At 60.6% G+C, this 42,326-nt stretch carries 45 protein-coding genes; 27 read left to right on the forward strand and 18 right to left on the reverse strand.

The genetic code is table 11. The annotated features are described in order from the left end of the window. Positions 1-197, forward strand: a 197-nt coding sequence (locus G5171_RS19550; protein ID WP_421260630.1) for a hypothetical protein, incomplete at its 5' end; no start/stop codon positions are given. Positions 198-218: 21 nt separating this feature from the next. On the opposite strand, the gene G5171_RS19555 is transcribed toward G5171_RS19550, so the two are convergent. Both G5171_RS19555 and G5171_RS19560 read right to left on the reverse strand, forming a co-directional pair. Next, positions 219-2,801, reverse strand: coding sequence for a GNAT family N-acetyltransferase (locus tag G5171_RS19555; protein WP_421251561.1), 2,583 nt, complete (start codon positions 2,799-2,801; stop codon positions 219-221). Positions 2,802-2,874: 73 nt separating this feature from the next. After that, positions 2,875-3,066, reverse strand: coding sequence for a hypothetical protein (locus G5171_RS19560; RefSeq protein ID WP_005342100.1), 192 nt, complete (start codon positions 3,064-3,066; stop codon positions 2,875-2,877). A 189-nt stretch (positions 3,067-3,255) separates the two neighbouring features. Between G5171_RS19560 and G5171_RS19565 the strand changes: the two genes are divergently transcribed. Continuing rightward, positions 3,256-4,116 (forward strand): hypothetical protein, encoded by an 861-nt coding sequence (locus G5171_RS19565; protein WP_421260631.1) that lies wholly within the window; start codon positions 3,256-3,258, stop codon positions 4,114-4,116. Here G5171_RS19565 and ilvY read toward each other — a convergent pair. Beyond that, positions 4,105-4,998 carry an HTH-type transcriptional activator IlvY gene (gene ilvY / locus G5171_RS19570; RefSeq protein WP_005342097.1) on the reverse strand — a complete coding sequence of 298 codons (894 nt, stop codon included), beginning with the start codon at positions 4,996-4,998 and terminating at the stop codon, positions 4,105-4,107. The genes G5171_RS19565 and ilvY overlap by 12 nt on opposite strands. 252 nt (positions 4,999-5,250) lie before the next feature. On the opposite strand from ilvY, the gene ilvC reads away from it, so the two are divergent. Continuing rightward, positions 5,251-6,732 carry a ketol-acid reductoisomerase gene (gene ilvC, locus G5171_RS19575; RefSeq protein ID WP_005342095.1) on the forward strand — a complete coding sequence of 494 codons (1,482 nt, stop codon included), beginning with the start codon at positions 5,251-5,253 and terminating at the stop codon, positions 6,730-6,732. Positions 6,733-6,984: 252 nt separating this feature from the next. On the opposite strand, the gene pgi is transcribed toward ilvC, so the two are convergent. From pgi to coaBC, 5 genes are all read right to left on the reverse strand, one after another. Further along, positions 6,985-8,634: a glucose-6-phosphate isomerase gene (gene pgi / locus G5171_RS19580; RefSeq protein ID WP_421251560.1), complete on the reverse strand. Its 1,650-nt coding sequence runs from the start codon at positions 8,632-8,634 to the stop codon at positions 6,985-6,987. Between the two features lie 338 nt (positions 8,635-8,972). Then, positions 8,973-9,809, reverse strand: a complete 837-nt coding sequence (locus tag G5171_RS19585; protein WP_041210774.1) for a mechanosensitive ion channel domain-containing protein — start codon at positions 9,807-9,809, stop codon at positions 8,973-8,975. 164 nt (positions 9,810-9,973) lie between these two features. Beyond that, positions 9,974-10,570 carry a nucleoid occlusion factor SlmA gene (gene slmA, locus G5171_RS19590; RefSeq protein ID WP_005339495.1) on the reverse strand — a complete coding sequence of 199 codons (597 nt, stop codon included), beginning with the start codon at positions 10,568-10,570 and terminating at the stop codon, positions 9,974-9,976. A 69-nt stretch (positions 10,571-10,639) separates the two neighbouring features. Beyond that, positions 10,640-11,098 carry a dUTP diphosphatase gene (gene dut / locus G5171_RS19595; protein WP_139736000.1) on the reverse strand — a complete coding sequence of 153 codons (459 nt, stop codon included), beginning with the start codon at positions 11,096-11,098 and terminating at the stop codon, positions 10,640-10,642. A gap of 81 nt (positions 11,099-11,179) precedes the next feature. Then, complete coding sequence (gene coaBC / locus G5171_RS19600) at positions 11,180-12,382, reverse strand: bifunctional phosphopantothenoylcysteine decarboxylase/phosphopantothenate--cysteine ligase CoaBC (protein WP_421251559.1); 1,203 nt, start codon at positions 12,380-12,382, stop codon at positions 11,180-11,182. A gap of 148 nt (positions 12,383-12,530) precedes the next feature. Between coaBC and radC the strand changes: the two genes are divergently transcribed. From radC to G5171_RS19630, 6 genes are all read left to right on the forward strand, one after another. After that, the gene (gene radC, locus G5171_RS19605) at positions 12,531-13,205 is read left to right on the forward strand and encodes a RadC family protein (RefSeq protein ID WP_227342961.1); all 675 of its coding nucleotides are present in this window, start codon (positions 12,531-12,533) and stop codon (positions 13,203-13,205) included. A gap of 136 nt (positions 13,206-13,341) precedes the next feature. Next, complete coding sequence (rpmB, locus tag G5171_RS19610; protein ID WP_005307492.1) at positions 13,342-13,578, forward strand: 50S ribosomal protein L28; 237 nt, start codon at positions 13,342-13,344, stop codon at positions 13,576-13,578. 11 nt (positions 13,579-13,589) lie between these two features. Further along, positions 13,590-13,757, forward strand: coding sequence for a 50S ribosomal protein L33 (gene rpmG / locus G5171_RS19615; RefSeq protein ID WP_005307500.1), 168 nt, complete (start codon positions 13,590-13,592; stop codon positions 13,755-13,757). 93 nt (positions 13,758-13,850) lie between these two features. After that, positions 13,851-14,306 carry a hypothetical protein gene (locus tag G5171_RS19620; protein WP_236320738.1) on the forward strand — a complete coding sequence of 152 codons (456 nt, stop codon included), beginning with the start codon at positions 13,851-13,853 and terminating at the stop codon, positions 14,304-14,306. Between the two features lie 24 nt (positions 14,307-14,330). Continuing rightward, positions 14,331-15,143, forward strand: coding sequence for a bifunctional DNA-formamidopyrimidine glycosylase/DNA-(apurinic or apyrimidinic site) lyase (gene mutM, locus G5171_RS19625; protein ID WP_216979846.1), 813 nt, complete (start codon positions 14,331-14,333; stop codon positions 15,141-15,143). 177 nt (positions 15,144-15,320) lie between these two features. Beyond that, positions 15,321-16,193: a VirK/YbjX family protein gene (locus G5171_RS19630; RefSeq protein ID WP_421251562.1), complete on the forward strand. Its 873-nt coding sequence runs from the start codon at positions 15,321-15,323 to the stop codon at positions 16,191-16,193. Between the two features lie 71 nt (positions 16,194-16,264). Here the strand turns inward: G5171_RS19630 and coaD are convergent, their stop codons facing one another. Next, positions 16,265-16,750, reverse strand: a complete 486-nt coding sequence (gene coaD, locus G5171_RS19635; RefSeq protein WP_005357393.1) for a pantetheine-phosphate adenylyltransferase — start codon at positions 16,748-16,750, stop codon at positions 16,265-16,267. 134 nt (positions 16,751-16,884) lie between these two features. Between coaD and G5171_RS19640 the strand changes: the two genes are divergently transcribed. Then, a complete protein-coding gene (locus tag G5171_RS19640; RefSeq protein WP_075114298.1) occupies positions 16,885-17,922 on the forward strand; it encodes a glycosyltransferase family 9 protein in 1,038 nt (345 codons plus the stop codon). A 51-nt stretch (positions 17,923-17,973) separates the two neighbouring features. On the opposite strand, the gene G5171_RS19645 is transcribed toward G5171_RS19640, so the two are convergent. After that, entirely contained in the window at positions 17,974-18,750 is a 777-nt protein-coding gene (locus G5171_RS19645; RefSeq protein ID WP_421260632.1) for a glycosyltransferase family 2 protein, read from the reverse strand. Positions 18,751-18,799: 49 nt separating this feature from the next. On the opposite strand from G5171_RS19645, the gene G5171_RS19650 reads away from it, so the two are divergent. The 6 genes from G5171_RS19650 (at position 18,800) to G5171_RS19675 (ending at position 23,185) form a co-directional block, all read left to right on the forward strand. Further along, entirely contained in the window at positions 18,800-19,090 is a 291-nt protein-coding gene (locus G5171_RS19650; protein WP_421251557.1) for a hypothetical protein, read from the forward strand. 38 nt (positions 19,091-19,128) lie between these two features. Next, positions 19,129-20,163, forward strand: coding sequence for a lipopolysaccharide heptosyltransferase II (waaF, locus tag G5171_RS19655; RefSeq protein WP_421251556.1), 1,035 nt, complete (start codon positions 19,129-19,131; stop codon positions 20,161-20,163). Position 20,164: 1 nt separating this feature from the next. After that, positions 20,165-21,430 carry a lipid IV(A) 3-deoxy-D-manno-octulosonic acid transferase gene (gene waaA / locus G5171_RS19660; protein ID WP_421251555.1) on the forward strand — a complete coding sequence of 422 codons (1,266 nt, stop codon included), beginning with the start codon at positions 20,165-20,167 and terminating at the stop codon, positions 21,428-21,430. 93 nt (positions 21,431-21,523) lie between these two features. After that, a complete protein-coding gene (locus tag G5171_RS19665; RefSeq protein WP_421251554.1) occupies positions 21,524-22,504 on the forward strand; it encodes an MDR family oxidoreductase in 981 nt (326 codons plus the stop codon). Positions 22,505-22,578: 74 nt separating this feature from the next. Next, positions 22,579-22,716, forward strand: a complete 138-nt coding sequence (locus G5171_RS19670; protein WP_216952376.1) for a hypothetical protein — start codon at positions 22,579-22,581, stop codon at positions 22,714-22,716. A 136-nt stretch (positions 22,717-22,852) separates the two neighbouring features. Next, complete coding sequence (locus tag G5171_RS19675) at positions 22,853-23,185, forward strand: DUF2799 domain-containing protein (protein ID WP_421251553.1); 333 nt, start codon at positions 22,853-22,855, stop codon at positions 23,183-23,185. A gap of 20 nt (positions 23,186-23,205) precedes the next feature. On the opposite strand, the gene G5171_RS19680 is transcribed toward G5171_RS19675, so the two are convergent. Beyond that, positions 23,206-23,370 carry a hypothetical protein gene (locus G5171_RS19680; RefSeq protein WP_421245065.1) on the reverse strand — a complete coding sequence of 55 codons (165 nt, stop codon included), beginning with the start codon at positions 23,368-23,370 and terminating at the stop codon, positions 23,206-23,208. Positions 23,371-23,482: 112 nt separating this feature from the next. After that, positions 23,483-23,917: a flagellar basal body-associated FliL family protein gene (locus tag G5171_RS19685; protein ID WP_421245066.1), complete on the reverse strand. Its 435-nt coding sequence runs from the start codon at positions 23,915-23,917 to the stop codon at positions 23,483-23,485. A gap of 145 nt (positions 23,918-24,062) precedes the next feature. On the opposite strand from G5171_RS19685, the gene G5171_RS19690 reads away from it, so the two are divergent. Beyond that, positions 24,063-24,599, forward strand: a complete 537-nt coding sequence (locus G5171_RS19690) for a chorismate lyase (protein WP_258721908.1) — start codon at positions 24,063-24,065, stop codon at positions 24,597-24,599. After that, entirely contained in the window at positions 24,596-25,465 is an 870-nt protein-coding gene (gene ubiA, locus G5171_RS19695; RefSeq protein ID WP_005339536.1) for a 4-hydroxybenzoate octaprenyltransferase, read from the forward strand. Before G5171_RS19690 ends, ubiA begins: the two co-directional genes overlap by 4 nt. A 69-nt stretch (positions 25,466-25,534) precedes the next feature. On the opposite strand, the gene plsB is transcribed toward ubiA, so the two are convergent. Beyond that, entirely contained in the window at positions 25,535-27,958 is a 2,424-nt protein-coding gene (gene plsB, locus G5171_RS19700; RefSeq protein ID WP_421251552.1) for a glycerol-3-phosphate 1-O-acyltransferase PlsB, read from the reverse strand. 204 nt (positions 27,959-28,162) lie between these two features. Between plsB and lexA the strand changes: the two genes are divergently transcribed. The 4 genes from lexA (at position 28,163) to dinF (ending at position 31,687) form a co-directional block, all read left to right on the forward strand. Further along, positions 28,163-28,786, forward strand: a complete 624-nt coding sequence (lexA, locus tag G5171_RS19705) for a transcriptional repressor LexA (protein WP_005339540.1) — start codon at positions 28,163-28,165, stop codon at positions 28,784-28,786. Positions 28,787-29,270: 484 nt separating this feature from the next. Further along, positions 29,271-29,486 carry a hypothetical protein gene (locus G5171_RS19710; RefSeq protein ID WP_019446524.1) on the forward strand — a complete coding sequence of 72 codons (216 nt, stop codon included), beginning with the start codon at positions 29,271-29,273 and terminating at the stop codon, positions 29,484-29,486. Between the two features lie 210 nt (positions 29,487-29,696). After that, on the forward strand, positions 29,697-30,323 hold the full coding sequence (locus G5171_RS19715; RefSeq protein ID WP_005339543.1) for an SCO family protein: 627 nt from the start codon (positions 29,697-29,699) through the stop codon (positions 30,321-30,323). A gap of 2 nt (positions 30,324-30,325) precedes the next feature. Beyond that, the gene (dinF, locus tag G5171_RS19720) at positions 30,326-31,687 is read left to right on the forward strand and encodes an MATE family efflux transporter DinF (protein ID WP_266135681.1); all 1,362 of its coding nucleotides are present in this window, start codon (positions 30,326-30,328) and stop codon (positions 31,685-31,687) included. Positions 31,688-31,700: 13 nt separating this feature from the next. Here the strand turns inward: dinF and trmL are convergent, their stop codons facing one another. From trmL to G5171_RS19735, 3 genes are all read right to left on the reverse strand, one after another. Further along, entirely contained in the window at positions 31,701-32,165 is a 465-nt protein-coding gene (gene trmL / locus G5171_RS19725; protein ID WP_266135680.1) for a tRNA (uridine(34)/cytosine(34)/5-carboxymethylaminomethyluridine(34)-2'-O)-methyltransferase TrmL, read from the reverse strand. Between the two features lie 74 nt (positions 32,166-32,239). Further along, entirely contained in the window at positions 32,240-33,610 is a 1,371-nt protein-coding gene (locus tag G5171_RS19730) for an ATP-binding protein (RefSeq protein WP_409012620.1), read from the reverse strand. Further along, complete coding sequence (locus G5171_RS19735; RefSeq protein WP_216979855.1) at positions 33,592-34,287, reverse strand: response regulator; 696 nt, start codon at positions 34,285-34,287, stop codon at positions 33,592-33,594. The genes G5171_RS19730 and G5171_RS19735 overlap by 19 nt, the downstream gene beginning before the upstream one ends. 85 nt (positions 34,288-34,372) lie before the next feature. Here G5171_RS19735 and G5171_RS19740 point away from each other — a divergent pair, with 85 nt between their 5' ends. The 4 genes from G5171_RS19740 to G5171_RS19755 all read left to right on the forward strand — a co-directional run bounded on the left by G5171_RS19740 (position 34,373) and on the right by G5171_RS19755 (position 37,829). Further along, on the forward strand, positions 34,373-35,284 hold the full coding sequence (locus G5171_RS19740; protein WP_337073808.1) for a cation diffusion facilitator family transporter: 912 nt from the start codon (positions 34,373-34,375) through the stop codon (positions 35,282-35,284). 8 nt (positions 35,285-35,292) lie between these two features. After that, positions 35,293-36,072: a serine O-acetyltransferase gene (cysE, locus tag G5171_RS19745; RefSeq protein WP_019446522.1), complete on the forward strand. Its 780-nt coding sequence runs from the start codon at positions 35,293-35,295 to the stop codon at positions 36,070-36,072. A 20-nt stretch (positions 36,073-36,092) separates the two neighbouring features. Continuing rightward, positions 36,093-37,373 carry a hypothetical protein gene (locus G5171_RS19750; RefSeq protein ID WP_421251551.1) on the forward strand — a complete coding sequence of 427 codons (1,281 nt, stop codon included), beginning with the start codon at positions 36,093-36,095 and terminating at the stop codon, positions 37,371-37,373. A 246-nt stretch (positions 37,374-37,619) separates the two neighbouring features. After that, a complete protein-coding gene (locus G5171_RS19755; protein WP_005339554.1) occupies positions 37,620-37,829 on the forward strand; it encodes a cell division protein ZapB in 210 nt (69 codons plus the stop codon). Between the two features lie 72 nt (positions 37,830-37,901). Here G5171_RS19755 and elbB read toward each other — a convergent pair whose 3' ends face one another. Further along, the gene (gene elbB / locus G5171_RS19760; RefSeq protein ID WP_005357423.1) at positions 37,902-38,552 is read right to left on the reverse strand and encodes an isoprenoid biosynthesis glyoxalase ElbB; all 651 of its coding nucleotides are present in this window, start codon (positions 38,550-38,552) and stop codon (positions 37,902-37,904) included. Positions 38,553-38,952: 400 nt separating this feature from the next. Here elbB and polA point away from each other — a divergent pair, with 400 nt between their 5' ends. Further along, on the forward strand, positions 38,953-41,718 hold the full coding sequence (polA, locus tag G5171_RS19765) for a DNA polymerase I (RefSeq protein ID WP_421251550.1): 2,766 nt from the start codon (positions 38,953-38,955) through the stop codon (positions 41,716-41,718). Between the two features lie 86 nt (positions 41,719-41,804). On the opposite strand, the gene G5171_RS19770 is transcribed toward polA, so the two are convergent. Beyond that, the coding region (locus G5171_RS19770) for a gamma carbonic anhydrase family protein (RefSeq protein ID WP_421251549.1) at positions 41,805-42,326 on the reverse strand (522 nt) is incomplete at its 5' end.

Genomic DNA, 42,326 nt, shown 5'->3' on the forward strand with positions numbered 1-42,326 from the left:
GGTTTGCTCATAAGAGCCACAGATTTGCACACCAGAGCCAACACAAGCCCAGTCTGACGACCGGGCTTTGGTGTTTTAGCTTGTTAAACCAGCCAATGGCTCGCTTTTACCTGTCGGAAGAATGGCCAGATAGCAGACTATTCCCACCATTTTCTGGCTATATCAGCGTTCTATCAGCTTCATTTACAGTTATTTGAATGATCCTGCAGGTGGTCAAATCAGGCTTCTGTCGCTTGCTGGCTACAGAGCAGTTCCATATTGACCACCCCCTCCTCCATCTGCACGTCGATCTTGAAGCCAAGCCGTTTGGCGAGGTTGACCATGCCGCGATTGCTGGGCATGGTCATGCCGGATAACTTGCCAATCCCCTGTTCTTTGGCGTAACGGATGATCTTCTCCATCATCAATTTGCCGAGCCCCACCCCTTTCAAGTCCGATCGCACCAGAATGGCAAACTCGGCATCGCTCTGGTCCGGGGTCGAGATAGCGCGCACTACGCCGAGGATCTGATCCTGCAGCTCGCCATCTTGCCCCACCGCTACGAAGGCCATCTCCCGGTCGTAATCGATCTGGGTCATGCGGGCCAACTCTTCGTGACCCAGTTCACCGACATCGGCGAAGAAGCGTTTGTACCTGTCTTCATCAGAGACTTGCAGCACGAACTGCTTGTGAGCCGGTTCATCTTCCGGCCGGATCGGGCGCAGTAGGATATGGCGTTGATCTTTAAGCCAGGCACCTTCCTCCAGTTCGGTAGGATAGGGGCGGATCGCCAGTCGGTTGCTGGTTGTGATGGCGGGGTTAGCCAGCGTGAGGCTGGCATCCAGTACCACCATCTCGGCGCCGCATGCTTGCAGCGGGTGCAGGTCCAGCTCCTGAATCTCCGGAAAGGCGAGCAATAGCTCGGAGAGCTGGCAAAGCACTTGGCCCAAGGCATCAATATCCAGTCGTTCCGGCGTCGCCTGTTCGCGGATCTTGCGGCTCTTGAGGGCACCGATGATCTGATAACGCGCCAGTGCCTGATTGAGCGGTGGCAAGGCTGCTACCATCTCCTGCGGTTCGGCGCCCGACTCACCCAGCAGGATGACGGGGCCAAAGATGGCGTCTTGCTGGATCCGCACCCGCAGCTCCAGGCCGCCGCTGCGGCGGGCCATGCGTTGCACCAGCAAGCCTTCGATGCGGGCGCCCGGATCGTGTTGTCTGACCCGATCCAGAATGGCATCTGCGGCTTGCGCCACTTCTGCCGAGGTGCGCAGATTGAGCACCACCCCGTGTACGGCAGACTTGTGTTGGATGTCGGGTGAGCGCAGTTTCACTGCCACCGGATAGCCGATCTGCTCGGCGGTCAGGGTCGCCTCGATGGCATCGGTGACGATCCAGGTTGGCAGGGTCGAGAGGCCGGCAGCCTGCAAAATTGGATGCACCAGATGGGTATCCAGCCTCAGCTGCTTGCGCTCCTGCGCCTGACGGACCAGATGTTGGCAGAGCTCGACATTGAGCTGGTTGCCATGCAGTGATGCCGGTGTCTCCATCAATTGCTTCTGGTTGCGGCGGTATTCCACCATGTGCATGAAGGCGGCCATGGCACTTTCCGGCGTGCGATAGGTCGGGAAACCTGCCTCGGTAAAGAGTTTGCGACCCTCCTGCGCCGAGTATTCGCCCGCCCAGTTGGTGAGGATATTGAAACGGCGCGCTCTGGGATGCTGTTTCAGATGGGCGATAAGATGGCTGGCCAGCGGTGCATTCGGTGCTGTGAGCGAGGGTGCGTGGATAATCAGGATGGCGTCGATACCATCCTCCTGCAACACGCTGTCCAACGCCTCCTGATAGGTGGCGATGGTGGCATCGCTGCCGATGTCGAGCGGCGGGCGAGCCAGCTTGCCGCCACGCTCCAGCAGCACATCCACCGCCATATTGGCCAGCCCGCGGCCGTTGGAGATGATGGCGAGCCGCTCCCCCTTGAGGGTCATGGAGTGGCTCAGTGTTTCCACTGCGGCAAACAGCTCGTGGGTATCCCGTACCCGCAGCATACCGGCGCGGCGGATAGCGGCGTCATAGACATTGTCGAGGCCGTGGGCCGGATCGTGGCGCCCGCTTTTCAGTACCAGGATCGGCTTGTTGCGCGAGGCGGCCCGCGCCGCCGAGAGAAAGTGGCGGGCGTCGTGCAGCTTGTCCATATAGATCAAGATGGCACGGGTGACGCTGTCGCGGGAGAGCTGATCCAGCAGCTGGCCGAAGTCGATATCGCAGTGATCGCCAAGTGAGATAAAGGCGGAAAAGCCCAGTTCATGCTGCTTGGCCCAATCCAGAATGGTGGTGCTGACGGCGGCGGATTGCGAGAGAAAGGCGACCTGCCCCGGCTTGGCGGCAATGGGTGAAAAGCTGGCGTTGATCCCTTGGCCGGGTAGCAGCATTCCCATGCTGTTGGGGCCGAGCAGGCGAATGCCGTATTGTTGGCAGACCCGTTTCAGCTCCAGCCGCTCCTCGGGGGAAAAGTCGGCGGCCAGTATGATGGCTGCACCAGAGCCCTTATGGCCGAGCGCTTCCAATAGTGGCAAGACTCGTTCCCGTCTGGTGCAGATGATGGCGAGATCCGGGATCAGCGGCAGGCTGGCAATATCGGGATAGGCCAGCACGCCGGCGATGGCCTTGTTGCGCGGAGTGACCGGGAGGATGGGCCCTTTGAATTGGCCTGCCAGCAGGTGACGCACGATCACATGACCCGCCTTGAGCGGGTCGGTCGAGGCGCCGATCACGGCGATTGATTGGGGTTTGAACAGCCGATCCAGACCGCTTGCTTTCATGGGCACTCCCGACAAAAGGGGGAAGATACCAGTCTAATACGCCTTTGCTGCGGGTTCTGTGACCGGCTCCCGATCACCGTTTGTTCAGGGCATTGGCACGCAGATAAAAGCGCAGTTCGCCCTGTACCCGACGAATGGCTCCCAGGTAGCGTTCCTGCAGATAGATATCCTGCTCCCTATCCAGCGCCGTGCTGGGCACCCCCATACTTTGCAGATACTCGTCAAACAGGGTAGAACCCTTGATCTCTACCAGATGCTGTTTCATGGCTCTCCTCCCTGCGCCTTGGTGTTTGTTGATGAGTGCTCAGTCTGCGATGAGCTGCATGGTTTGCCTATTGTCACTTTTGACACGAGAGCGCTCACACATCTTTCAGAGAGGGCACCGTTGAGCCGCTGGCTGGCGTTATAGTATGGCGAGGAGAATGAGGTGCATGAGGAGCGGATGGTGCACGGGATGATCAGAGTCTGGTGGTGGTGTATGGGATTGTGGGCGGTTGGCGTATCGGCAGCCGAGCAGCCTATCCGCGCCTGGAATCTGTTGCTGGATCACCCCAACCCCGCCGTCGTCCAGTTGCTGCGGCTCTCTCTCGATCTCACCGTACCGGAGTATGGCCCCTACCAGCTGGTCCCCAGCCCCCAGATGGAGCAGGGGCGGGCTGTGAAGGAGTTGCGTAGTGGCGAGCTGGTTCAGATTGGCGTCTTTGCCCCGGATGGTGAACGGGAACGAGAGCTGTTGGCGGTCCACATTCCGCTGGCCAAGGGGCTGCTGGGGTGGCGGGTGTGTCTTGTTCGGCAGGGTGACGAGGGGCGTTTTGCTGCGATCGGCTCGTTGGTGGACTGGCATCGCGCCGGACTCTCCATCGGTCAGCACAGATCCTGGCCCGATACCCAGTTGCTCAAGGCCAACGGCCTAAAGGTGGCGGTGGGCAATCTTTATGAGGCGCTTTTCAACATGCTGCGCAAGAAGCGTTTTGACTGCTTCCTGCGCTCGGTCATCGAGATCGAGGATGAACTCAGGCAGCACCCGGATCTGGCCATCGAGCCTCGTCTGGTATTTCGCTATCCGCTAGCGCTGCTCTTCTTTGTCTCGCCCAACTATCCGGAGCTGGCGCAGCGTATCGAGCTCGGCCTGCAGCGGGCACGGCAATCGGGCGCTTTTGATCGGGTTTTTGAAGAGGGATTTGGCAGCACCATTCGGCGGCTAAAACTGGATGAGCGGGTGCGCCTCGAGCTGCACAATCCCGACCTGCCGTTGCCCAGTCGCGTCATGATGGCTGATCCGGCACTCATCTATAAACCGGTGTCAGCGCAGTGAACCCTGATTCTGCGCGGTATCCCAGAAGGCGCGGATCAATGGCTCCTCCAGCCGCTTCTTGAGTACCCCGATCCCCACATCAAATGGCTTGAAGGCGGGCTTGAGGTCGATGATCCGTACCTTGTCGCCGAGCGGGCTGTGGTCGATCACCGCCGCCGGTACCAGCCCCACGCCACAGCCGAGCGCCACCATGGCGACAATCCCCTCGTTCCCCGCCACTTCGGCATAGATGTTGGGGGCTATCCCCTTGTTGCGAAACCACTGATCGCTGCGTTTGCGGGCCAGTCCCTGCTCGGAGAGGATGACTGGCAGCTGCTCCCAATCCGGCTCCCCTTGACGGAACCACTGGTTCAGCTGCGGGGCATTGCGCGGCGCGATGAAGACCAGCGGCACCAGCTGCAGGCTGGCAAATTCGAGTTTGGCCGGCAGGGCATCGGGGCGGGCGGCGATGGCGAGATCGGCCTCGTCGGCCAGGATCTTGTCCACCGCCAGCGCCGGGTCGCCGGTCTCCAGCTTGATCTCCAGCTGGGGGTAGCGGCGGCGAAAGCGCTCCAGCACCTCGGGCAGCAGAAAGTAGCTGGCAGTGACCGAGCAGAACACGCGCAGCCGTCCCTGCAGTGGTTCATCGCTGCGTTTAAGCTCCTGCTTGAGCTGGCGCCACTCCTGCAACAGGCCGCCGCCAAACTCCCGCAGCTTCTCGCCGGCGGGGGTGAGTCGCACTGAGCGGTTATCTCGCTCGAACAGGATGCAGCCGGTCTCCTGCTCCAGCCGCTGGATGGCGCGGCTCAGGGTCGAGGGGCTGACCGCCATGGCATCGGCGCTCTTGCCGAAATGAAGGGAGTCGGCGAGGTGGAGAAACAGTTCGAGATTACGAAGGTCCATTGATCACTTCCTGCAGCTGTCAGGGCATAAAGTCATGCCGAACCGTCCGGCTCTGGCAACCGCATCCCCGCACAATTCAGCGGCAATATTGCCGAAACGGGGCGTGCATGGGGCGCAATTGCCAAAAATCATCTTTCAATTATTGCAACGTACTGTTTCGAATATATCAGTTCAGGCAATAAGTGTCCCGCGCTATAGTGGTTCAGACAACGCCGCTACCCGGCATGGAATCAATCGAACGGAGCAATCACCATGGCTAACTATTTCAACACCTTGAACCTGCGTCAGCAGTTGGCCCAACTGGGCAAGTGTCGTTTCATGCAGCGCGAAGAGTTCGCGGACGGCTGCAACGTGCTGAAGGGCAAGAAGGTGGTGATTGTGGGCTGTGGTGCCCAGGGTCTGAACCAGGGTCTGAACATGCGCGACTCCGGGCTGGATATCTCCTACGCCCTGCGCAAGGCCGCCATCACCGAGAAGCGTGCCTCCTGGCAGAAAGCCACCGACAACGGCTTCGCGGTCGGTACCTATGAAGAGCTGATCCCGACTGCCGATCTGGTGCTGAACCTGACTCCGGACAAGCAACACTCCGACGTGGTCAAAACCGTGATGCCGCTGATGAAGCAGGGCGCCGCGCTGGGTTACTCCCACGGCTTCAACGTGGTGGAAGAGGGTCAGCAGATCCGCGCCGACATCACCGTCGTGATGGTGGCGCCCAAGTGCCCGGGTACCGAAGTGCGCGAAGAGTACAAGCGTGGCTTTGGTGTGCCGACCCTGATCGCCGTTCACCCGGAAAATGACCCGAAAGGCGAAGGCATGGCCATCGCCAAGGCGTGGGCCTCTGCCACCGGCGGCGACCGTGCCGGGGTACTGGAATCCTCCTTCGTGGCGGAAGTGAAATCCGATCTGATGGGCGAGCAGACCATCCTCTGCGGCATGCTGCAGGCCGGTTCCCTGCTTTGCTACGACAAGCTGGTTGCCGAAGGCACAGACCCGGCCTATGCCGGCAAGCTGATCCAGTTCGGCTGGGAAACCATCACCGAAGCCCTGAAGCAGGGTGGCATCAGCCTGATGATGGACCGCCTCGCCAACCCGGCCAAGCTGCGCGCCTTCGAACTCTCCGAGCAGCTCAAGACCCTGATGCGCCCGCTGTTCGAGAAGCATATGGACGACATCATCGCCGGTGAGTTCTCCCGCGGCATGATGGCCGACTGGGCCGAAGATGACGTCAAACTGTTCACCTGGCGTGAAGAGACCGGCAAGTCTGCCTTCGAAAATGCCCCTGCGTTCGCTGGCAAGATTGCCGAGCAGGAGTACTTCGACAATGGCGTGGTGATGGTGGCCATGGTCAAGGCGGGTGTCGAGCTGGCGTTCGAGACCATGGTGGCTTCCGGTATATACGAGGAGTCTGCCTACTACGAATCCCTGCACGAGTTGCCGCTGATCGCCAACACCGTTGCTCGCAAGCGTCTGTACGAGATGAACGTGGTCATCTCCGATACCGCCGAGTATGGCAACTACCTGTTCGCCAACGCCGCCGTGCCCTTGCTGCGTGAGCACTTCATGCCGACCCTGAAAGCGGGCGATCTGGGTGCCAGCAAGGCGGAAGGGCAGAACGTGGATAACCTGGCGCTGCTGGCGGCCAACGAAGCGACCCGCAACCACCCGATCGAGAAGATCGGTCAGGTACTGCGCGGGTATATGAAAGACATGAAACGTATCGCCGTTGGCGGTTAATCAGGTATGACCCGCAACCATGCCTGATGCGAGAAGAGCGGTCAGGTACTGCGCGGTTATATTAAAGACATGAAACGCATCGCCGTCGGCGGTTAAGCCGGCATAGGGCAGGATGATGAAGGGGCGGGGATGACGATCCCCGTCGCCGGTCGGACTGGACACCCGACCGGCCAGCCAGAAAAACCAGCCTGACAGTCATAAAAAAGCCCCGCTCATCGAGCGGGGCTTTTGCATTCAGAAAGGCTGGATAAATCAGGCTTTCCACGCTTTCCAGGTGTTGATCAGACCGTTGGTGGAGCAGTCGTGGCTGGTGACAGCCTCGTTGTTGCCCAGTTCTGGCAGGATCTTGTTGGCCAGCTGTTTACCCAGCTCCACGCCCCACTGGTCGAAGCTGAAGATGTTCCAGATTGCACCCTGTACGAAGATTTTGTGCTCGTACATGGCGATCAGGGCACCCAGGGTTTTCGGGGTCAGGCTCTTGAACAGGATGGAGTTGGTCGGACGGTTGCCTTCGAACACCTTGAACGGCACCAGATCCTTGACCTGCTCCAGGGTTTTGCCAGCAGCCAGGAACTCGGCTTCAACCTCTTCCTTGCTCTTGCCGAAGGCCAGCGCCTCGGTCTGGGCGAAGAAGTTGGCCAGCAGTTTCGGATGGTGGTCACCGATCGGGTTGTGGCTGATGGCCGGCGCCAGGAAGTCACAGGGGATCAGCTTGGTGCCCTGATGGATCAGCTGGTAGAAGGCGTGCTGGCCGTTGGTGCCCGGCTCACCCCAGATGATGGGGCCAGTCTGGTAGTCAACCGGCTTGCCGTTGCGATCCACGTACTTGCCGTTGGACTCCATGTTGCCCTGCTGGAAGTAGGCAGGGAAGCGGTGCATGTACTGGTCGTACGGCAGAATGGCTTCGGACTCGGCACCGTAGAAGTTGTTGTACCACAGGCCAATCAGCGCCAGCAGCACCGGCACGTTCTGCTCATAGGAGGCAGTGGCGAAGTGCATGTCCATCTCGAAGGCGCCTTGCAGCAGGGCTTCGAAGTTTTCGAAACCGACGGAGAGAGCGATGGGCATGCCGATGGCGGACCAGGAGGAGTAGCGGCCGCCAACCCAGTCCCAGAACTCGAACATGTTATTGGTGTCGATACCGAACTCGGCCACGGCCTTGCCGTTGGTGGAGAGGGCGGCGAAGTGCTTGGCAACGTGGGCCTTGTCACCGGCGATGTTGATGAACCAGTCGCGGGCGGTCAGGGCGTTGGTCATGGTCTCCTGGGTGGTGAAGGTCTTGGAGGCCACCAGGAACAGGGTGGTTTCCGGATCGATCTTCTTCAGGGTCTCGGCGATGTGGGTGCCATCGACGTTGGAGACGAAGTGCATCTGCAGGTGGTTTTTGTAGGGACGCAGTGCCTCGGTGATCATCACAGGGCCCAGATCGGAGCCACCGATACCGATGTTGACCACGTGCTGGATCGCTTTGCCGGTGTAGCCTTTCCACTCGCCGGAGATGATCTCCTCGCAGAAGCCCTTCATCTTGGCCAGCACGGCGTTTACTTCCGGCATCACATCCTTGCCGTCGCACTCGATGGGGCGGTCGGAGCGGTTGCGCAGGGCCACGTGCAGTACGGAGCGGCCTTCGGTCATGTTGATCTTGTCGCCATTAAACATGGCATCGATCGCGCTGCGAAGATCGGTCTCTTTGGCCAGATCAACCAGCAACTTGAGGGTTTCTTCGGTGATCAGGTTCTTCGAGTAATCAACCAGGATGTCGCCGCCGAAGGTAAGGGAAAACTTGTCAAAGCGCTTCGGGTCCTGCGCGAACAGATCCTTGAGTCGGGTCTCTTTGTTTGCTGCAAAGTGGGCTTCCAGTGCCTGCCAGGCCTGGGTTTGGGTTGGATTGATATTTTTCATAGGATTCCTGAAATGCCAAGTTGTGTTTGAACCTTGCAGGCAAGGTCCCGCCAAACCTTATTATCCGAGCATTATAGCGAGCCGGCCGAGCGGCCCGTGTAACAGAGTTTTACCGATTGTCTTTAACCGCAATGGGGCAACCGTCGGGAGTATACAACCAGAACATCGGGATTATGAGTCACGAAAGCAAGGGGGATCTTGCGCTCGCTCATGATTGGGGCTGGCCCGCAGCTCTGAAATTGTTTTCATTCAGCCGGCCTGATTATGCAGCGGATGGCGCGCTAGAAATGACAATGCCAGCCCGAAGGCTGGCATTGTGGGTTGCTGCTTTACCGCGATCATGCCTGCGGTTTTTGCATGTGCATCACCATCTGCGGGAAGGGAATTTCGATCCCTTCGGCATCAAAGGTGAGTTTCACCTTCTCGTGGAAGTCGAACCAGACACCCCAGTAGTCGCCGGTCTTGACCCACGGGCGCACCACGATATTGACCGAGGAGTCGGCCAGCGCGGCGACGGCGATGGTAGCGGCCGGATCCTTCAGGATGCGCGGCTCTTCGTTCACCAGACGCTCAAGGATCTGCTTGGCCTTGCGCAGGTCGGAGCCGTAGCCGATACCGAAGGTCATGTCGACGCGGCGGGTATCCATGCGGGAGTAGTTGACGATGGTGCCGTTGAGGATGGCGGAGTTCGGAACTACCACCATCTTGTTGTCACCGGAGGTGAGGGTGGTGGTGAATAGCTGAACGGATTGCACCACGCCAGACGTGCCTGCCACTTCGATAAACTCGCCCGCCTTGATGGGGCGGAAGATGATCAGCAGGAAGCCAGCGGCAAAGTTGGAGAGCGAGCCTTGCAGCGCCAGACCGATGGCCAGACCGGCGGCACCGATAATGGCGACGAAGGAGGCGGTCTGCACGCCAACACGGCCCAGCGCGGCGATCACCACGAACACCAGGATGGCGTATTTGAGGATGCTGCCAACGAAGTGGGTGACGGTGGTGTCGAGCTTGCGCGCCTGCATCACTTTTACCACGCCACCGCTGAGCAGATTGGCTGCGATATAGCCGACCAGCAGGGTGAGCAGGGCGGCCGCGATGTTGACGGCATACTCGATCAGCAGGCCCTGGTTATTGACCAGCCAGGTCTGCGCTTCGGTAATGATTTCGGGTTCCATAGGATGTCCTTTCGGGTGCTAAAGGTTTATGGCGCATGAATCTAACATCGCAGCGCGACAGTCCGGGTCGCATCTGGTGCTTATTTTACTGCCATAAAAAGCTGCCACAAAAAAGAAGGGAGGCCAAGGCCTCCCTTCTTCAAGCTAGGTGAAAGCGCTGCCGATCAACTTTGTAGCAGTTGACTGCGAATAAATTGCCACTGATCCTCAAATCCGGCGGTGGGCTTGAGCTTGAACTCGGAGCGGACAAACTGGCTGATGCGGCCCTCGGTATAGGCCAGCAGCAGATTGGCCAGCATGGTCTCATCGAGCTGGAAGCCCTGACCCTCGCGCAGCCGCTTCTCGCGCAGCACCTGTTTGATCTGGGTCTCCAGCTTGTCGAACAGGATGCTGATGCGATCCCGCAGCCGATCGTGCTCACCCAGCAGGGCGTCGCCATTGAGGATGCGGGTAATGCCGGGATTGCGCTCGGCGAACACCAGCAGCAGCTGCAGAATGTGGTGGCAGCGCGCCATGGTGTCCTTCTCTTCCGCCATGATCAGATTGACCCGTGACAGCAGGGAATCCTCGATAAAGTCGATCAGCCCCTCGAACATCCGCGCCTTGCTGGGAAAATGTCGATAGAGGGCTGCTTCAGAGACGCCGACCTCGGCCGCCAGACGGGCCGTGGTGATACGCTGACCCGGACTGGTTTCCAGCATATGGGCGAGCGCCTGCAGGATCTGATCGCGCCGACTCTGTTTCTGATTACTGCTTGCCATGGATTCCCCTAAAAAAAACAATGGCTTGATTCTGTTATTAGGCACCGCCCATCAGGTTGGTGTGGTCTGTTATTGACGACCGGAAGAACCAAAACCGCCTTCGCCCCGTTCGCTCTGATTGAACTCATCGACCAGTTGGAAGCTGGCCTGAACCACCGGCATGATTACCAGCTGGGCGATACGCTCGCCGGGTTGCATGGTGAACTCATTCTTGCCGCGGTTCCAGACCGAGACCATCAGCTGACCCTGATAGTCGGAATCGATGAGACCGACCAGGTTGCCCAGCACGATGCCGTGCTTATGGCCAAGGCCGGAGCGGGGCAGAATGGTGGCACACAGACCCGGATCCTGAATGTGAATAGCCAGACCGGTCGGTACCAGGGTGGTATCACCCGGAGCCAGAGTCAGCGGCGCATCCAGCAGGGCACGCAGATCCATGCCGGCAGAGCCGGGAGTGGCGTAGGCGGGCAACGGGTACTCGGTACCGATACGGGCATCCAGAATCTTCAGTTCAATTTGTGTTGTCATGAATCGCTTTTTCAGTTGGATCTTGTGTTGGCGCCCCTCTTGGCAAGGCGGGGCGCCGTGAGTCTTGTTCTTTCGGGACGCTCAGCGCCGATAGTGACGCGCAATCAGGGCGATCAGGTGACGGGCCAGCGTCAGCTTGTCGGCCAGTGGCAGCGGGGCCTGGCCCCCTTGCCAGAATACGGTCAGGGCGTTGTCATCGGCGTTGAAGCCTTGCCCCTCGCGGGACACATCGTTGGCGGCGATCATGTCCAACCGCTTACGCTGCAATTTATCGAGGGCGTATTGTTCCACATCCACGGTTTCGGCGGCAAATCCGACAGTGAAGGGCTTGTCTGAAAGGGCGCCGACGGCCGCGATGATGTCGGGGTTTTTCACCAGCTTCACCACCATCTGGTCGTTGTCACCAGTCTTCTTGATCTTCTGGCTGGCGACCTGCTCGGGGCGATAGTCAGCCACTGCTGCGCAGCCGATGAAGAGGTCGCACTCGCCCACCAGGCTCATTACCGCCTGATGCATCTGCTCGGCGCTCTCCACATCGACACGGGTCACGCCTGCCGGCGTAGCCAGCGTCACCGGCCCGCTCACCAGCGTCACCTCGGCGCCCGCTTCACGGGCAGCGCGGGCGATGGCAAAGCCCATCTTGCCGGAGCTGTGGTTGCTGATGTAGCGCACCGGGTCCAGCGCCTCGCGGGTCGGGCCTGCGGTCAGCAGCAGCCTGACGCCCGCCAGCAAGGGCTCGGCGGCCAGTTGCTGGCAGCAGCGATCCACCAGTTCGAGGGGATCCAGCATCCGGCCCGGGCCCACATCGCCACAGGCCTGGCTGCCGGCATCCGGCCCCCACAGCAGAATGCCGCGGCTGGCCAGGGTCTTGAGGTTGGCCTGGGTCGCAGCGTTGAGATACATCTGCTGGTTCATGGCGGGCGCCAGCGCGATGGGCGCTGGAGTGGCCAGACAGAGGGTGGTCAGCAGTTCGTCGGCCATACCGGCCGCCATACGTGCCATCAGGTTGGCGCTGGCGGGGGCAATCAGTACCAGATCGGCCCACTTGGCCAGCTCGATATGGCCCATGCCTGCTTCGGCAGAGGGGTCCAGCAAGCTATCCGCCACCGGATGACCGGAGACCGCCTGCAGGGTCAGCGGGGTGATGAACTCCTTGGCGGAGCGGGTCATCACTACCCGCACTTCGGCCCCTTGATCTTTCAGGCGGCGTACCAGCTCGGCACTCTTGTAGGCGGCGATCCCGCCACTGACACCCAACAGGATGCGTTTATCGGCCAATCTCATCTGCTGTTTCTCTATCCGGCTCACTTTGACTGGTCGGCTAAGATACCACAGGCTGGGGATGACGACAGGGGTTGGCATCAAGGGCTTGTGGCGGGGAACACGCAAATATTTGCTATGTTTTTCCTCAACAGGGAGAGAGGAGAGACAAATGAGCATCAAGGAGTGGCCGGAAGATGAACGCCCCAGAGAGAAGCTGTTGCGTCAGGGGCCTACTGTGCTCAGTGATGCCGAGCTGCTCGCGATCTTTTTGCGCACCGGAGTCAATGGTTTAAGTGCTGTCGATCTGTCACGCAACCTGTTGAATAAATTCGGTTCTTTGCGAAGTTTGCTGGATGCGGATCAACAGACATTTTGCGAGGCCCACGGCCTTGGCCCTGCCAAATATGCCCAGTTGCAGGCGGTGCTGGAGATGGCGAGGCGCCATCTGGCACAGCAACTGCAACGGGGTGATGCGCTCACCTCACCCCAGCTGACCCGCGACTATTTGCAAGCCCAGCTGCGGGATCGGCCGCGCGAGGTATTTGCCCTGCTGTTGCTCGACAATCAGCACAGAGTCATTCAATTTGTTGAGCTTTTTTTCGGCACAATCGATTCGGCGAGCGTCTGGCCCAGAGAAATCGTGCAGATCGCACTCAAACATAATGCAGCCGCGGTGATTCTGGCGCATAATCACCCGTCCGGCGTCGCCGAGCCCAGTCGGGCCGACCGCCAGATCACGGATCGGATCACGGCCGCCTTGGCCCTGATCGATATCAGAGTGCTGGATCACTTGGTGATCGGTGACGGCATCACGGTTTCTTTCGCCGAGCGCGGTTGGTTATGACTGTGCTCTGGCGCCGTATTAGTTGATCTTTGATCACGGATGCTGTATAAAATGCCGCCTTCTGTTTGCCCCGCAATCGAAGGCCAGCGGGGCAGATATTTGCTCGAGCAATGAAGTAAGATTTGGAGAGACTGACATGTCTAGAGTATGCCAAGTAACCGGCAAGCGCCCGGCAGTTGGTAACAACCGTTCGCACGCTAACAACGCTACCAAGCGTCGTTTCCTGCCGAACCTGCACACTCACCGTTTCTGGGTTGAGAGTGAAAAACGCTTCGTAAGCCTGCGCGTATCCGCAAAAGGCATGCGTATCATCGACAAGCGTGGCGTTGAAGTGGTTCTGGCTGAACTGCGCGCCAGCGGTGTTAAGGTATAAGGAATTAGATCATGGCTAAAGGTATTCGCGAGAAAATTCGCCTGAACTCCAGCGCCGGTACTGGTCACTTCTATACCACTACCAAAAACAAGCGCACCATGCCCGAAAAAATGGAGATCAAAAAGTTTGATCCCGTTGTTCGTCAGCATGTGATCTACAAGGAAGGCAAAATCAAGTAATTACTTGATGCTGCATTCCCAAAAACCCGGCTTCGTGCCGGGTTTTTTTATGCGCCGAATTCAGTACACTGCCGGTTCAAAGGGAGGCTTGCCATGTTCAAATTGAGCCGCAAAGGCTGGAATAACGTGATCATTGTGGTGGTGCTGATCGTGATCACTCTGTTGCACCGTATGGACACTGCCCAGCAAGAGAACAGCGCCAAGCGGGCTCGCCCCTTGTTGCCGGATGCGGCCGTGGTGCTCACTTGGCAGGGGCCTAGTTGGCAGATTGAGCGGATCGGTCAGGGCTGGCGCAGCGTGCCGGATTTGGGGCTCGACACTGCTCAGCTGGATGCCCGTCTGGCACGCTGGCAGAGCTGGTTGCTGCCCCCCGGTGAGGCGGTACGCGGTGCGCCGGTGACCATCAAGGTGTGGATTGCCGGCCAGAACGATCCGGTCGAGATCGGCCTCTATCAGAACAGCGGTCAGTATGGTGCCCAGCTGCCGTCCGGTCTCTGGCTCGCCCTCACTGCCGAGCAGTATCGCGATCTGCTGCGTCCTGCCCCCTGATTTCCTTTTACTTGCGAGGTGCCCATGCCTGAATTGCCAGAAGTTGAAGTCAGCCGTCAGGGGATCTCTCCCTGGCTCACCGGTATCAAGGTGACGCGCGTGGTGGTGCGGGATGGCCGCCTGCGCTGGCCGATACCCGGTGAGATTCAGGAGCTGGTGGACCTCACCATCCATCGGGTGCGCCGCCGTGCCAAATACCTGCTGCTGGAGACCGATTTCGGCACCGCCATCCTCCATCTGGGGATGTCCGGCAGCCTGCGGGTACTGGATATCGGCACGCCAGCCGAGAAGCACGACCACGTGGATATCGAGCTGGAGAATGGCAAGCTGCTGCGGCTCAACGATCCGCGCCGCTTCGGTGCCCTGTTGTGGACCCGTGAACCGGCCGAAGCCCACGCGCTGCTCGCCAAGCTGGGGCCAGAGCCGCTCACCGATGCCTTCAATGCCGATTACCTGCAGGGGCGAGCCAAGGGGCGCAGTACTGCAATCAAGCAGTTCCTGATGGACAATCAGGTGGTGGTCGGGGTGGGCAACATCTACGCCAACGAGGCGCTCTATGCCGCCGGCATTCACCCCAAGCGGGCGGCGGGTACTATCAGTGCCAAACGGCTGGGAACCCTGGTGGCAGAGATAAAGCGGGTACTGGCCGAGGCGATTCGTCAGGGCGGCACCACCCTCAAGGACTTCACCAGCGCCGATGGCAAGCCGGGCTATTTCGTGCAGCAGTTGCAGGTCTATGGCCGTGGCGGGCAGCCCTGTTTCCACTGTCACACCCTGCTGACCGAGATCAGAATGGGGCAGCGCACCACGGTTTTTTGCACTCATTGCCAGCGCTGAGCGTACTTTTTTCCCCGATCCGGGGGAAGTTGTAACAGCATATTTCCAGGCTGTTGAATATTTGCGCAGTCATCACTAGTATCTGCGGCCGTTCAGGCGGTTTGAGAACTAGAAATGACTTTAAAATCAATAGACTGGGAATATCTATCCCAGCAAGAGCGCTATTGCGCCAAGAAAATGGCCCGCTTCCTCTACCCCGAGGGGTGCGAGCGCCAAACCTTCAATCGCGGCAAGTTCGTGCTGCGCAGCCTGCTCTATCGCAAGTCGCTAAGCCGGGTCTTCAATCTGTTCCGGTGCGAGTCGCTCAAAGCGCTGCCGGCCATTTATCCCGAGCTGCTCGACAAGCCGATGCGTCCCTATCGCTTCGCCAGTGCCAGTGCCCGTCAGCGGGCCGAGATGCTGGAAAACCACTATCAGCTGCAGCTGAGTTGCTATCCGCAGCTGGTCGAGCCGCTCTATCTGGCGGGCGGCATCGAGCTGGGGCGTTATCCCCAGAGCGATTGCCGCATCGTGCTGCGCCATGACGGCACCTTCCGCCGCGAGGCCGAGCTGGCCCTCTCCATCATCGATAGCGAGGGGTTGCGTCTCTACAGCTGCGCCTTCTCGCTGGCTGGCAGCGCCGAGCAGCTGCATCTGGTGATCGGCTCCATGCAGGGGCCGGAACCCGGGGTGGCCAACGCGCAGGATAAGGTACGCGAGCTGACCAAGGAGGGGCAGGGGCTGCGGCCCAAATCCCTGCTGGTGCAACTGGTGCAGCAGCTGGCGCTGGCGATGGGCAGCGGCGAGGTGCTGGCGGTGCGCAAACGGGCTCACGTGTTTCAGGCCAAGCGTTACAGCAGCAAGCAGAAGGCCAACCTGCAGGCCGATTACGACGAGTTGTGGCAGGAGTTTGGCGCGCAGGATGTGGATGCCAACTTTGTCGCCCTGCAGTTGCAGCCGCGCAAGCCGCTGGAGGAGATCGCCTCCAAGAAGCGGGCCATGTACCGGCGCCGTTACGAGTGGCTCGATCAGCTGGCGCTGGCGATCCGCGAGCAGTTTGCCCGCCGCTAGGCGTGCAGTGCGTTGATGCAACAAGGGCTACCCGTGGGTAGCCCTTGTTGTATCTGCCATCAGGGGAGGAATTAGCGCTGTTGCTGTTTGGCTGCGATGGCCTGGGCCACCACGGGATCGACAAACTGACGAATGTCGCCACCGTGCAGCGCCACCTCTTTCACCAGGGTGGAGGAGATAAAGGAGTTCTCCTCGGCTGGGGTGAGAAAGACGCTCTCAAGCGTGGGCATCAGGCGGCGGTTCATGTTGGCCAGCTGGAACTCGTACTCGAAGTCGGAGACGGCGCGCAGGCCGCGGATCAGCACGTTGGCCTGATGCTCTTTGGCAAAATCGACCAGCAGGCCGGAGAAGCCCACCACCTTGACGTTGGGAAGCTGGCTGGTCACTTGCTGGACAAGCTGGACACGTTCTGCCAGATCGAACAGCGGGCGCTTGCTCGGGCTGTTGGCGACCCCGACCACCACCTCGTCAAACAGCTTGGCGGCCCGGCCGATCAGATCGGCGTGGCCATTGGTAACGGGATCAAAAGTCCCGGGATAAATTACCCTGGTAGTCATCTTTGCGGTCCTGCAACCTGGAAATTTGGTCGCATTATAAGGTCGTCGCTTGAGAATAGCAGTGCATCAGGCAAGAATACGCCATCGCGCATCAAGCCTCCTTGCATTGGTGACAGGGAGCAAAGGGATTTTTTATGAAACGTATTCTGGTCGTTCGCAATGACAAGATTGGTGACTTCATGCTGGCGTGGCCGAGTTTCGCCATGCTCAAAGGCTCCATGGAGTGTCATGTGACTGCCCTGGTTCCGGCCTACACGGCGCCGCTGGCCCGGCTCTGCCCCTGGATTGACGAGGTGATCATCGATCCGGGCGTGCGGGCCGACAAGGAGCAACAGCGAGCGCTGCTGGCGCGGATCAAGGCGGCGGCGTTCGACGCGTCCATCTGCCTCTTCTCCAACTCCCGCAACGCCATGCTGGTGTGGAAGGCACACATCCCTTACCGGTTGGCCCCGGCGACCAAGCTGGCCCAGGTGCTCTACAACCAGCGACTGGTGCAGCGCCGCTCCCGCTCCCAGAAGCCGGAGTCCGAGTACAACCTGGAGCTGATCCGCCGCTTCCTGGCCGATCAGCAGGTCGCCGTGGTGGAGCCCAAGACCCCCTTCCTGCAGTTCGATGACGAGACCCTGCGGCAGGTGCGTGAGCAGCTGGCACTCAAGCTCAAGCTCGATGCCAGCCGCCCCTGGTTGATGGTGCATGCCGGTAGCGGCGGTTCGGCCAACAACCTCTCCATCGAGCAGTACGCCCGCATCATCATCAAGCTCAATCAGGCCTGCCCCGAACTGCAGTGCGTGCTGACCGCAGGCCCGGGTGAGGAGAAGATGGCTGAACAGCTGGCGGCCGAGCTGCTGGCCCACGGCGGCAACGGCTGGATCTACCGCTCCAGCGACGGTCTGCCGATGTTCTGTCAGGTGCTGGCCAACGCCGCCCTGTTCGTGGCAGGCAGTACCGGGCCGCTCCATATCGCCGGTGCGCTCGACGTGCCGACCATCGGTTTCTTCCCGATGCGCCGCTCCGCGACTCCGCTGCGCTGGAAGCCCCTCAACAGCGAAGGGCGTCACCTTGCCTTCAGCCCGCCGGAGGATAGCGACCATCCTGAGGATATGAGCCAGCTCGATCCCAAGACCATGGTGCCGGTGATGGCCCGCTGGGCGGCGCCTTTCTGGCGCAAATAACGTACGCAGCAATGCAAACAGGGCCCCGCGGGGCCCTGTTTCGTATGACGGTTATTCCGGCTGCTGCGGCTGCTGGCGCACCCAGAGGTCGGCGTATTTGACGAAGGTGGAGTGGGCGGAGAGGATGGCCAGCAGCAACCCCTGCTTGCCATCGAGGAAGCCCGCTTTGAGCAGGTACATCTTGAGGAAGCAGCCGACCGCATGGATCAGCCCCTGACTGAGGGAGCCCTTCTTGCCGCGGGCGGTGCGCTGGTCGGCCCAGGCGCGGGCATAACCGGCGGATTTGACCAGATAGTGCTCCAGATCCCGATAGGTGAAGTGGAGCAGGTCGCCATGAATATTGACGATCTTCATGTTGGCCCGCACTTCCACCTTTTCGTGCACCAGCGCCTCGTTGTAGCTGGTGAGCGCCTTGGGATAGAGGCGCAGCACCCGATCCGGATACCAGCCGCTGTGGCGGATAAAGCGGCCAAACACCCAGGAGAGGCGCGGGATCGAGTAGATGGTATCGCTGGCCGGATTGGCTATCACCTCGGCGATGGCGGTTTTCAGCTCGGGGGTGAGCCGCTCGTCGGCATCCAGCCACAGCACCCAGTCGGACTGCACGTGGGACTGGGCCAGTCGGCGCTGCTTGCCAAAGCCCGGCCACTTGGCGTTGACGAAGAAGCGGGCGCCAAATTCGGCGGCAATGGCCGGGGTCTCGTCCTGACTGCCGGAGTCCAGAATGACGATCTCGTCCACCAGTCCGTCGAGGGAGGCGAGGCACTTGCGCAGGTTGTCGGCTTCATTCTTGACGATCAGAACGGCAGCCAGAGTCGGTTTTTTCACGAATGTGGGCTCACGGTTATTGCCCGGCTGGCGGGTCGAATGCGTATTGATGGACCATTCTAACGGAAAAACGGGTCAAAGAGAGAGCCGCCATTGCCCGTTTCTGCCAGCTGTTTACCTGTCCGGCTGGCGTTGCGTCTCTTCAGAAGACCTGTGGAAAAATGAGACGGCAGAGGTACCTGGCAAGGATCTTCTGTTATTTATCCGACCATTGCATGTGGCGCGTAATCTCGCCCAGTTGGAAGAAGATCGTCACTGGGAAAATGAGACGGCAGAGGCGATTGCCAAGGATCTTCTGTTATTTATCCAGTCATTCTTGGGGCATAATCTCGCCCAGTGATGATTAACAGCCGGGCCCGTCCCGAGAGAAGACGCGTGATGAAAATATTGGTGATCGGCCCCTCCTGGGTCGGCGATATGGTGATGTCCCAGAGCCTCTACAAGGCGATCAAGGCCAACCATCCGGAGTGCGAACTGCACGTGATGGCCCCCGCCTGGTGCTGCGCCCTGCTGGAGCGGATGCCGGAGGTGGACAAGGCGATCACCATGCCCCTTGGCCACGGTGACTTCAAGCTGGTGGCGCGCCGCCGCCTCGGCAAGCAGCTGGCGGCCGAGCAGTACGATCAGGCCATCGTCCAGCCCAACTCCATGAAGTCGGCGCTGATCCCCTGGTTTGCCCGCATTCCGGTGCGTACCGGCTGGAAGGGCGAGAGCCGCTACGGCCTGCTCAACGACCTGCGCAGCAACAAGTCCGCCTTCCCGCTGATGGTGGAGGGCTATCTGGCGCTCGCCTATCCCAAGGCGCAGATGAAGAGCCGGGCCGATATCCCGACCATTCCGCACCCGGCGCTCCACGTCGATCTGATCAACCAGAGCAAGGCACTGGAGCGGCTGGGGCTGGATAGCACCCGCCCGGTGCTGGTGCTCTGCCCCGGTGCCGAGTTTGGCCCGGCCAAGCGATGGCCGGAGGGGCACTACGCCGTGGTGGCCCAGCAGCATCTGGACGAGGGGTGGCAGGTGTGGATCTTCGGTTCCAACAAGGATGTGCCGGTTGCCAACACCATCCGGGATCGGGTCAACCTGCTGACTCGCCCCAACTGCCACGTGCTGGCGGGCAAGACCAGCCTGCACGAGGCGATCGATCTGATGGCGCTGGCCAGCCGGGTCATCTCCAACGACTCCGGTCTGATGCACATCGCCGCCGCCCTCAACCGGCCGCTAGTGGGCGTCTATGGCTCCACTTCGCCGCTCTACACCCCGCCGCTGGCGGATCGGGTCGAGATCGTTCACACCGACATCGAGTGCCGCCCCTGCTTCAAGCGCACCTGCAAGTTCGGCCATCTCAAGTGCCTGATCGACCTGGCGCCGGAGCAGGTGGTCGATGCCTGCAAGAAGCTGGAGCAGAGTCAGTAAGATGCCCTACCGCCTGCTCTACAACCTGCTGATCCATCTGGGATTGCCGCTGGCGCTGCTGGCCCTCTACAAGCCGAAGAAGGGCAAGCCCGGCTTTGGCAAGCGCTGGGCCGAGCACCTCGGGCGGCTGCCCGCCACCGGACAGGAGGCGCCGCTCTGGATCCATGCGGTGAGTGTGGGGGAGACGCTGGCCATCACGCCGCTCATTCGCGCCCTCAAGGCGGAGCGGCCCGATCTGCCGATCCTGCTCACCACTACCACCCGCACCGGTGCCGATCAGGCTGCCAAGCTGGGGGATCTGGTGATCCATCGCTACGCGCCGCTCGACTACCCCTGGGCCATTGCCGCCTTTCTCGACACCTTCAAGCCGCGCGCGCTCTGGGTGATGGAGACCGAGCTGTGGCCGAATTGGCTGGCCGCCTGTGAGGCGCGCCACCTGCCGGTGACCATCATCAACGCCCGTCTTTCCGAGCGTTCCTGCCAGCGTTATGCCCGCTTCCACGGCGCCTTCGATGCCCTGAGCCGGCCGTTGACTCATCTGCTCTGCCAGCATCAGGATGACGCCGACCGCTTCGCCCGCCTCGGCATCGATCGTTCGCGGCTGGCGGTGACCGGCTCCATCAAGTTCGATATCCAGTTTGGTGACGAGGTGCAGGCCAAAGGGCGTGCCCTGCGCCAGCAGCTGGGCGCCGAGCGGCCGGTCTGGATCGCCGCCAGTACCCATCTGGGTGAGGATGAGCAGGTGCTGGCCGCCTTCGATCTGCTGCTCAAACGCCAGCCCGACGCGCTGCTCATTCTGGTGCCGCGCCACCCCGAGCGGTTCGACCGGGTGGCCGAGCTGTGCGCCCCTTATGGCTGCGTGCGGCGCACTGATGGTGCTACGGTGAGTACCGGGGATAAGGTCTATCTCGGCGATACCATGGGCGAGCTGCCGCTGATGCTGGCGGCGGCCGATGTGGCCTTCGTCGGTGGCAGTCTGGTGAAGATCGGCGGTCACAACCTGCTGGAACCGGCGGCGCTCGGCAAGCCTTGCCTGACTGGGCCCGCCTACTTCAACTTCAGCGACATCACCCGCCAGCTGGTGGCTCAGGGTGGCGCCGCCATCGTGGCCAATGCCGCCGAGCTGGGCGAGCGGGTGAGCCAGCTGTTTGCCGACGGCAACACCCGCCGCGAGATGGGGGAGCAGGCTCGCGCCGTGGTGCTGCGCAATCAGGGAGCGCTGGCGCGCACCCTCTCGCACTGCCTCACTGCGCTGGAGAACGACTGAACCCATGACGAGCACCGCTCTGGCTCTCGATTTTCAACTGCAAAAGCGTCAAAGCAGCTGATCCCCGTTTCACACGTCATCAAAGAGGCAACCATGTTCAAGGCTCTGTTACTGGAAAACCAAGACGGCAAGACTGTTCCAACCCTGACCCGACTGACCGAGAGCCAGTTGCCGGAAGGTGAAGTGCGGGTAGCGGTCGCTTACAGCTCCATCAACTACAAGGACGGGCTGGCCATTACCGGCAAGGGCAAGATTGTGCGCCAGTGGCCACTGGTGCCCGGTATCGACTTCGCCGGTACCGTGCTCGAGTCTGCCGACAGCCGCTATCAGCCCGGCGACAAGGTGGTGCTGACCGGTTGGGGTGTGGGTGAAGGCCACTGGGGCGGCATGGCCGAACAGGCTCGGGTCAAGGGTGACTGGCTGGTGCCGTTGCCCGCCGGGCTGGATGAGCGCCAGGCCATGTGCATCGGTACCGCCGGTCTCACCGCCATGCTCTGCGTGTTGGCGCTGGAAGAGGCGGGTATTACTCCGGATAGCAGCGAGGTGCTGGTCACCGGCGCTGCAGGCGGCGTGGGCTCCACCTCGGTTGCCCTGCTGGCTGCCCTTGGCTATCAGGTGGCAGCGCTGACTGGTCGTCCCGAAGAGCAGGGCGCCATGCTGACTGCGCTGGGTGCCAGCCGCATCGTGCCGCGCAGCGAACTGCTTGTGCCCGCCAAGCCGCTGGAGAAGCAGCTGTGGGCCGCAGCCATCGATACCGTTGGCAGTCAGGTGCTGGCCAAGCTGTTGGCCCAGATGAACTATGGCGGCGCCGTGGCGGCCTGTGGGTTGGCGGGCGGTTTTGATCTGCCGACCAGTGTGATGCCCTTCATCCTGCGCAACGTACGGTTGCAGGGGGTCGATTCGGTGATGTGCCCGTTTGAACGTCGTCAACTGGCTTGGCAGCGACTGGCACGGGATCTGCCTGCCAGCTTCTTCGCACAGGCGGTTACCGAGATTGGGCTGGAGCAGGTAGTGGAGGCTGCCGAGGCCATCACGCAAGGCCAGATCGCCGGCCGCACCTTGGTCAAACTTTGAACTCCCTCTGACTGGCGAGCCCGACAATTCCGGATAAAATTGGAGTGCGGGTGAACTATCCAAGGAGAGTGAAGATGGGTGGACACAAGCCGGATTACGACTCCTCTGATGATGATTGGGAGCCGGATTCCTGGGAGGAAGAGCTGGATCAGTGGGAAGAAGAAGGCTGGCAGGACGATGATCCCTTCGATGACCCCTTCAACAACCCGTGATCCATAGCATTGAATGAACAGGCGGGCATTGTGCCCGCCTGATTTTTTGCCGCGCTCACACGGTTGAGTGTTCGCCCTTGGTCAGGGGCAGGCCGCTGGGTAGAATGAACTGCCCAAACGACGCTCAAGGATGACTATGCGACTCACCATCATATTGTTGGCTGCCCTGCTGGGTGGCTGTGTCTCCAACGATGATCCCTGCGAGAAGGTGTGGAGTGAGGTAGGGGAGGCAGATGGCAAGCTGGGCTTCACCGCCGAGCGGGTCGAGTTCCATCAGGGCCAGTGCGGCAAACAGGTGGACACCGAACTGTGGGAGCAGGGACGCCAGAAGGGATTGGCATGGTATTGCCGCCCCGAGCATCTCTATCTGGCCGGCCGCTCAGGCGAGGAGTATCGCGGAGTCTGCCCGAATGATATCCAGGCGCGCAGATTGTTCGAGCAGGGGCGTCAGGGGTGGACTGATCAATAACGCCCTGACAGGGAGGGGCGTTACTCCTCTTTCAAGCGCAGCGGTTGGCAGAGATAACCCTTGTCATTGGCACTGCGGGCGCACTTTCCGCAGACAAACTTGGGTTTGCGGACTATCTTTCGCAACGCCTTGAGATCGGCTGGGATCTCGTGACGGCGCCATTCACACAGGGTTTTGCTGCCCATAACGACTACCTCTACGACTCGACGGCCGTATTGTAATCGATTTTCATTTCGAGTGAACCGGCAAAACTCGCTTATTGGTTGATATGCCAATAAGCGATTGTTTCGGGAGGGATTACTGGTAAAGGAACTTGGTGAAGATGAGTTCGCGTACTGCTTTCTTGCCAGTCTCTCGGACCAGCAGTTCGTTGACCTTGGTCTCGCACTCCTTGCGCAGCTCTTCGCGGCTGACCAGGGATTTTATCTGCTCGGCACTCTTGCTGCCCATCAAGCGAATGATGGTATCGCGGATCAACGGGTCATGCTGCTCCAGCAGCTTGAGGTCGGCCTCGTTCTCGGCCATCAGCTCCACCGTAACCCGGACATAACCGAGGGTTTTGCCGTTGCTCAGGTAGTTGGTGATGATGTCGGGGTCGAGCGCATGATAGGAGAAACCGGGTTTGGCAGCGCCCTCTGCGCCCTCGGCGGGCGGCTCTTCTTCGGATGAGGCTTGTACATGCAGCGCACCACAGCTCAGTAACAACACCAGCAGAATTTTGAAGATCTTCATATAGATGGCTCATCAGCAAGAGATAACCCATTTTTGATGTTGCCATCGGGGCCGTCAAGCACGGATGTTCTTACATTTCGCTATTGATTTACGGATAATAAACCGGATTTTAACCTGAACACGGAAATCTCTGGATGGTGAAGCTGTGAAGTCCGAGTTGACTGTTCCTCTCACGCCGTTAAGCGGGTGGCTGGCCCCCGAATGTTGTGAATTGCCCGCCAGCTTGCGCCCCTGGCTGCTGGAGCCCGGCTCCATGACCCTGCGGCTGCGTCAGCACAATCGCCACTTTTCGGTGGAGTGGCTGGGCAATCACCCGGTCGCCCTTACTGCCGATGAGCAGTGGCTGGTGGATTCGGCCTCTCCGGCCGGTACCTGCCGCGAGGTGATCCTGCACGGGGATCGTGGGCCCGCCGTGCTGGGTTGGACCCTGTTTGCCGATGACGCGTTGCAAGGGAGCGGCATTGCCGAGCTTGGCGAGCAGCCGCTGGGTGAGCGGGTATTTGGCCATGAGCCTGCCCGCCGCGATCACCTGCAGCTGGCCCGTTTCGATATTGCCGCCAATCCCCGTTGCCCGGCCGCCACTGTCTGGGGGCGTCGTTCCCGTCTGTTTCTGGGGCAGTGGCCACTGCTGGTGCATGAGCTGTTTCTGCCCTCTCTCGTCTGTGACAAGGAGCTGGAGTGAATCTGTTAACCAAGGAGCGGGGACTTGCCTACATGCAGTTGGCCCGCGTCGACAAACCCATAGGCACTCTGCTGCTGCTGTGGCCAACCCTGTGGGCGCTCTGGCTGGCCGCTGGTGGCCTGCCCAATCTCTGGGTGCTGACCGTGTTTGTGGTCGGGGTCTTTCTGATGCGCTCGGCAGGGTGCGTCATCAACGACTATGCGGATCGCAACTTCGATGGCCACGTCAAACGCACCGCTGGTCGCCCCTTGCCTACGGGTAGGGTCAAGCCGTGGGAGGTGTTGGCGCTCTTCTTCGTGCTGGCGCTTATCTCGTTTGGTCTGGTGCTGACCATGAATCCGCTCACCATCGGTCTGTCGTTTGTCGCCCTGCTGCTGGCGGTGAGCTACCCCTTCATGAAGCGCTTTATCTCCAATCCCCAGCTGGTGCTCGGGATGGCCTTCTCCTGGTCGATCCCGATGGCCTATGCTGCCCAGGCGGATGCCCTGCCGCTGGTGGCCTGGTTGCTCTTCTTCGCCAATCTGCTCTGGACGGTGGCTTACGACACCCAGTACGCCATGGTGGATCGGGATGACGACCTCAAGATCGGCCTCAAATCCAGCGCCATCCTGTTTGGTCGTTACGACAAACGGATCATCGGCGCATTGCAACTCTCGACGCTGCTGCTGCTGCTGGCGGTCGGGCAGCTGATGACGCTGGGGGGCTGGTATTACTGGGGATTGCTGGGGGCGGCGGTGCTGTTTGTCTATCAGCAGCGGCTTATTCGTGAGCGGCAGCGGGAAGCCTGCTTCCAGGCGTTTCTCAACAACAACTATGTGGGGGCGCTGGTGTTTGCCGGTCTGGTGCTCGATTACCTGCTGGCGTGACATGTTCCCACGCAGACTCCGATAAAAATGAAGGCCGCATCATGCGGCCTTCTTTGTTTGCGTTGCAGATCAGAGCTGATTGCCTGCCTGAATAGTGCGGCGGATCTTGTTGCTCAGCAGCGGCACTATATTGTCGGCCAGCGCCTGGAAGCGGCCGAGATCCGGCTTGCACTCGGGAGAGAGGTAGCCCTCCTTGCGCAAGGTGTGGATCAGGGTGCTGAACAGCTTCTGGTCGAAGAACTCGGGGGCGTTGATGCCGTGCAGGGTGCCGAGGCGCTCTGCCATCATCAGGCCGTCCGCCTCCAGCTGCTCCGCCTCGATATGGGGTTGGGCCAGCACCCGGGTCAGCACGATGGCGTAGCGTTGCAGGGTCTCCTGAATGCTCTCAGCCAGCAGCAGCAGGCGCATCTGGTTGGCCGGATTGACCCAGTAGCCGTCATCGCGGGTCTCGATCAGTTGCTGGGTCTGCAGCGCGTCGAGCAGGCTATCGACCAGCGCCGGCAGCTCATCCTCTTCATAACGCAGGAACAGCTCGGTCTTGAGCAGCGGATAGATGTCGATGCAACGGGCCATGATCTCGCTGCGGGAGATCCCTTCGCACCGTTCGATCAGTGCCGCCACCAGAGAGGGCATGGCGAACAGGTGGAGGATGTTGTTGCGGTAGTAGGTCAGCAGGATCGCCTGATAGCGGTCCAGACTGATGATCTGCCCCAGCTTGTCCTCGCTCACCTCGAACTTGTTGAGCTCCATCGCCTGATCCAGCAGGGTCTTGGCATCCTCATCCGGAATGGTGCTCTGCGGGCTGTAAGGCACCGCCTTGAGCAGATCCAGATAGGTGTTGAGCTGGGCCTGCAATTCGTCGCGGGTCAGGGCGTGGCGCTCGGCGGCCAGCAGCGCCAGCGCGCTCAGGGTCAGGCCGTTGACCGCGGCAGCGCCGTTGATGCGGGTCATCAGCAGTTCGGCCAGATTGTTGACGGTGCCCGCCATCCACTCCGGACGCTCCTCTTCCCCGATGTGCTTTTTCCAGTCGGGGATGTGTTCGCTCAGGTAGCTGTTGAGAGTCAGCGGCTCGCCGAAGTTGACGAAACCACGGCCGTAGTTGCGCAGCTTGCGCAGGATGCCGAGCACCTGCAGGAAGCTCTCTTTCTCCTTGCGACTCCCCTTAAGCTCGTTGTGGTAGGTGTTCACCTCCATCACGTGCTCGTAGCCCAGATAGACCGGCACCAGAGTGACCGGCCTGTCCAGCCCGCGCATCATTGCCTGCAGGGTCATCGCCAGCATGCCGGTCTTGGGCGGTAGCAGACGGCCGGTACGGGAGCGACCACCTTCGGTGAAGAACTCTACCGAGTAACCCTTGGCAAACAGCAGGTTGAGGTATTCCCGGAATACCGTGCTGTAGAGCGGGTTGCCCTTGAAGGTGCGGCGAATGAAGAAGGCGCCGCCGTGGCGGAAGATGGGGCCCGCCGGCCAGAAGTTGAGGTTGATGCCTGCCGCGATATGGGGCGGCACCATCCCCTGGTGGTAGATGACGTAGGAGAGCAGCAGGTAGTCCATGTGGCTGCGGTGGCAGGGAACGTAGACGATCTCGTGCCCTTCCTGCGCCAACTGGCGTACCTTCTCGGCGCCATTGACCGACAAACCGCGGTAGAGCTTGTTCCACAGCCAGCCGAGGAAGCTCTCGCCCAGGCGGATCAGCCGGTAGGAGAAGTTGGAGGCGATCTCGTCCATGTAGCCATGGGCGCGCTTTTGCGCCTTCTCGAGGCTGATCCCCTCGCGCTGGGCCTCCTCTTCAATCGCCTGCTGGATCACCGCGGAGTCGAGCAACTGCTTGAACAGCAGGTTGCGGTTCGGCAGTTTCGGGCCGGTGGCAGCCAGCTGCTGGCGGCTGAAGTGGGTTCGGGCCACTCGTGCCAGCTTGTGGGCGATCCCTTCGTCGGTGCCGTGCTTGTCCGCCATGTAGCGCAGGGAGAGCGGCGGCGAGAAGCGCACCAGATTCTCGCGACCCTTGAGGATCACGATGAGCGCCTTCTTCAGCCGGTTCGGCGCCAGACTGCTGATGATGTTCCAGCCGGAAGCCTCTTCGCCTTCCCGACCCGGGGCGCGGCCCCAGAACAGGGTGACGGGCACCACCTGGATATCGAGTTCGGGATCCTGCTTGTGCAGATCCAGCAGCTGGTGAAACTCCTGCAGGAAGGGGAGCGGTTTGCTGCGTTTGCCAAACAGGGGAGGCGGACGATCCAGACAGACATAGCGCGGCAGCAGCTGGCCGTTGAGCTCCAGCGGCGTGAAGGGGCCGGGCAGACCGAGATCCTCGCAGCACTGCTGCAAGGTCATCAGGTCGGTGATCGAACTGGTTTTCAGGGCATAGACGATGGGTCTGGCCGGATCCAGATTGAGTTCTGTGATGGGATTTTCCGGCAGGCTCTTGTGATTGACCAAGCCGCTGACCGGCCATTGCAAGATGGCTCTGGAAATCTTCTGTCCTAGGGACATGTGCGTCTGCTCTCCAAAAAAATGCGGCGTGAGCATAGCAAATCGACAGCCCCTTGTCGCCGAGAGGTACGATGAGTCGGCTGCGCAGGATCAAAACAGCAGTAAATGAGGGGTTGGTCGCGACAAATGTCAGCTGCGCCTTGCCTTGGCCACTGCACTGTATATACTGCCAGTGTGCTGTATAAAAAGACAGGTGCCAATTCTATGAAACCCCTTACCCCCCGCCAGGCCGAAGTGCTGGAGCTGATCAAGGTGAACATGAGCGAGACCGGCATGCCGCCGACTCGTGCCGAGATTGCCCAGAAGCTTGGTTTCAAGTCGGCCAATGCGGCCGAAGAACATCTGAAGGCCCTGGCCAAAAAAGGGGTCATCGAGATCATGCCGGGCACGTCCCGCGGCATTCGCCTGTTGCTCGAAGAGGAAGAGGTGCTGGAAGAGAGCGGCCTGCCGCTCATCGGCAAGGTTGCCGCCGGTGAACCCATTCTGGCTCAGGAGCATATCGAGAGCCACTATCAGGTTGATCCCGCCCTGTTCCATCCGCGCGCAGATTTTCTGCTGCGGGTGCAGGGGATGAGCATGAAGAACATCGGTATTCTGGATGGCGATCTGCTGGCGGTGCACAAGACCCAGGAGGTGCGCAACGGTCAGGTGGTTGTCGCCCGTCTCGATGAGGATGTCACCGTCAAGCGCTTCCAGCGCAAGGGCAGTCAGGTATGGCTGCTGCCGGAGAATGAAGAGCTCTCCCCCATCGAGGTGGACCTCTCCTGCCAGCAGCTCACCATCGAAGGGCTGGCGGTCGGGGTGATCCGCAACGCCGACTGGATGTAATCATCCCCGCCAACTGCGTTTGCCACACGGCCTCCTTCGGGAGGCCGTGCTGTTTCTGGCGCACTTTCCCTGTCATATCAAACAGATCATCGGCGGCGGCATTTTTGTCCTGCGCGACCGGCTACCAATCATCCATTTCAGATATATGCTCAGATCAGTGCCCTGTCGCCGAGACAGGGCTTGGCACCTCCCTCTGACCATCGCAATGCGCCGGGACGGGAGGGCCGGTAACAACGAGAATCGGGCAGTACACCTTCACGGGATATGAAGGGGGAGTGGGTAGATCCCGAGCCTTGTCAGGCAAAGGGGACCACTCGTAATGGTTGCAGATAGTCGTGACGGGCCTGTTCCCAGTTCAGGCCGACGAAGCAACATGACCTGTCGGTCAAGGAGGACTGGTATGGCATCAAGATCGCCATGGGATTCAGAGGCTGGGGCTGCGCCAGCGGAATCGTCAATCACCCGTTTTGTCAAAGGTAGCCGGATGACCTGGTTTTACGGTCTCTGGCTGCACCATCGTGGTTCGCACTGGACGCTCTGGCTGGGATGCCCGAAAGAGAAGGTGGTGCGTCTGGTGCTGCTGTTCAAACGGGGTCACGGCGATCGCCAGGGGGAAGAGGGCTGGCTGGCCCCCGTGATTCCCATCGGCGTGCGGGCCATCGGCAAGATGTTGCAGCAGGGGCGTAACGCTCGCCCCTGAGCAGAAGAGACAAACAAATCCATCCATAACCGGCACCCGAGGGGGCCGGTTTTTTTATGGCCGCAACTGGCGATTAATTATGCCAAATGGTCGACTCCTGACAGGGCGTTGCACAAGATTGAACCACCTTGGCGGCTCGCTGGGGTACAATGCCTCCCTCTTGTCCGGTCACTGCTGGCCATCTGCCTCGAACTGAAAGGGTCTCTTGTTATGATGAAGCTCCGCTATCCCCTGCTCTTTCTGCTGCTGACAGCCTGTCTGATCCTGGTGTTTTACGCCACGCAGCCAGAGCAGCCGGAACAGGCCGATTATTATCCGGCGGGGCGGGACATCAATGATTTTGCCTTTACCGATGCGGACAACCAGCCGTTCACTCCTGCCAACCTGAAGGGGCACTGGACCTTCCTGTTCGTCGGCTACACCTTCTGCCCCGATATCTGCCCCACCACGCTGGCAGATATGCGCTCCGTCTATGACCAGCTGAAGAAGATGGCGCCCGACAGTCAGGTGGTGTTTATCTCGGCGGATCCCCAGCGTGACGATATTCCACGCCTCAAGACCTATACCGCCTTCTTCAATCCCGAATTCAAGGCGGCTACCGCCCCCCACGACAAGCTGTTCCCGTTTGTGCGCAATCTGGGGCTGATCTACTCCATCGCCAATCAGGGGGAGAAGGATTATCTGATCGATCACTCCGCCTCCATCGTGCTCATCAATCCCAAGGGCAAGCTGCAGGCGGTATTCCGCCCGCAGGTGGCGCCGGGTCAGGTGCCCAGGGTGCAGATGGCCACCATGCTCTCTGATTTCGCCCGCATCCTGAAGTTGGCAGGCCACTGAGCGTGACCCCAGCTGTTGCCCCCTGGTGGCGAGATCCCTCTCGCCACCGCGCCGTCTTTGCGCTCGCCCTGCCGATGGTTTTCTCCAATATCACCACCCCCTTGCTGGGGCTGGTGGACACCTGGGTGATCGGTCATCTCGGTCAGGCCTGGTTTCTGGGGGGCGTCTCGGTCGGTGCGACCCTGATCAACCTCATCTTCTGGCTGCTCGGCTTTTTGCGGATGTCGACCACCGGCCTGACGGCGCAGGCGCACGGCGCCGCCGACGGTCGTGCCCAGCTCGATACTTTGCTGCGGGCGCTGGGGCTGGCCATTACTCTTGGCCTGGCGCTGCTGTTGTTGCTCTTCCCCCTGTTGCCACGGCTGATCGCCCTGAGTGGCGGCTCGCCCGAGGTGCAGCTCTATGCGGGCCAATATGTGGCGGTGCGGATCTGGAGCGCCCCGGCGGCGCTCTGCAATCTGGTGATCATGGGTTGGCTGTTGGGGATGCAGGATGCCCGCAGCCCCATGGTGATGTTGATCCTCACCAATCTGGTCAATATGGCGCTCGATGCCCTGTTTGTGCTCGGGCTCGGCTGGCAGGTGCGCGGCGTGGCAGCGGCCTCGGTCATGGCGGACTACTGCGCGCTGGCAGTCGGTATCTGGCTGGTACGCCGTCAGCTGCGGCAACTGGCGCCGACGGTGTGGCAGGATGGCTGGCAGCGCTGGCGGCAGCTTGCGCCCATGGTGCGGTTGCTCGGCCTCAACCGCGATATCTTCCTGCGCTCCCTCTGTTTGCAGCTCTGCTTTGCCTTTATGACCTTGCAAGGGGCACGATTGGGGGACGTGGCGGTGGCCGCCAATGCGGTGCTGCTCAACTTCCTGATGCTCATCTCCTACGGACTCGATGGTTTTGCCTATGCGGTGGAGGCCATGGTAGGACGAGCCATCGGTCAGCAGGATCGGCAGAAACTGCGGGAGGCCATCGTGCTCAATCTGGGCTGGGCCTCCCTCATCGCCAGTGGTTTTACCCTGCTGTTTGCCCTCTTTGGTGCCCACCTTATCGGCTATATCACCGACATTCCGGCCGTGGTGGCGGAGGCAAATCGTCAGCTTCCCTGGCTGATCGCCATGCCCTTGCTAGCGGTCTGGTGCTTCCTGCTGGATGGCGTATTTATCGGGGCGACCCGGGCGCGGGAGATGCGCAACAGCATGTTGCTGGCCGCGTTTGGCGGCTTCTTCCCGATTTGGTGGCTCTGTCAGTCGTGGGGCGTGGCCGCGTTATGGGCGGCGATGGCGGCGCTGATGGTGGGGCGCGGTCTGTCGCTGGGGGTCACTTGCTGGCGGCTGGAGCGCAGCGGGCATCTGCTCGACGCCCGCCACTGATCATCGGTGGCGCTTACATGGCACCGTCGTAGCCGAGCTGGCGCCAGCTCTCGTAGACAAAGACAGACACCGCGTTGGAGAGGTTCATGCTGCGGCTCTGGGGCACCATAGGGATGCGCAGCCGCTGCTCGAACGGCAGACTCTCGATGATCTCGGTGGGCAGGCCGCGACTCTCCGGGCCAAACAGCAGGGCGTCGCCAAGGGCATACTGGGCCGCCGAGTGTGCGGTGCGGCCCTTGGTGGTGCAGGCGAACACCCGCTTGGGCGCCACGGCGGCCAGAAAGGCCTCATAGCTCGGCCAGCGCTTCACCTCGGCAAACTCGTGATAGTCGAGTCCCGCCCGTTTTACCCGCTTGTCATCCCACTCAAATCCCAGCGGCTCGATCAGATGGAGCCGGTAACCGGTATTGGCGCAAAGCCGGATGATATTGCCGGTGTTGGGCGGAATTTCCGGCTGGTAGAGGACGATATCGAGCATGACGAGCTCCTGCAAAGAGGTGTAAAGCCAAGAAGGGGCGCCAGCATACCCAGCGCCCGTCCGGATGAAAAGGATCAGGCGATGGGCAGCTTGATCGTGATGGTCAGTCCGGTTGGATGATTGCTGCTGGCCGTAATGGTGCCGCCGTGACGCTGGATCGCCTCCGATGCGATAGCCAGTCCCAGCCCGGTGCCACCGGTCTTGGCGTTGCGGGCATCATCGACCCGGAAGAAGGGTTGGAACAGCAATATCTGCTGTTCGTCGGGGACGCCGGGCCCGTCATCACGAATAGTCATCACCCACTCCTGCCCATCCCGATACCATTCAACCTTGATGAACTCGCGGGCATACTTGAGGGCGTTGCGCAGGGGGTTTTCCACCGCCCGGGCCAGCAGCTCGGGCCACATCTGGATCGACTCGGCGGGCAGCGGTGGCAACCTGAGCTGCTTGCCGCTCTGGTTCGCCTCAAACATCGCATCTTCGAGGATGGGCTCCAGTAGATCGGCCAGCGGCTGCACGATAGGGGCCTCAACATGCTGTTGCACCCGCGACAGATCGAGCAGGTCACCGATCAGCTTGTCCAGCCGCCCAATCTCCGATTCGATCCGCGCCAGCTCGGCGCTATCCCCCTGTTTGCGGCGGATCAGCGCTTGCGCCAACTGCATCCGGGTGAGGGGGCTGCGCAGCTCGTGGGAGATATCGGAAAGCAGCTGTTTCTGCTTCTGGATCATGCTCTTGAGCGTCTCTACCATGCGGCTGACGTTATCCGCCAGCTGACCGATCTCATCGCCCCGTCCCAAGTTGGGGATCTGCACCTCCAGATTGCCGGCCGCCAGTTGGGAGACTGACTTTTGCAATTGCAGGATGGGACGGGTCAACCGCCAGGCGAGCAGCAGGCAGAGCGGGGTGCTGACCAGCATTGAGATGCCCAGAATGCGGATCGGGTGATCCAGCACCTGAATGAACAGGAACAGATAGGGATTCTCGGCATTGAGGCCGAAATAGACGTGGTAGCGATGGCCGCGGTGCTCCATCAGGAAAGGCCCTGCGATCGCCTTGCGATCCTCGTTGCCCAGCATGGGTTTGGCCGGGTCGTCGGCGTCCACCATGAAGCGAACCACAAACTTGCGCGGATGGGTGGTGGACTGGATCTGGCCCCTCTCGTCGCGCAGGTAGACATTGTCCACCGGGAGCATGGCGATCTTGTCCATCGTTTTGGCCAGATCGAAATCCTGATCCGGATCGGCAGCGTTGAGCAGGGCCTGCACATTTTTCTGCATTCGCACTGCCTCATGGGTCGGCAGCGGGATCTGGTTGCGAGGATCCAGAGTGGGCAGGCTGATCACGGCGGCCAGCATCACCAGCAGCATGAACCAGAACCAGAGGAAGATATGGGTCGATATGCCGTTGAGGGAGCTGGTACTCTTTATTCTTGCTCTAGCCACAGGTAACCGCGCCCCCGTACGGTTTTGAAGCGGGGCTGGCCATCACTGCGCTCCGGCAACTTTTTGCGCAGGTTGCTCAGGTGCATGTCGATGGCCCGATCGAAGGGCTCCAGCTTCTTGCCAAGCACCTGTTCGGAGAGGTGGCTCTTGCTGACGATCTGGCCAGGATTGCGCAACAGGCACTCCAGCAGTCCGAACTCGGTGGCTGTCAGCTCCAGCAGCTGTTCGCCGCAGCGGGCTTGCTGCAGGCCGGGTTGCAGCACTATATCCATGAAGTGCACTTCGTCGGAGGAGCTGCCACGCTGGGGCGGGGCACTCTGGGTGCGGCGCAGGATGGCGCGAACCCGGGCCAGCAGCTCCCGATCGTCGAATGGCTTGGCCAGATAGTCGTCGGCTCCGGCCTCCAGACCGTTGACCCGATCCTGGCTGTCGCCACGAGCGGTCAACATCAGCACCGGGGTTTCATGGGTTTTGCGCAGCTTGGTCAGCATGGCAAAGCCGTTGAGTTTTGGCATCATTACATCCAGCAGCACCAGATCGAAGCCCTGCTCCGCCAGCCGTTGCAGCCCCTCTTCACCATCCTCGGCGACCGTGACCTGAAATCCTTCCAGGGTCAGAATTTCGGTGAGCAGCTGGGTCAATTCAAGATCGTCGTCGACCAGGAGTATTCTGTTCATCGCTTCTTGTTCCACTGATTTTCGCGCCAAATCGACGCCGGGGTCAGGGTATAATAAGTTTTTCATCGTCAGAGGAAAGCCGGTTTTGAGCCATCAACAATATTCCCGTTGGGTAACCTTTGCCAGCATGGCGGCGGTTACCACTGCAACCTTGCTGATCACCGGCAAGCTGATCGCCTGGTTGATGACCGATTCGTCGACCCTGCTGGCGTCGCTCACCGACTCTTTCATGGATGTGAGTGCCTCCATCATCAACCTGCTGGCCATTCGCTATGCGCTGGCCCCGGCCGATGATGAACACCGCTTCGGTCACGGCAAAGCGGAGTCTCTGGCGGGGCTGATCCAGTCGGCCTTTATCTCCGGCTCCGCCCTGCTGCTGGTGATGCACGGCATCTCCTCCCTGCTCAAACAGGCACCTATTGAACGGTTAGAGGCGGGTCTCTGGGTTAGTGGCGGTTCCATTGTGCTGACCCTGCTGCTGGTCAGTTTCCAGAGTTTCGTTATTCGCAAGACCAACAGCGTGGCCATCAAGGCGGACATGTTGCACTACCGCTCCGATCTGCTGCTCAACGCCGGTGTCTTGCTGGCGCTGGTGCTGGCGGGACAGGGGTGGTACTGGGCTGACGGCCTGTTTGCCATCCTGATCGGGTTGCTCCTGCTGTGGGGGGCGGGACATATCGGCTACGAGTCGGTGCAGGCCCTGCTCGATCGTCAGTTGCCAGCGGAAGAACAAGCGAGAATAATGGCGCTCTGCTGTGCCGTAGAAGGTGTACACGGTGTACATGACCTGCGCACCCGTCAATCCGGGCCGACCCGATTCGTACAGTTGCATCTGGAACTGGATGATCAGATCCCCCTGGTCAAGGCCCATCAGATCGCCGATGAAGCCGAGCTGGCGGTACGCCAGGCATTCGAGCGGATGGATGTCATCATTCACATGGACCCCATCTCGGTGCTGACAAAAGAACAACAGAGCCCTCACCCAGAACAACAGTAGGCTGCAACATGGATGAACTGGTTGCCAAAACCTGGCACAAAATTCAGCAAGAAGCACAGTGCATGGCGGCCCAGGAGCCGATGCTGGCCAGCTTCTTCCACTCCACCATTCTTAATCACAAGAATCTGCGTTCGGCGCTGAGCTTCCAGCTGGCCAACAAACTCGACAGCGCCACCATGCCCGCCATCGCTCTGCGCGAGGTGATCGAGCTGGCCCTGCGCAGCGAGCCCGAGTTGCTGACGGTAGTGGCGGCCGACATCTGCGCCGTGCAGGAGCGGGATCCGGCGGTCGACCTCTTCTCCACCCCGCTGCTTTACCTCAAGGGGTTCCATGCCCTGCAGGGCTATCGGGTCGCCAACTGGCTGTGGCGTCAGGGGCGCCGCTCGCTGGCGCTCTACCTGCAGAACCAGATCTCGGTGGTGTTCGGGGTGGATGTGCACCCGGCTGCCCGCATCGGCAAGGGGATCATGTTTGACCATGCCACCGGCATAGTGGTCGGCGAGACGGCGGTGATTGAAGATGATGTCTCCATCCTGCAGAGCGTTACCCTCGGTGGTACCGGCAAGGAGAGCGGCGATCGCCATCCCAAGATCCGCGAAGGGGTGATGATAGGGGCGGGCGCCAAGGTGCTCGGCAATATCGAAGTGGGCGTGGGCGCCAAAATTGGCGCGGGCAGCGTGGTGATCAACCCGGTGCCGCCTCATACCACGGTCGCTGGCGTACCCGCCAAGATCGTCGGCCGTCCGGAGTGCGACAAGCCTTCACTGGATATGGATCAGTGTCTCTGATCTCCCGGCCGGAGTAGTCGATGGCCAAACGCTGGTCGGGTTATCTGATTTTGGGGATGTGGCTGCTCAACCTGCTCCATCTCTATCTGGGACTCTCCCCTTGGCCAGCGGCCATGGCGGCCTGGGGGGCATCACTGCTCACCTGGCCCTGGCTGGTGGGGGCCGCCAAGCGGCAGGCGCTGGCCTTGTATGGCGCGGCGCTGTGGCTGCTCTTCTTCTCCTGGTGGCAGGGCGCGACCCTCACCGCCGGTGACTGGCTGCTGCCCAACATCAATATGCTCACCATGTTTGCCGCGGTGAGCACCCTCAACCTCGCCACCTCAGGTCTCTTGACCGGCACCACCTCCTGGACCGGACGCAAGGGGCTGTGGAGCACTATGGCCAGCCTCAATCTGCTGGGGGCGGTCATCAACCTCTCGGTGCTGTTCATCATCGGCGATCGGCTGGAGCGCAATGGCACCCTGGAGCGGCGTCAGGTGATGGTGCTGAGCCGGATCTTCTGTGCCGCTGCCTTCTGGTCACCCTTCTTTGTCGCCATGGCGGTGGCGCTCACCTATGCGCCGGGCTTGCAGCTCTCCCATATTCTGCCGTTCGGGATCCTCGCCGCCTTGCTGGCGATGGGGCTGACTGCCTGGCAGGTGGAGAGGATCGGAGTGGCCGACTTTGCCGGTTATCCGCTGCGGCTGCAGACCCTGGGGTTGCCGGTCACGCTGGCGCTGCTGGTACTGCTCATCAAGCAGGTCTGGCCCCAGCTCGGCATTCTGGCGGTGATCGCGCTGGTGGCCCCGCTGCTGGCGCTGCTTTTTATGCCTAGGGTCGGGCGCAAGGCGGCCCTCAAGCGGCAGGTGGTGGAACGCTTTCCCGCCATCGGCGGTCAGCTGGTGCTGTTTCTGGGGGCCGGTTTGTTGGCGGCAGGCATCAACAGCGCGCTGTCGGTCATCGATCTCGGTGCCGGTCATGGCCTGCCACTGTTCAACCACTTTGGCTGGCTTGAGGCATCCCTCACTCTGCTGCTGATCCTGCTGGTGGCCATCGTTGGGGTGCATCCGCTCATCAGTATCTCCGGGCTGGCGCCGCTGCTCTGGCCGCTGGCGCCGGATCCCAGCCTGCTAGGTATGTGTTTCCTGCTGGGATGGGGGCTTGCCACCGGCACCAGTCCGCTCTCCGGCTCCAATCTGGCGCTGGCCTCCCGCTACAACCTCAGTGCCGGGCTGATCCTGCGCTGGAACCTGCTTTATGGCCTGCTGATGTATGTCGTCGCCTGTCTGTTGCTGGGGGCTTATATCGCCTTGCATGGATAACGGCGGCGCCGTCAGGAGGGGGCAAATGATGCGCGGGCGGCGGGGTCTTTTACGCACGGTTCAGTGTGTTGTCGCGGCTCGGGCGCAGGATGCGAGAAAAATAGACGCATATTTAGACAATACATCTATGGAAGGCGCATTTTACAGCGCACTGGCTTGTTTGTGCCGATGCGCTCGGGGTATGCTGGCTTCACGCGCTTGAATCGCCCTCTGTGGGGCATCGCAATTGAACAAACAGGTATGCATATGTCACTAGAAGTCCTTGAGCAACTCGAATCCAAAGTACAATCCGCTGTCGACAACATCTCCCTGCTGAAGATGGAGCTGGACGAGCTGAAAGAGCAGAACAGCAAGCTGCAAGACGAGAACCATCAGCTGCGCAACGAGCACACTGCATGGCAGGAGCGTCTGCGTGCCCTGCTGGGTAAAATGGATCAAATGGGCGAAACCATCTAACTCATCGCCTTCAGGCAGAATTGAAAACGGGCCGCTCCATGAGCGGCCCGTCTGTTTTTGGCTGGGTGAGGATTATAGCGCCAGCAGCTGCTTGACTGTCTTCTCGATGCCGTCTGCCGCTTCGACTATGTTGTTGGCCAGCATGTAGGCCGGAGTGGAGATCACCTTGCGCTCCTGATCCACCACGAATTCGTTGACCGGGCAGTTGAGATGGCTGCCACCCATCGCCTCGATGGCGTTGGCGGTGCCTTCGTCATGGCCGATGGTCGCCAGCGTCCCGGCGCCATAGATCAGCGGGATCATGGCGGGGGCGATGCAGATATAGGCGGCCGGTTTGTTGGCGTTGGCAAAGCTCTGACACGCTTTCAGCACATCGGGCTGGATCTGGCACTCGGCTCCTTTGATAGCGAAGTCACACAGGTTCTTGGCCGCGCCAAAGCCGCCGGGCACCAGCAGCGCGTCGTAGTCGGCCGCATCCAGCTCGGCCACATCCTTGATCTGGCCACGGCAGATACGGGCCGCTTCGACCAGCACATTGCGGCTCTCCCCCTCGCTCACTTCACCGGTCAGGTGGTTGATGACATGGAGCTGCGCCACGTTCGGGGCGAAGCACTGGACGGCGGCTCCCTGACGGGCCAACGCCAGCAGGCTGATGACGGCCTCGTGGATTTCGGCCCCGTCAAAGACACCGCAGCCACTCAAAATCACGGCCACTTTTTTCATGGCAAACTCCTCGTTGTTGAAAATGTGAGCCAGGATGGATTGTTGTACTTTTGTATGGTTATCGCTCGCCCTCCGCTGGTCAAGTCATCTTGCTGTGCTAGGATTGTTTCGTTTTGGATCCTGCCGTACCTACTCCCTTAAATCTTTTTCCACATTGATCGAGATCATTCTAACTGTCTCACGATCGGTTTTTGCGATCTCAACACATTGTTTTTAATGGCTTTTTATATTCTTATGCACAGTTTTATCACTGTGTGCTCTGATGCGCCCCATTTTTGAACACAGAGTTATCCACAGATTGAGTCCCTTTATCGGGCGCTGTGTGCTGTTGCTGCGCCCCTTGGTGTGAGGGGGGCCCTGTGGCATCCTAGCGGCTGTTTATCTCTGGCAGGACGATTTCATGGCCCCTAGCAACCCCCTTATTCTGGTCGACGGCTCCTCTTATCTTTACCGCGCCTTCTTCGCCTCCCAGCAGGCCGATCTGCGCACATCGACCGGTTTGCCGAGCGGCGCCGTCCGTGTCATGGCCAACATGATGCGCAGCCTGCGCAAGCAATATCCTGACTGTCATGTGGCCGTGGTGTTTGATGCCAAGGGCAAGACCTTCCGCGACGACATCTATCCCGAGTACAAGGCGACCCGCGCCAGCATGCCGGACGATCTGCGCAGCCAGGTTGCGCCTATCCACCAGATGATCAAGGCGATGGGATTCCCCTTTTTGATGGTCGAAGGCGTCGAGGCAGACGACGTGATCGGCACCCTGGCCCGCCAGGCGACCGAGAAGCAGCTGCCGGTACTGATCAGCACCGGTGACAAGGACATGGCGCAGTTGGTCTCCGACCATGTCACCCTGATCGACACCATGAAAGATGTGAAGACTGATCGGGAAGGGGTGATCGAGAAGTTCGGCGTACCGCCCGAGCTCATCATCGACTACCTGGCCCTGATGGGTGACAAGGTCGACAACATTCCCGGCATGACCGGTGTCGGCGAGAAGACCGCACTGGCCCTGCTGCAGGGGATTGGCAGCATCGACGAGATTGCCGCCAACCTCGACAAGGTGGCTGCCCTCGGCTTCCGTGGCTCCAAGGCGTTCGCCGACAAGTTCCGCGAGCAGGAGGAGCAGGTTCGTCTCTCCTATAGACTGGCGACCATCAAGACCGATGTCGAGCTGGAACAGAGTCTGGAAGAGCTGTTGCTCAAGCCGGTCGACAAGGAGTCCCTGCTGGCGGTCTATCGCGAATACGAGCTGCGCAACCTGATCAAGGAGCTGGAATCCGGTGGTGAAGAGGGGAGCGAGAGCGCCGGACAGGGCGACGCTGGCGATGACAACACCACTCCGGTTGCCGCCATCGAAACCGACTACCGCTGCATTCTGGACGAAGCCGAGTTTGACGGCTGGCTGGAACAGTTGAAAGCGGCACCGCTGTTTGCCTTCGATACCGAAACCACCAGTCTCGATTATATGGAGGCACGGATTGTTGGCGTCTCCTTCGCGGTTGAGCCGGGCAAGGCTGCTTATGTGCCGTTTGGCCATGACTATCTGGGGGCGCCGGTACAGCTGAGCGAGGCCGTGGTGCTCGGCAAGCTCAAACCGCTGCTGGAAGATCCGACCCGTCTCAAGGTGGGGCAGAACCTCAAGTACGACCGCAACGTGCTGCTCAACCATGACATCGACTTGCAAGGTATCGCCTACGACACCATGCTCGAGTCCTACGTGCTCAACTCCACCGCCAGCCGCCACGACATGGATTCGCTGGCCAAGCGTTACCTCGGGGTCGAGACTACCTCCTTTGAAGATATCGCCGGCAAAGGAGTGAAACAGCTCACCTTCAACCAGATCGAGCTGGAGCAGGCGGCCCCCTATGCGGCGGAAGATGCCGATATTACCCTGCGTCTGCACCAGACCCTCTGGGGTCAGCTGGAGGCCGTACCGGGCCTTGCCAGGGTATTCAGCGAGATCGAACTGCCGCTGCTGCCAGTGCTGGCGCGGATGGAGTTGCTCGGCACCACCATCGATCCCAAGTTGCTGCACCAGCAGAGCCAGGAGATCGAGCTGCGGTTGGCGGAGCTGGAGAAGCAGGCCCATGAGCTGGCCGGGCAGGAGTTCAACCTCTCTTCGCCCAAGCAGCTGGGGGAGATCCTCTTCACCAAGTTGGGCCTGCCGATCATCAAAAAGACTCCGAAGGGGGCACCGTCCACCGCAGAAGAGGTGCTGGCCGAGCTGGCGGAGACCTATGAGCTGCCGCAACTGCTGATGGAACATCGCGGTCTGGCCAAGCTCAAGTCCACCTACACCGACAAGTTGCCGCTGATGATCAAGCCGCAGACCGGGCGGGTGCACACCTCCTATCATCAGGCGGTAGCGGCTACGGGCCGTTTGTCATCATCTGATCCCAACCTGCAGAACATCCCGGTGCGCAACGAACAGGGGCGCCGCATCCGGCAGGCCTTCATCCCGTGCGCCGGTTACAAGCTGGTGGCGGCGGACTACTCCCAGATCGAGCTGCGCATCATGGCGCACCTCTCCGGCGACAAGGGTCTGCTGACCGCTTTCGCCGAAGGCAAGGACATCCACAAGGCGACCGCCGCCGAGGTGTTCGGGGTGGCGCTCGAGGCGGTGACCAGCGACATGCGCCGCAGTGCCAAGGCGATCAACTTCGGCCTCATCTACGGCATGAGTGCCTTCGGTCTGGCCAAGCAGCTGGGGATCGGTCGTGCCGAAGCGCAGAAGTACATGGATCTCTACTTCGAGCGCTACCCGGGCGTGCTGGAGTATATGGAGCGCACCCGTCAGCAGGCGGAAGCCCAGGGGTATGTCGAGACCCTGTTTGGTCGTCGCCTCTATCTGCCGGATATCAAGTCCCGCAACGCCGGTCTGCGCAAGGCTGCCGAACGGGCCGCCATCAACGCCCCGATGCAGGGCACGGCCGCCGATATCATCAAGCGCGCCATGATCAACGTGGATAGCTGGATCCGCGGTATCGAGGATGAGTCGATCCGCATGCTGATGCAGGTACACGATGAACTGGTGTTCGAGATCCGCGAAGAGAAGCTGGAGGAGTACACCGCCATCATCAAGGAGAAGATGTCGGCCGCAGCCGAACTGCATGTGCCGCTGCTGGTTGAAGCGGGTACCGGTGACAACTGGGATCAGGCCCACTGATTTCCGGTCAGCCGTTCTGCACGGCTATATAGCTATATAAGAAGCGAAGCCCGGCATCATGCCGGGCTTCTTCATCTCTGCCGTTCCTATAACGTCTCTTGCAGATACTCATCCTTGAGCAGGACATAGTTGTCCGCCGAGGTTTTGAGGAAGGCGAGCTCGGCCGGTTTGAGCGGGCGAGCCTGTTTGACGGGATTCCCTATATATAGAAAGCCTGACTCGAGTCGCTTGCCCGGCGGCACCAGACTGCCGGCTCCGATCATCACATCATCTTCGACCACGACGCCATCAAGCAGAATGGCACCCATGCCGACCAGCACCCGGTTGCCGATGGTGCAGCCGTGCAGCATCGCCTTATGGCCGACCGTGACATCTTCACCGATCAGCAGTGGATAGCCGGTCGGATTGCTGGCGCTCTTGCGGGTCAGGTGTAGCATCGTGCCGTCCTGAATGTTGCTGCGGGCACCGATGCGGATATGGTTTACATCCCCCCGCGCCGCCACCATGGGCCAGATGCTGGCATCGTCAGCCAGCTCGATATCGCCCACCAATGTCGCGCAGGGGTCTACATATACCCGCTTGCCCAATTGCGGGCGTTTTCCCTTGTA

The sequence above is a fragment of the Aeromonas sp. 600774 genome (assembly GCF_049175075.1).
GTDB classification, from domain to species: domain Bacteria; phylum Pseudomonadota; class Gammaproteobacteria; order Enterobacterales; family Aeromonadaceae; genus Aeromonas; species Aeromonas veronii_A.

Bases quoted from the DNA above. Each gene is read 5' to 3' on its own strand.
- G5171_RS19640 (WP_075114298.1), top strand. From the start codon at position 16,885: ATGAAACGTATTCTGGTCGTTCGCAATGACAAGATTGGTGACTTCATG.
- G5171_RS19555 (WP_421251561.1), bottom strand. From the start codon at position 2,801: ATGAAAGCAAGCGGTCTGGATCGGCTGTTCAAACCCCAATCAATCGCC.
- G5171_RS19675 (WP_421251553.1), top strand. From the start codon at position 22,853: ATGCGACTCACCATCATATTGTTGGCTGCCCTGCTGGGTGGCTGTGTC.
- G5171_RS19735 (WP_216979855.1), bottom strand. From the start codon at position 34,287: ATGAACAGAATACTCCTGGTCGACGACGATCTTGAATTGACCCAGCTG.
- lexA (WP_005339540.1), top strand. From the start codon at position 28,163: ATGAAACCCCTTACCCCCCGCCAGGCCGAAGTGCTGGAGCTGATCAAG.
- G5171_RS19565 (WP_421260631.1), top strand. From the start codon at position 3,256: ATGATCAGAGTCTGGTGGTGGTGTATGGGATTGTGGGCGGTTGGCGTA.
- waaF (WP_421251556.1), top strand. From the start codon at position 19,129: ATGAAAATATTGGTGATCGGCCCCTCCTGGGTCGGCGATATGGTGATG.
- rpmB (WP_005307492.1), top strand. From the start codon at position 13,342: ATGTCTAGAGTATGCCAAGTAACCGGCAAGCGCCCGGCAGTTGGTAAC.
- polA (WP_421251550.1), top strand. From the start codon at position 38,953: ATGGCCCCTAGCAACCCCCTTATTCTGGTCGACGGCTCCTCTTATCTT.
- dut (WP_139736000.1), bottom strand. From the start codon at position 11,098: ATGACAACACAAATTGAACTGAAGATTCTGGATGCCCGTATCGGTACC.
- G5171_RS19650 (WP_421251557.1), top strand. From the start codon at position 18,800: ATGGACCATTCTAACGGAAAAACGGGTCAAAGAGAGAGCCGCCATTGC.
- G5171_RS19630 (WP_421251562.1), top strand. From the start codon at position 15,321: ATGGCCCGCTTCCTCTACCCCGAGGGGTGCGAGCGCCAAACCTTCAAT.
- G5171_RS19585 (WP_041210774.1), bottom strand. From the start codon at position 9,809: ATGGAACCCGAAATCATTACCGAAGCGCAGACCTGGCTGGTCAATAAC.
- G5171_RS19715 (WP_005339543.1), top strand. From the start codon at position 29,697: ATGATGAAGCTCCGCTATCCCCTGCTCTTTCTGCTGCTGACAGCCTGT.
- G5171_RS19750 (WP_421251551.1), top strand. From the start codon at position 36,093: ATGGCCAAACGCTGGTCGGGTTATCTGATTTTGGGGATGTGGCTGCTC.
- G5171_RS19665 (WP_421251554.1), top strand. From the start codon at position 21,524: ATGTTCAAGGCTCTGTTACTGGAAAACCAAGACGGCAAGACTGTTCCA.
- G5171_RS19710 (WP_019446524.1), top strand. From the start codon at position 29,271: ATGACCTGGTTTTACGGTCTCTGGCTGCACCATCGTGGTTCGCACTGG.
- pgi (WP_421251560.1), bottom strand. From the start codon at position 8,634: ATGAAAAATATCAATCCAACCCAAACCCAGGCCTGGCAGGCACTGGAA.
- slmA (WP_005339495.1), bottom strand. From the start codon at position 10,570: ATGGCAAGCAGTAATCAGAAACAGAGTCGGCGCGATCAGATCCTGCAG.
- mutM (WP_216979846.1), top strand. From the start codon at position 14,331: ATGCCTGAATTGCCAGAAGTTGAAGTCAGCCGTCAGGGGATCTCTCCC.
- G5171_RS19685 (WP_421245066.1), bottom strand. From the start codon at position 23,917: ATGAAGATCTTCAAAATTCTGCTGGTGTTGTTACTGAGCTGTGGTGCG.
- radC (WP_227342961.1), top strand. From the start codon at position 12,531: ATGAGCATCAAGGAGTGGCCGGAAGATGAACGCCCCAGAGAGAAGCTG.
- coaD (WP_005357393.1), bottom strand. From the start codon at position 16,750: ATGACTACCAGGGTAATTTATCCCGGGACTTTTGATCCCGTTACCAAT.
- ilvY (WP_005342097.1), bottom strand. From the start codon at position 4,998: ATGGACCTTCGTAATCTCGAACTGTTTCTCCACCTCGCCGACTCCCTT.
- G5171_RS19670 (WP_216952376.1), top strand. From the start codon at position 22,579: ATGGGTGGACACAAGCCGGATTACGACTCCTCTGATGATGATTGGGAG.
- waaA (WP_421251555.1), top strand. From the start codon at position 20,165: ATGCCCTACCGCCTGCTCTACAACCTGCTGATCCATCTGGGATTGCCG.
- ilvC (WP_005342095.1), top strand. From the start codon at position 5,251: ATGGCTAACTATTTCAACACCTTGAACCTGCGTCAGCAGTTGGCCCAA.
- G5171_RS19755 (WP_005339554.1), top strand. From the start codon at position 37,620: ATGTCACTAGAAGTCCTTGAGCAACTCGAATCCAAAGTACAATCCGCT.
- G5171_RS19560 (WP_005342100.1), bottom strand. From the start codon at position 3,066: ATGAAACAGCATCTGGTAGAGATCAAGGGTTCTACCCTGTTTGACGAG.
- elbB (WP_005357423.1), bottom strand. From the start codon at position 38,552: ATGAAAAAAGTGGCCGTGATTTTGAGTGGCTGCGGTGTCTTTGACGGG.
- coaBC (WP_421251559.1), bottom strand. From the start codon at position 12,382: ATGAGATTGGCCGATAAACGCATCCTGTTGGGTGTCAGTGGCGGGATC.
- G5171_RS19620 (WP_236320738.1), top strand. From the start codon at position 13,851: ATGTTCAAATTGAGCCGCAAAGGCTGGAATAACGTGATCATTGTGGTG.
- plsB (WP_421251552.1), bottom strand. From the start codon at position 27,958: ATGTCCCTAGGACAGAAGATTTCCAGAGCCATCTTGCAATGGCCGGTC.
- cysE (WP_019446522.1), top strand. From the start codon at position 35,293: ATGGATGAACTGGTTGCCAAAACCTGGCACAAAATTCAGCAAGAAGCA.
- G5171_RS19680 (WP_421245065.1), bottom strand. From the start codon at position 23,370: ATGGGCAGCAAAACCCTGTGTGAATGGCGCCGTCACGAGATCCCAGCC.
- trmL (WP_266135680.1), bottom strand. From the start codon at position 32,165: ATGCTCGATATCGTCCTCTACCAGCCGGAAATTCCGCCCAACACCGGC.
- rpmG (WP_005307500.1), top strand. From the start codon at position 13,590: ATGGCTAAAGGTATTCGCGAGAAAATTCGCCTGAACTCCAGCGCCGGT.